The sequence below is a fragment of the Bacillus tianshenii genome (assembly GCA_020524525.2).
In the GTDB taxonomy this organism is placed as follows: domain Bacteria; phylum Bacillota; class Bacilli; order Bacillales; family Bacillaceae_N; genus Bacillus_AV.
Genome location: CP129018.1, coordinates 1,210,689 through 1,268,359 on the forward strand (window position 1 = coordinate 1,210,689; position 57,671 = coordinate 1,268,359).

Annotated in this window: 65 protein-coding genes and 5 pseudogenes (2 of these 70 cut by a window edge); 65 read left to right on the plus strand and 5 right to left on the minus strand. The window is 36.6% G+C overall.

Annotation, left to right across the window (positions count from 1 at the left end):
• From LC040_06030 to LC040_06170, 29 genes are all read left to right on the plus strand, one after another.
• Positions 1-404 carry the final stretch of a phage major capsid protein gene (locus tag LC040_06030; GenBank protein ID WLR52458.1) on the plus strand. 745 nt of this gene lie to the left of the window's left edge, so only the last 404 of its 1,149 coding nucleotides appear in the window; the start codon falls outside the window, past its left edge; its stop codon occupies positions 402-404.
• A gap of 22 nt (positions 405-426) precedes the next feature.
• Positions 427-744, plus strand: a complete 318-nt coding sequence (locus LC040_06035; GenBank protein ID WLR52459.1) for a hypothetical protein — start codon at positions 427-429, stop codon at positions 742-744.
• Positions 745-771: 27 nt separating this feature from the next.
• Positions 772-1,074, plus strand: a complete 303-nt coding sequence (locus LC040_06040) for a hypothetical protein (GenBank protein WLR52460.1) — start codon at positions 772-774, stop codon at positions 1,072-1,074.
• On the plus strand, positions 1,061-1,417 hold the full coding sequence (locus LC040_06045; GenBank protein ID WLR52461.1) for a phage head closure protein: 357 nt from the start codon (positions 1,061-1,063) through the stop codon (positions 1,415-1,417). The genes LC040_06040 and LC040_06045 overlap by 14 nt, the downstream gene beginning before the upstream one ends.
• Positions 1,417-1,833 (plus strand): HK97 gp10 family phage protein, encoded by a 417-nt coding sequence (locus tag LC040_06050; GenBank protein WLR52462.1) that lies wholly within the window; start codon positions 1,417-1,419, stop codon positions 1,831-1,833. Before LC040_06045 ends, LC040_06050 begins: the two co-directional genes overlap by 1 nt.
• Entirely contained in the window at positions 1,830-2,258 is a 429-nt protein-coding gene (locus tag LC040_06055; protein WLR52463.1) for a hypothetical protein, read from the plus strand. The genes LC040_06050 and LC040_06055 overlap by 4 nt, the downstream gene beginning before the upstream one ends.
• Before the next feature lie 2 nt (positions 2,259-2,260).
• A complete protein-coding gene (locus tag LC040_06060; protein WLR52464.1) occupies positions 2,261-3,322 on the plus strand; it encodes a phage tail sheath C-terminal domain-containing protein in 1,062 nt (353 codons plus the stop codon).
• Between the two features lie 13 nt (positions 3,323-3,335).
• On the plus strand, positions 3,336-3,770 hold the full coding sequence (locus LC040_06065; GenBank protein ID WLR52465.1) for a phage tail tube protein: 435 nt from the start codon (positions 3,336-3,338) through the stop codon (positions 3,768-3,770).
• A gap of 13 nt (positions 3,771-3,783) precedes the next feature.
• A complete protein-coding gene (locus LC040_06070) occupies positions 3,784-4,176 on the plus strand; it encodes a hypothetical protein (GenBank protein ID WLR52466.1) in 393 nt (130 codons plus the stop codon).
• 186 nt (positions 4,177-4,362) lie between these two features.
• On the plus strand, positions 4,363-6,393 hold the full coding sequence (locus tag LC040_06075; GenBank protein WLR52467.1) for a hypothetical protein: 2,031 nt from the start codon (positions 4,363-4,365) through the stop codon (positions 6,391-6,393).
• Between the two features lie 19 nt (positions 6,394-6,412).
• Positions 6,413-6,832, plus strand: a complete 420-nt coding sequence (locus tag LC040_06080) for a hypothetical protein (protein WLR52468.1) — start codon at positions 6,413-6,415, stop codon at positions 6,830-6,832.
• A gap of 2 nt (positions 6,833-6,834) precedes the next feature.
• Positions 6,835-7,809, plus strand: coding sequence for a hypothetical protein (locus LC040_06085; protein WLR52469.1), 975 nt, complete (start codon positions 6,835-6,837; stop codon positions 7,807-7,809).
• Entirely contained in the window at positions 7,806-8,240 is a 435-nt protein-coding gene (locus tag LC040_06090) for a DUF2577 domain-containing protein (protein ID WLR52470.1), read from the plus strand. The genes LC040_06085 and LC040_06090 overlap by 4 nt, the downstream gene beginning before the upstream one ends.
• The gene (locus LC040_06095; GenBank protein WLR52471.1) at positions 8,240-8,671 is read left to right on the plus strand and encodes a DUF2634 domain-containing protein; all 432 of its coding nucleotides are present in this window, start codon (positions 8,240-8,242) and stop codon (positions 8,669-8,671) included. The genes LC040_06090 and LC040_06095 overlap by 1 nt, the downstream gene beginning before the upstream one ends.
• Positions 8,664-9,704: a baseplate J/gp47 family protein gene (locus tag LC040_06100; GenBank protein ID WLR52472.1), complete on the plus strand. Its 1,041-nt coding sequence runs from the start codon at positions 8,664-8,666 to the stop codon at positions 9,702-9,704. The genes LC040_06095 and LC040_06100 overlap by 8 nt, the downstream gene beginning before the upstream one ends.
• Before the next feature lie 11 nt (positions 9,705-9,715).
• On the plus strand, positions 9,716-10,102 hold the full coding sequence (locus LC040_06105; protein ID WLR52473.1) for a hypothetical protein: 387 nt from the start codon (positions 9,716-9,718) through the stop codon (positions 10,100-10,102).
• Positions 10,103-10,112: 10 nt separating this feature from the next.
• Entirely contained in the window at positions 10,113-10,940 is an 828-nt protein-coding gene (locus LC040_06110) for a DUF2313 domain-containing protein (GenBank protein WLR52474.1), read from the plus strand.
• Positions 10,937-12,847 carry a phage tail protein gene (locus tag LC040_06115; GenBank protein WLR52475.1) on the plus strand — a complete coding sequence of 637 codons (1,911 nt, stop codon included), beginning with the start codon at positions 10,937-10,939 and terminating at the stop codon, positions 12,845-12,847. The genes LC040_06110 and LC040_06115 overlap by 4 nt, the downstream gene beginning before the upstream one ends.
• Complete coding sequence (locus LC040_06120; GenBank protein WLR52476.1) at positions 12,847-13,419, plus strand: hypothetical protein; 573 nt, start codon at positions 12,847-12,849, stop codon at positions 13,417-13,419. Before LC040_06115 ends, LC040_06120 begins: the two co-directional genes overlap by 1 nt.
• A gap of 321 nt (positions 13,420-13,740) precedes the next feature.
• The gene (locus tag LC040_06125; GenBank protein WLR52477.1) at positions 13,741-14,067 is read left to right on the plus strand and encodes a winged helix-turn-helix domain-containing protein; all 327 of its coding nucleotides are present in this window, start codon (positions 13,741-13,743) and stop codon (positions 14,065-14,067) included.
• Between the two features lie 106 nt (positions 14,068-14,173).
• Positions 14,174-14,509: a hypothetical protein gene (locus LC040_06130; GenBank protein ID WLR52478.1), complete on the plus strand. Its 336-nt coding sequence runs from the start codon at positions 14,174-14,176 to the stop codon at positions 14,507-14,509.
• A 1-nt stretch (position 14,510) separates the two neighbouring features.
• Entirely contained in the window at positions 14,511-14,780 is a 270-nt protein-coding gene (locus tag LC040_06135; protein WLR52479.1) for a holin, read from the plus strand.
• The gene (locus tag LC040_06140) at positions 14,777-15,442 is read left to right on the plus strand and encodes a M15 family metallopeptidase (protein ID WLR52480.1); all 666 of its coding nucleotides are present in this window, start codon (positions 14,777-14,779) and stop codon (positions 15,440-15,442) included. Before LC040_06135 ends, LC040_06140 begins: the two co-directional genes overlap by 4 nt.
• Before the next feature lie 546 nt (positions 15,443-15,988).
• Positions 15,989-17,148, plus strand: a protein-coding gene (locus tag LC040_06145) for an IS3 family transposase (GenBank protein ID WLR52481.1) whose coding sequence is annotated in 2 segments (ribosomal slippage) — positions 15,989-16,247 and positions 16,247-17,148 — 1,161 coding nt in all. Because the reading frame shifts where the segments join, the coding sequence is not laid out codon by codon here.
• Between the two features lie 277 nt (positions 17,149-17,425).
• On the plus strand, positions 17,426-18,367 hold the full coding sequence (locus LC040_06150) for an Abi family protein (GenBank protein WLR52482.1): 942 nt from the start codon (positions 17,426-17,428) through the stop codon (positions 18,365-18,367).
• 632 nt (positions 18,368-18,999) lie between these two features.
• Positions 19,000-19,146, plus strand: coding sequence for a hypothetical protein (locus LC040_06155; protein ID WLR52483.1), 147 nt, complete (start codon positions 19,000-19,002; stop codon positions 19,144-19,146).
• A 198-nt stretch (positions 19,147-19,344) separates the two neighbouring features.
• The gene (locus LC040_06160; protein WLR52484.1) at positions 19,345-19,902 is read left to right on the plus strand and encodes a metal-dependent hydrolase; all 558 of its coding nucleotides are present in this window, start codon (positions 19,345-19,347) and stop codon (positions 19,900-19,902) included.
• 12 nt (positions 19,903-19,914) lie between these two features.
• Entirely contained in the window at positions 19,915-21,555 is a 1,641-nt protein-coding gene (locus LC040_06165) for a helicase-associated domain-containing protein (GenBank protein ID WLR52485.1), read from the plus strand.
• The gene (locus tag LC040_06170) at positions 21,545-22,657 is read left to right on the plus strand and encodes a hypothetical protein (GenBank protein ID WLR52486.1); all 1,113 of its coding nucleotides are present in this window, start codon (positions 21,545-21,547) and stop codon (positions 22,655-22,657) included. The genes LC040_06165 and LC040_06170 overlap by 11 nt, the downstream gene beginning before the upstream one ends.
• Here LC040_06170 and LC040_06175 read toward each other — a convergent pair.
• On the minus strand, positions 22,579-22,941 hold the full coding sequence (locus LC040_06175) for a DUF2188 domain-containing protein (protein WLR52487.1): 363 nt from the start codon (positions 22,939-22,941) through the stop codon (positions 22,579-22,581). The genes LC040_06170 and LC040_06175 overlap by 79 nt on opposite strands.
• 140 nt (positions 22,942-23,081) lie before the next feature.
• Here LC040_06175 and LC040_06180 point away from each other — a divergent pair, with 140 nt between their 5' ends.
• The 15 genes and pseudogenes from LC040_06180 to LC040_06250 all read left to right on the plus strand — a co-directional run bounded on the left by LC040_06180 (position 23,082) and on the right by LC040_06250 (position 34,032).
• Positions 23,082-23,951 (plus strand): hypothetical protein, encoded by an 870-nt coding sequence (locus LC040_06180; GenBank protein WLR52488.1) that lies wholly within the window; start codon positions 23,082-23,084, stop codon positions 23,949-23,951.
• Positions 23,952-24,675: 724 nt separating this feature from the next.
• Positions 24,676-24,975 (plus strand): DUF3997 domain-containing protein, encoded by a 300-nt coding sequence (locus LC040_06185; GenBank protein ID WLR52489.1) that lies wholly within the window; start codon positions 24,676-24,678, stop codon positions 24,973-24,975.
• Positions 24,976-25,068: 93 nt separating this feature from the next.
• Positions 25,069-25,258: pseudogene (locus tag LC040_06190) on the plus strand (DUF6366 family protein).
• Positions 25,259-25,345: 87 nt separating this feature from the next.
• On the plus strand, positions 25,346-25,543 hold the full coding sequence (locus LC040_06195) for a DUF2281 domain-containing protein (GenBank protein ID WLR52490.1): 198 nt from the start codon (positions 25,346-25,348) through the stop codon (positions 25,541-25,543).
• Positions 25,533-25,871 (plus strand): type II toxin-antitoxin system PemK/MazF family toxin, encoded by a 339-nt coding sequence (locus tag LC040_06200; GenBank protein ID WLR52491.1) that lies wholly within the window; start codon positions 25,533-25,535, stop codon positions 25,869-25,871. Before LC040_06195 ends, LC040_06200 begins: the two co-directional genes overlap by 11 nt.
• A 126-nt stretch (positions 25,872-25,997) precedes the next feature.
• A pseudogene (locus LC040_06205) lies at positions 25,998-26,417 on the plus strand (DUF3888 domain-containing protein).
• A 133-nt stretch (positions 26,418-26,550) separates the two neighbouring features.
• Positions 26,551-27,804 carry an aminopeptidase gene (locus tag LC040_06210; protein ID WLR52492.1) on the plus strand — a complete coding sequence of 418 codons (1,254 nt, stop codon included), beginning with the start codon at positions 26,551-26,553 and terminating at the stop codon, positions 27,802-27,804.
• A 315-nt stretch (positions 27,805-28,119) separates the two neighbouring features.
• Positions 28,120-28,779, plus strand: a complete 660-nt coding sequence (locus LC040_06215; GenBank protein WLR52493.1) for a DUF4085 family protein — start codon at positions 28,120-28,122, stop codon at positions 28,777-28,779.
• Between the two features lie 259 nt (positions 28,780-29,038).
• Positions 29,039-29,476, plus strand: coding sequence for a MarR family transcriptional regulator (locus LC040_06220; GenBank protein WLR52494.1), 438 nt, complete (start codon positions 29,039-29,041; stop codon positions 29,474-29,476).
• A 1-nt stretch (position 29,477) separates the two neighbouring features.
• On the plus strand, positions 29,478-29,852 hold the full coding sequence (locus LC040_06225; GenBank protein ID WLR53210.1) for a rhodanese-like domain-containing protein: 375 nt from the start codon (positions 29,478-29,480) through the stop codon (positions 29,850-29,852).
• Between the two features lie 130 nt (positions 29,853-29,982).
• Positions 29,983-31,345 (plus strand): IS1182 family transposase gene (locus LC040_06230; protein ID WLR53211.1). Its coding sequence is split into 2 segments (ribosomal slippage): positions 29,983-31,305 and positions 31,307-31,345, totalling 1,362 coding nucleotides; the frame shifts between segments, so codons are not numbered across the junction.
• Between the two features lie 248 nt (positions 31,346-31,593).
• Positions 31,594-32,181, plus strand: coding sequence for a TetR/AcrR family transcriptional regulator (locus LC040_06235; protein ID WLR52495.1), 588 nt, complete (start codon positions 31,594-31,596; stop codon positions 32,179-32,181).
• Positions 32,181-32,588, plus strand: a complete 408-nt coding sequence (locus LC040_06240; GenBank protein WLR52496.1) for a DUF5367 family protein — start codon at positions 32,181-32,183, stop codon at positions 32,586-32,588. The genes LC040_06235 and LC040_06240 overlap by 1 nt, the downstream gene beginning before the upstream one ends.
• Positions 32,589-32,760: 172 nt before the next feature.
• Positions 32,761-32,922, plus strand: a complete 162-nt coding sequence (locus LC040_06245; GenBank protein WLR52497.1) for a hypothetical protein — start codon at positions 32,761-32,763, stop codon at positions 32,920-32,922.
• Between the two features lie 264 nt (positions 32,923-33,186).
• Positions 33,187-34,032 (plus strand): pentapeptide repeat-containing protein, encoded by an 846-nt coding sequence (locus LC040_06250; protein ID WLR52498.1) that lies wholly within the window; start codon positions 33,187-33,189, stop codon positions 34,030-34,032.
• Between the two features lie 144 nt (positions 34,033-34,176).
• Here the strand turns inward: LC040_06250 and LC040_06255 are convergent, their stop codons facing one another.
• Positions 34,177-34,344 (minus strand): DUF1697 domain-containing protein, encoded by a 168-nt coding sequence (locus LC040_06255; GenBank protein ID WLR52499.1) that lies wholly within the window; start codon positions 34,342-34,344, stop codon positions 34,177-34,179.
• A gap of 404 nt (positions 34,345-34,748) precedes the next feature.
• Between LC040_06255 and LC040_06260 the strand changes: the two genes are divergently transcribed.
• The 3 genes from LC040_06260 (at position 34,749) to LC040_06270 (ending at position 35,832) form a co-directional block, all read left to right on the plus strand.
• Positions 34,749-35,144 carry a hypothetical protein gene (locus LC040_06260; protein ID WLR52500.1) on the plus strand — a complete coding sequence of 132 codons (396 nt, stop codon included), beginning with the start codon at positions 34,749-34,751 and terminating at the stop codon, positions 35,142-35,144.
• Complete coding sequence (locus tag LC040_06265) at positions 35,145-35,351, plus strand: helix-turn-helix transcriptional regulator (GenBank protein WLR52501.1); 207 nt, start codon at positions 35,145-35,147, stop codon at positions 35,349-35,351.
• 277 nt (positions 35,352-35,628) lie between these two features.
• Positions 35,629-35,832, plus strand: coding sequence for a hypothetical protein (locus LC040_06270; protein ID WLR52502.1), 204 nt, complete (start codon positions 35,629-35,631; stop codon positions 35,830-35,832).
• Between the two features lie 561 nt (positions 35,833-36,393).
• On the opposite strand, the gene LC040_06275 is transcribed toward LC040_06270, so the two are convergent.
• Positions 36,394-37,653: an SLC13 family permease gene (locus LC040_06275; GenBank protein WLR52503.1), complete on the minus strand. Its 1,260-nt coding sequence runs from the start codon at positions 37,651-37,653 to the stop codon at positions 36,394-36,396.
• A gap of 313 nt (positions 37,654-37,966) precedes the next feature.
• Here LC040_06275 and LC040_06280 point away from each other — a divergent pair, with 313 nt between their 5' ends.
• The 3 genes and pseudogenes from LC040_06280 (at position 37,967) to LC040_06290 (ending at position 39,836) form a co-directional block, all read left to right on the plus strand.
• A complete protein-coding gene (locus tag LC040_06280) occupies positions 37,967-38,185 on the plus strand; it encodes a LysR family transcriptional regulator (protein ID WLR52504.1) in 219 nt (72 codons plus the stop codon).
• A gap of 226 nt (positions 38,186-38,411) precedes the next feature.
• A pseudogene (locus LC040_06285) lies at positions 38,412-39,469 on the plus strand (transposase).
• A 109-nt stretch (positions 39,470-39,578) separates the two neighbouring features.
• Positions 39,579-39,836 (plus strand): annotated as a pseudogene (locus tag LC040_06290) (aspartate/glutamate racemase family protein).
• A gap of 59 nt (positions 39,837-39,895) precedes the next feature.
• Here LC040_06290 and LC040_06295 read toward each other — a convergent pair.
• Positions 39,896-40,666 (minus strand): methyltransferase domain-containing protein, encoded by a 771-nt coding sequence (locus LC040_06295; GenBank protein ID WLR52505.1) that lies wholly within the window; start codon positions 40,664-40,666, stop codon positions 39,896-39,898.
• A 143-nt stretch (positions 40,667-40,809) separates the two neighbouring features.
• On the opposite strand from LC040_06295, the gene LC040_06300 reads away from it, so the two are divergent.
• Both LC040_06300 and LC040_06305 read left to right on the plus strand, forming a co-directional pair.
• Positions 40,810-41,676, plus strand: coding sequence for a LysR family transcriptional regulator (locus LC040_06300; GenBank protein ID WLR52506.1), 867 nt, complete (start codon positions 40,810-40,812; stop codon positions 41,674-41,676).
• Positions 41,677-41,870: 194 nt separating this feature from the next.
• Positions 41,871-42,437, plus strand: coding sequence for a DUF4256 domain-containing protein (locus LC040_06305; protein ID WLR52507.1), 567 nt, complete (start codon positions 41,871-41,873; stop codon positions 42,435-42,437).
• Positions 42,438-42,693: 256 nt separating this feature from the next.
• Here LC040_06305 and LC040_06310 read toward each other — a convergent pair whose 3' ends face one another.
• Positions 42,694-43,077 (minus strand): VOC family protein, encoded by a 384-nt coding sequence (locus LC040_06310; protein ID WLR52508.1) that lies wholly within the window; start codon positions 43,075-43,077, stop codon positions 42,694-42,696.
• A 396-nt stretch (positions 43,078-43,473) separates the two neighbouring features.
• On the opposite strand from LC040_06310, the gene LC040_06315 reads away from it, so the two are divergent.
• The 13 genes and pseudogenes from LC040_06315 to LC040_06375 all read left to right on the plus strand — a co-directional run.
• On the plus strand, positions 43,474-44,301 hold the full coding sequence (locus tag LC040_06315) for a carbonic anhydrase family protein (protein ID WLR52509.1): 828 nt from the start codon (positions 43,474-43,476) through the stop codon (positions 44,299-44,301).
• 139 nt (positions 44,302-44,440) lie between these two features.
• On the plus strand, positions 44,441-44,629 hold the full coding sequence (locus tag LC040_06320; protein WLR52510.1) for a hypothetical protein: 189 nt from the start codon (positions 44,441-44,443) through the stop codon (positions 44,627-44,629).
• Positions 44,630-44,842: 213 nt separating this feature from the next.
• A complete protein-coding gene (locus LC040_06325) occupies positions 44,843-44,998 on the plus strand; it encodes a hypothetical protein (protein WLR52511.1) in 156 nt (51 codons plus the stop codon).
• 508 nt (positions 44,999-45,506) lie between these two features.
• Complete coding sequence (locus tag LC040_06330) at positions 45,507-47,633, plus strand: BglG family transcription antiterminator (GenBank protein ID WLR52512.1); 2,127 nt, start codon at positions 45,507-45,509, stop codon at positions 47,631-47,633.
• On the plus strand, positions 47,630-47,908 hold the full coding sequence (locus tag LC040_06335; protein ID WLR52513.1) for a PTS sugar transporter subunit IIB: 279 nt from the start codon (positions 47,630-47,632) through the stop codon (positions 47,906-47,908). The genes LC040_06330 and LC040_06335 overlap by 4 nt, the downstream gene beginning before the upstream one ends.
• A gap of 7 nt (positions 47,909-47,915) precedes the next feature.
• Positions 47,916-49,289: a PTS ascorbate transporter subunit IIC gene (locus LC040_06340; protein ID WLR52514.1), complete on the plus strand. Its 1,374-nt coding sequence runs from the start codon at positions 47,916-47,918 to the stop codon at positions 49,287-49,289.
• Positions 49,290-49,559: 270 nt separating this feature from the next.
• Positions 49,560-49,715, plus strand: coding sequence for a hypothetical protein (locus LC040_06345; GenBank protein ID WLR52515.1), 156 nt, complete (start codon positions 49,560-49,562; stop codon positions 49,713-49,715).
• 249 nt (positions 49,716-49,964) lie between these two features.
• Positions 49,965-51,449, plus strand: coding sequence for a TIGR02677 family protein (locus LC040_06350; GenBank protein ID WLR52516.1), 1,485 nt, complete (start codon positions 49,965-49,967; stop codon positions 51,447-51,449).
• A gap of 21 nt (positions 51,450-51,470) precedes the next feature.
• A pseudogene (locus LC040_06355) lies at positions 51,471-52,630 on the plus strand (TIGR02678 family protein).
• The gene (locus LC040_06360) at positions 52,623-56,762 is read left to right on the plus strand and encodes a TIGR02680 family protein (protein ID WLR52517.1); all 4,140 of its coding nucleotides are present in this window, start codon (positions 52,623-52,625) and stop codon (positions 56,760-56,762) included. The pseudogene LC040_06355 and the gene LC040_06360 overlap by 8 nt, the downstream one beginning before the upstream one ends.
• A 74-nt stretch (positions 56,763-56,836) precedes the next feature.
• A complete protein-coding gene (locus LC040_06365) occupies positions 56,837-57,220 on the plus strand; it encodes a TIGR02679 domain-containing protein (GenBank protein ID WLR52518.1) in 384 nt (127 codons plus the stop codon).
• Positions 57,132-57,479 carry a TIGR02679 domain-containing protein gene (locus LC040_06370; GenBank protein WLR53212.1) on the plus strand — a complete coding sequence of 116 codons (348 nt, stop codon included), beginning with the start codon at positions 57,132-57,134 and terminating at the stop codon, positions 57,477-57,479. Before LC040_06365 ends, LC040_06370 begins: the two co-directional genes overlap by 89 nt.
• A 64-nt stretch (positions 57,480-57,543) precedes the next feature.
• Positions 57,544-57,671: the 5' portion of a DUF2399 domain-containing protein gene (locus tag LC040_06375; GenBank protein WLR52519.1), read on the plus strand. 454 nt of this gene lie beyond the right edge of the window; only the first 128 of its 582 coding nucleotides appear in the window; its start codon is at positions 57,544-57,546; the stop codon falls past the right edge of the window.

Consider the following 57,671-nt stretch of genomic DNA (forward strand, 5'->3'; position numbering starts at 1 on the left):
CAGGGGAACTTTATGAAGTCGTAAAGGCTCTCTCTACTGATGCTTCCGGTAAAAACCGTAAAGTCTTAAACAAGGTTGTAATGGTTGTAAATCCAGTTGATGCGATCGGTGTCCAGGCCCGTAATACAATTCAGACTCCTAGCGGTCAATGGGTGATGGCCTTGCCGTATAACATTCAAGTTGTGGAGTCAGAAGAAGTGCCTGTCGGTAAAGCAATTTTCTTTGTTAAAGGCCAGTATCTTGCAGCTATTGCTGGTGGCTACAAGCTGAAGAAGTTCGACCAAACACTTGCTATTGAGGATGCCACACTGTACACAATTAAGCAGTTTGCTAACGGCAAGCCAAAAGATAATAAGGCAGCACTTGTGTATGACTTAGATATTGACTTTACCCCAGCAGTTTAAAATGAAAGGAGTATAGTCTCACATGCCTTACAAAGTGATTAATAGGTTTTTAGACAAAGAGAATGGCACTCTTTATGAGGTTGGTGACGAGTTTCCTAAAGGAAATACTGAACCTACTAAAGAAAGAATTGTCGAGCTGTCAAAGAAGCATCCGAAGTATCAGAAAGCATTCATAGAGGAATTAAAAGATGATGGGGCAGCTCTTACGAAAACTGAATTGAAAAAGTTGAACAAAAGTGAACAAGAGCAGTTAATTAAAGACTTGAATGGCGACCCAAGCAATGCTAAAAATGAAGAAGACCGTGTTACTTTGATTTTGAAGCTGCAAAAAGGTGACTGAACTCCTGGCTGATAGGAGGCATAAAAAATGACCATTAGTGATGAAGTTTTGAACCAATTTAAAGAGAGGATGCACTTGGGGGACGATGAAGATGAAAACCTAAGACGCATCCTTTCTTCATCTGTTACAGCATTAAAAAGAGCTTGTGGAAGTTATGACATAAATACAGATGAAACGTTCAAAGAGCTAGTTTTTGAGCGCTCTAGGTATGTTTATAACGATGCTTTAGAGTTTTTTAACCGAAACTTTTTAAGTGAAATCAATAGTTTAGGTATTGATAAAGCCCTTGCAGAAATTGTTTTAGAGGATGATACAGATGCAGCCATTTAGATACAAGCCTAAGGTAAATTCCGGTGAATTAAGAAATCGAATTGACGTATACGGAAAAACGAAAACAACTAATGAATTAGGTGAAATAACACAGTCATTCAGCAAGGTTAAATCTATTTGGGCTGCTGTTGTCCCTCAAACTGGTAAGATGCAAAAACAACAAGTTGAAACCATTTTAACGAATGTCACTCATAAAGTTATTGTCAGGCACAACGCAGGTAAGGAAATTACACCTGACATGTATATCATGTTCAGGGAGAAACGCTTTGATATTGAATATATTCTCAATCCTTACTTTAAAAATGAGACGCTTGAAATCTTCTGCAGGGAAGTGATCGAGTAATGGAAATTGAAGGTTTGACTGAATTTCAACGGGATTTGTTAGAAGTAGCTCAACGGAAATTGCCAAAAGAAAGTAAAAAGGCTATGCGAAAGGTTGGCAGCAAAGCAAGAACCCAGGTCGCAAGAAGAGCAAGGAAGGAAGTCAACAAAGTAACAGGCACCTACCAGAAGAGATGGAAGCGGGGAAAAGTCTTCATTGGTGAAAACAAAGAAATCGTTGTACGTGTATATAATTCAGCACCTCATGCTCACTTAATTGAGGATGGCCATAGACAGGTAACAAAAGATGGCCGAGAAGTCGGGTTTGTAAGAGGAAAGCATGTGCTGGAGAAATCAATGAAGGAGTTTGAGGACAGGGAGATAGAAAAAATGCTGGGTGATTGGCTAGATGGTTTGTTAGAGGAAGGTTCTCTATGATTACGTTAAAAGATATTAAGAAATCCATAAATTCTAAAATTAGTGCTGCATTTGCTGGGATTGATATTCAATCGACAGACGTATCAGAAGGCTTTCATAGACCTTCTATTTTTGTGGAGTTTGACAATATGAAAAAAGAATCTTTTCCAGAACAAATTCGTCGAAGCTTAACTGTGCGAATTTATTATTTTCCTTCAGATAGAAGTCAGCATTCCATTGAATTGTTAGAGGTTCAGGAACGTTTAGAAGCGCTGTTTGATTTAAAACTGGACGTTCTTAATCGAAAATTTAACATTCAAGACGTGTCAACCAATATTGTTGATGGCGTACTTAATTTTTATTTTGATATTGCCTATGAAGAAGGAAAAGAAATTGATGAAAGTAACATTGAAAAGATGTTAACTCTTGAACTAACGAAAGGGTGAATATGGTGGGGCTGCCAGAAATCAATATTGAGTTTAAAGGGAAAGCAGTAAGTGCAGTGAAGCGGAGTGCAAGAGGTATTGTTGCACTTATTTTGCATGATGATACCGGAAGCTTTGAGACGAAAGTGTATACAGAGAGTACTCAAGTTGAAGGCACTGATTGGACCGAAGAAAACATTGATCTCATTAAAGTTGCCTTCAAAGCCAATCCTGCCAAAGTCATATGTGAGCGATTAGATACGACCGCAACCGATTTAGCTGCAGGGCTAACAAGATTAGGGAGCAAAAGGTTTAATTACTTAGCCATTCCTTCAATCACAACAGAGCAAGTACCTGATGTAGAAACATGGATTAAAAGTAAGCGTGAAAGTGATAAGCGCTCGTATAAAGCCGTTTTACCGCATGCCGACTCCGATCATGAAGGGATTATTAACTTCGCGACAAGCGACATTGTTGTGGGAGAAAAAACATACACAACCGAAGCTTATTGTGTTCGGATTGCCGGTATTTTAGCTGCATTGCCATTTACGCGTTCTGCAACCTATTATGAGCTTTCAGAAGTGGATTCAATTATTGAAAGTACCGATCCAAACGGAGACATTGATGCTGGAAAGCTGATTCTCATTAATGACGGTGAAAAAATCAAGATTGGGCGAGGCGTGAACAGTTTAACCACCACAACATTGAATAAAACAGAGGACTTCAAAAAGATTCGGGTTGTGGAAGTGATGGACCTCATGTCAGACGATATTCGTTCTACTTATGACAATTATTATGTAGGGAAAGTAAACAATATCTATGACAATCAAGTATTATTTTTCACTTCCATTAACGCCTATTTTGAAGGACTAGAAGCTGATGAAATTCTTGACCCGAACTTTGATAACAGGTCTGGCGTAAATATAGAAGCTCAACGCTTAGCATGGGAAAGTATTGGCATTGACACAAGCGAATGGTCTGAGCAACAAGTGAAAGAAAACACATTTAAGAGTAAAGTTTTTGCAAAAGCAAACGTGAAAATTGTTGATGCAATGGAAGACTTAGACTTCCAAATTGCAATGTAAGGAGGCGAGAAATTTGTCCAAAGTAAAAAGTAATAAGCAAATCAACGGCACGTTCGGGACTGTGTGGGTGAACGGTGACAAGTGGTTGGATATTGACTCCTTTGAAGCAAAAATCACGATTGACTTTGAAGATGTAAACATGGCTGGTGACTTAGCTACTCACAAGAAAATGACAGGCTGGACAGGCGAAGGCTCCATGACTGTAAAGAAAGTATACAGTCGCGGGGCTTCTTTAATGGCGAATGCTGTTAAAAAAGGTGTTCTTCCTGACATTTCAATTGTGGGGAAATTAGACGACCCTGATGCTTTCGGTGCAGAGCGTATAGCCATTAAAGAAGTGACGTTTAATGAATTTATGCTGATGAAGTTTGAACAAAAGACATTAAGTACAGAAGAGCTGCCGTTTAACTTTGCTGACTATGACCCAATTGATTTAATCAGTGCATAAGGAGAGATGAAAGATGAGTGTAAACAAGCTAACACTAACTGAATTAATTAAGAATAAGGAGAAGTATCAAGTTAAGGCTGATACAAAGGAAGAGTTATTTATTGAACGCTTAGGTGCAAGTATTACGATCAACAAGCCTGAGCGTTCTTTATGTTTAGAAGCTTTTCAAATGGCAAATGACGATGTGCAAGCGGAACAAGCAGATGCCTATGTTGTCTATAACATTGTTTCGGAACCCAATTTGAAAGACTCTGAGTTGCATAAAACATTTGGTTGTGCAGAACCGATTGATATTGTTGAGAAGTTATTTGAGGCTGGTGAAATTGCAAGAATTGCTCAAACAGGATTAGAGTTAGCAGGGTATAACAAAACCATTAAAAAGGTTAAAGATTTAAAAAACTCATAGAAAGTGATGGCGATTTCCATTTTATCCATCACTACTTACAAAAAGGGTTTTCAATGGATTATTTGCTTAATTTGAGAGCGGATGAAAAGCTTTTCATGCTGGCTAGCATGGAGCAATACAACGATGAAGAAAGAGCTAAATACTCATTGAAATAGTTCTTTCTTCAATGAATTTGGTGGTGAAGAGATGTCTAGCAGAGTCATATCCGCCGTTTTAACGTTAAGAGACCAGAACTTTACCACGAATGCAAGGCGAGCATCTAACCAAGTGTCAGATTTAGAACGTGGTGTCAGGAGTGCTGGAAACCGTATAAATCAATTTGGGAGCACGGCTGTAAGCAGCTTTGCAAATATGGCGAGGGAAGCTGCTACAACAGTTGGAGTGTTGGCCGGATTTGCAGGGCTTACGACAATTGCTCAATCGATTCATGAAGTGGACCAGGCATTCGACAATTTGGCTGCCAAAACGGGAGCAACTGGCACTCAGCTAGAAAAGTTAAATGGTGTGACCACTGAAGTGTTTAATAAAGGTTTTGGTGAGAGTATCGCAGACGTTTCAAATGGAGTTGCCACATTAGAATCAATGTTTAGTGATCTAAATGACGGTGCTTTGAGTAATGTTGCTGAGGGAGCCTACACAATAAGCAGCCTATGGGATGCAGAAGTGAAAGAGGTTGGAAAGACCGTTAAAACCATGACGAAAACATTTAAAGGCTTATCGGAAACTGATGCCATGGATTTAATGACAACTGCATTCCAGAAAACAGGTGACTACTCTGACGATTTACTTGATACGTTTAACGAATATTCCCTGTACTTTGAGAAGTTGGGCTTTGATGCTAAAGGCTTCACAAATGTTCTCGTAAAAGGTGCAGAAGCAGGAGCCTACACAATGGATAAGGCTGGGGATGCCATCAAAGAATTTGGCATCAGGTCCATTGATGCCAGTGATGCTACTGCAGAAGGTTTTAAAGCAATTGGGTTAGATGCTGAATTAATGACCAATAACTTTGCTGCTGGTGGAGAGACAGCTCAAAATGCATTTGCTGCTACGGTTGCAGGGTTAGCAGCAATGAAGGACCCAGTTGAACAGAATGCTGCAGGTGTGGCTCTCTTCGGAACGCAATGGGAAGATTTGCGAGAAACCGTTATTTTGTCTATGAGTGATGGGCAAGATGCAATCGGAGAGTTCGAAGGGGCAACAAAAAAAGCTGCTGAAACGATGCAGGACAATTTCGGTGCAAGGATGAAAAAGGTTTGGCGAGAATTGCAGACAGGCATCGTTGAAGTTTTTAACGAAAATGGAGGGCAAGAATTTCTTGGTGCTGTTGCTACAAAAGCAGAGGAAATTATCCCTAAGGTTATAGAAGGTCTGCAGAGTACGAAAGGTACAGCTGCTGAAGTGTTTGGGTTCTTTAAGGATAATTGGGGAACGCTTGAGCCGATTATCTTTGGAGTTGTAGGAGGGATTACAGCTTATAAGCTTGCTGTAACAGGCGCAGCTGCAGCAACAAATGTCTGGAAAGGTGTCACCACGACCATGACTATTGCACAGGCGTTATTTAACGGCACTTTAGCGATTTCACCATTAGGGTGGGTTGCTATTGCAATTGGAGCAGTTATAGCTGTAGGTATACTGTTATGGAGAAACTGGGATACCGTTAAAGCAAAAGGATTAGAGCTTTGGGAAAGCTTAAAAGGTGTTTGGAGCGGTATTACCACAGGCTTTTCTAATATGTGGTCCGGTGTGAAAAGTGCTACAGGGAGTGCAATAAACTATGTTATTAGTGGTTTGAATCGTATGATTACTGGCTTGAATAACTTTGCTAGCTTTAAAGTTCCAGATTGGGTGCCAGGTATCGGGGGGGAAGGCTGGGAGATGAGCATCCCGACTATCCCTCAATTTGCTTTAGGTACGAGTTACTTTAAAGGTGGACTAGCTCAAATCAATGAGCGTGGTGGCGAGATTGTTGACTTGCCGAATGGTTCAAGGGTTTATCCGCATGATAAGTCAGTACAAATGGCAAGAAATGAAGGACCAGGCAATACAAATGGTTCAATAGAAGTTGTGAATTTATTACGTACCATTATTAGTTTGCTGAAAGAATCACAAAAGCCAAGTGTTGTTATTGAAAATATTGACGCGGTGGATAAATCAATGAATGAGATTTTGAATGAATTAATTCCTTTATTAAAGAAAAGGATAGCCAATATGTAACGAGGAGGGATAGGTGTAAATGGATTTTTTTCTAAGCATTAATAACAGAGAACAAGTTATTAAGCTGCCGGTTATCCCTTCGAGTTTCAAAATTCCAAGCCCAGTAAATAACGAAACCTATTCAACGATTAACCAAGGTGAAATTAAATTAATCGGTTTAAGAGGCTTGAAATCTATCACGATTGATTCCTTTTTTCCTGTAAAAGACTATCCCTTTTTAAGAGACCGGACGTATAAGGGCTGGGAGTATGTAGAGATCATTGAATCATGGATTGACCGGCGTATTCCGGTTCGCTTAGTGATTACGGATACGCCGATAAACTTAGCAATGAGCATAGATAACTTTGAATCAGGTATACAGGATGGTTCTGGTGATGTGTATTATTCATTGGTCCTATCAGAATTCAAGTTCATTAAACTTGAGAGCAGGCAGGTGTGAGAATGGCTCATGAATTATGGATAGTAAAAGATTCAACAATGACGAATATCACGCCCCTCATTGGAACGATTCAGTGGAGAAGCAACAAAGATGAGCTAGGAGACGAAATTACCTTTGATATAGCTTTTAATGATGACCGTTATTTTCCTGTTAATCCTTGTGATATAGGCGACTTGGTGATTTTGAAAAATGGAGAAGAGATTACGAGGGGCATTATTGTAGAAGAAGACAAAAAAGGGAGAAAGTCAATTCCTTATACTGTCTTTGATTATGCCTTTTACTTGAATAAATCGAATGCTATCTATCAATTTAATGGTGTGGCTGCAGACCAGGCAATTCATAAAATATTAAAAGACTTTGGGGTTCCAGTTGGCACGATTGTAGCAATGCCAACAAAAATCAAGAAAATCTTTAATAATAAAAAGGTCAGCGACATTATAAAAGAGATTGTGAAACAAGTAGAGCAGGAGCAAGGAAAAAAGTATTTGATGGAAATGAGAGAAGGGAAATTCTATCTTGAAAAGCAAGAAGAGCGCATTATTAAAGGTAAATTTCGATTGGCTGCCAACTTAGCTGAACATGACATTACACAAGCAATTTCCAATCCAAGCAGAAAGAGAAGCATTATAGACATGAAGAACGCCGTGCAAATTGTTTCAGAAGAAAAAGTCATTGCTGAAACAAAAAACGATTCGTTAATAAGTAAATACGGAAAGCTGCAAGAAGTCGTGACAATCGACAAAGAAGAGCTTCCAAAAGCTAATACAATTGCTCTGAATACATTAAAAGATTTAGGAAAGGTATCTGAAGAAAGTGGACTAGAATTTATAGGTGATGACCGCTTTCGAGCAGGCCGGCTATGTGAAATAAATGAACCAATAACCGGGCTTCAAGGAACATATTTAATTACAGATGTAAATCATACTATCTCAAATGGAATTCATACAATGGTTCCCGGATTGGAGGCGGTTGAGTGAATGATTCAATTACTGAATTTGCAAAGATGTTTAAGGAAAGAGATAATCCGGTCCCAAGTGGTATACAAATAGGCGAAGTCCTTGCACCTTTTCCGGAAATAAAAATCAAGTTGAATGAGAAAGTAGTGTTAGGAAAAGAAGAACTAGTTTTCTCTGAAAGCCTGCTCAATACCTACAAAAGAGAAGTTGATATAAAAGGTCAAATCCAGCTCTCTGATACAGATAGCGGAACGACAGATTCAGTTAATGACGGCGGGCAAGGCGCAAGCTCACATAGTCATACCATTCGTACTTTGGATGTTGATACAGCTTATACGGCAAAGGCAGAGCTATTATTTACAGATACGTTGGTAGCAGGTGATTCTGTTATTATCTTCCCAGCTGCTGATGAACAAACGTATTATGTCATGGATAAAGCGGTGAGGTTATAATGCTGCCAAAAATTACACAGTTAGAAATGCCTGAACAGACTTTACCTCAAGTAAAAATAGGAAAGTCTTTTTTATTTGATTTTCGAAAAGGCGACTTTATATTGAAAAACGGCAAAGTATTAGTGGTCGAGGAAATCGAAGCGCTAAAAATTTGGATTGAAAAGACAATTAGAACGGAAAAATTCAAGTTCAGAATTTATGACAATACTGAATATGGCGTAACTTTAGAGGATTTATTAGGCTCAAATTTTCCACAAGTTTTTATTGAAGCGGAAATTAAAAGAGAGGTCACATCTACGCTTGTCCAACATCCATACATTCAAAATATTTCAAGGTGGAAGTTTACAAGGGACGGCTCTTTAATGACGATTTTCTTTCAAGTCATAACAATCGAAGGAGCTTTCGAGCAGGAGGTGACTTTTAATGGCTGATGATGCTCAAAAACGAATGTTGGCAAACATCAACGACGAATTTGATAAAAGTGTAGGTTCATTTTTTTATGATATTACTGGAGCAGTAGCTGTTCCGTTTAATGATAAATATAAAGCACTGGAACAATCGCTGGATGATTATTTCATTTCTACTTCTTCGAATGAGGACATTATTGAAAAGCGCGTTGCAGAACAGGGGATCACAAGGAAAGCAGCAACATTTGCTACGGGTTATGTAACTATAACCGGCCAGCAAGGTGCAGCCATTAATGAAGGTGATAAAGTTGCCAGTGATTTTACAACATATACGATCCAAGAATCAAAGGTAATAGGTGCATCACGAAAAGCAAGCGTTCTTGTTATGGCTGATGAAGCGGGGATGATTGGAAACTGTCCTGTCGGTTCCATTAAATACTTCCCTGTCACTTTATCCGGATTAACTACTGTAACAAATGATGAAGAGTTTTCAAATGGCTATGACCAAGAGTCCATCGAATCCCTAAAGGAGCGGTATTTTGAGAAAGTAAGAACACCAGCAACTTCAGGGAATAAATATCACTACCGAAATTGGGCCAAAGAGGTCATTGGTGTTGGTGATGCAAAAGTATTTCCGCAATGGAACGGAAGTGGAACTGTAAAGGTAGTCATTATCGATAGTAATGGTCAAGGAGCAAGCCAAAACATTATTGATAGCGTATTTAGTCATATTGAGGAAGAACGGCCAATTTGCGTGGACGTTACCGTTGTAAGTGCAACAGAAAAAGCTATTAATCTTGTTGTTGATTTGATAATTGATACCAATAATTATGCGCTTCAAGAAGTGCAGACAATCATTGAAAACAGCCTTAATAAGTACTTAAAAACTTTGGCTTTTGCTGAGGACTATGTGTCTTATGGCCAAATTGGAAATCTTATTCTTGATAGTGAAGGGGTTATTGATTATTCAAACTTACTAGTCAATGGTGACGTTGGAAATGTACTTATTGGAGAAGAAGAGGTGGCGGTGCTAGGTACAATCACAACAAATGGATAGGCGGTGGTTATGTGGCAGCATTAAGTAATTATTTAGAAAACGCAATGATAAATGCCGTGTTAAGAGGTGTGCAATATACAAGCCCTCAGAAAGTTTATGTTGGCTTGTTTTTATCCGATCCAACCGATAAAAACAACGGTACTGAAGTAAGCGCAGCTAGTTATGAGCGACAGGCAATTACTTTCGAGGAGCCTGTGGATGGAGAAACGTCAAATAATAAAGATGTACTTTTTCCAGTTACCACAGAAGATTGGGGAACAATAACACATATCGGCCTCTATGATGCTCAGACAGCGGGTAACTTGCTATGGCGTGGCCAGCTGGAATTTTCAAAAGAGATTGTGTTATCCAGTCAGTTTAAAATACCAAGAAATTATTTAATCGTTCGATTGAAATAGGTTGATTGCAATGGTAGCTATTAAAGAACAAACCTGGAATGAGTTAAATACTCTTACTTGGGATGAGCTGGGTCAGTATAAGTGGAATGATTTTAGATTTGCGCTTATAACAGTTGATTCTCAACTACAAACCCAAGGTGTGAATGTTGAGTCATCTAATAGTATTATGGTGAGCTATTCTGAGGCCGATGTCCAAGGTGTAAATGTTGAGCATAGCGTTATTGTAATGGCCAATGAAACAGATATGGTGGTCAGTGTATCAATAAGTGAGCATGACTATAAGCAGCTTATGTTAAAATCACTGCCAACATATTATCGTAAAAGCAGGGTCATTCATAACTTGCTAGATACATTTACAACTGAATTTCGAAGATTAGAGTTCAAAGAAAACGAGACATTTGAGAACTTTATAGTTGATACAACATTCAGTGCGATTTCACGCTGGGAACGGGACTTAGGGATTGAACCAAACACTTCAAAGCCTTTAGATTTTCGAAGAGAGCAGGTTAAAGCGAAACTAAGAGCTACCACAGGTACTGTAACAAAGAAAATGATCCAAAACATCGCAAACGCATATGTAAACGGCAAGGTAGAAGTGATTGAAAATCCTTCTGCTTTTTCTTTTGGCATTAAGTTTATTGGCGACAAAGGCATTCCAGACAATGTTAATGACTTAGAGGCCATCATAAACGAAATTAAGCCAGCACATTTGTCTTTTTCCTTTGATTTCTCTTATACAACTTGGGCAGAGCTAGGGAACAAAACATGGGATGATTTAGCAGCTCACACATGGGATGAATTAAAGACAGTAAATTTTGATGAAGGAGGTCAGTCATGAAGTATACACCGAATTACAACTTGAAAAAGCCTGAAGGTGGAGAGTATGTAAACATTGCCGATTTGAATGAAAACGTTGAGACGATTGATCAGAAGTTGAAGGAAAATGCGGATGGGGTTGCTGGGGTTGAGGAAGGTGTTGCTGCGCATTTACTCGAAGATGCTTCACTTACTCAAAAAGGTCATGTGCAGTTATCGAACGTTACTGACAGCGAAGATGAAACGAAAGCGGCTACGCCGAGTGCAGTAAAGCAAGCATACGACAAAGCAACGGAAGCATTGAATAATAAGCCTGTTGATTATGGTCGTTATCAAGCGGAATTTGGTTGGGATGGTGCGATTTACGAAAATACAAAGCTAATAAACAATAAAGCAGAAATTTTTGAACTAATAGACGGTTCCACAGTAACTAGACCACTAGATACCACAAGCGGAACAGCTAGTGATGGCGGTATTATAGTAGCTGTTAAAAATAATTTAAAAGGTATAAAAATAAAGGTTTCTAGTAAAACAAATGGGGCTGATAGTTTTAAAATATGGGATGTCTCGGAATCAAAGTATATTTTAGATACAACAATTAACCCAGTTCAACCTGGAGATGTTTTATCTTTTGAAGTTGATTTAATTGCCGGTAGAAGTTATGGATTAGTTCTTTATGGTTCAAGCTTTTCTAAGGGGTATGCGTCATTTAATGGTATAAAAACAAGTAATGATATTGATATTTTAAGTGGTACGTCTGACGGCACTAACACTAACACCTCTTGGTATTTTAATATCGAGGGAGTTACATCATTACACGTTGGAGGAACATTAGGCACAATAACAAAAACAATCACACCATCCGACCTAAAAAAATGGGGTAACGTAAAGTTTACGAAGCGTGAGCTTACTAATACGAGTGTGGTTTGTGATCTAATCTATAGAAATAGGAATTCTGCAATACCAAAAATGACATCAAAAACAGACAACGTCATTACGGTGACAGGTAGTTACTCAGCTAATCAAAGCATAATTTATCAATTATTCGATGGAAATATAAACAAAGGTGTAAATTTAGGTGACGCTGGCGACTTTGTAACAATAGACCTAGGAAGTCAAAAAAGGTTCTTTAAATGTTCTATTTTTCCAACAAATGAAAATACAATTAGTTACGCGCCTAGAGCATTAAAAATAAGAGGCTCAAATGACGAAGTTAATTGGGATGTATTAGCAACGAAAACAAACATTACGTGGGCGTTTAATTCATCAGTTGATTTTGATTTAATTGTTGGTGAATATAGATACTATCAAATTTATGTACAAACAAATAGCGACTATTCAGGAAATTCTGTTTTGGGGGAGGTTCGCTTTTATGAAGAAACTCCAGTGAAAACGAATATTCAATCTTTAGAAGATTTATCAGGAATTAATGTAGTACAATACGAAAGTTTAGTTTTAAAGTGGACATTAAGTAGAAATTCAATAGATGATGAAAGTCCTAACGTTTCAGAGCCTAGTGTTACGTGGGAAGGTGCGAAAGAAGTCTTGCCTACAGTAGTTACAGGTAGGTGGTCTGATATAGCAACAATTATTAATGCTGCAACAACTTATAAAAAACGAATTCCTTTAGGCATAAAAGCGAAAAAGGGTCGAGGGTTATTGCTGGGAGCTAATGGAGGTAATTGGTTAGTTGGATTTACTACAGATAAAAATGGGGCATATAGTATTTTCGGTAACGATGCTTTTAGAAAGCCACATGACCCTTATTTAACTTCAGGATATTCATTAAGGGCATCAGGTAATGGGGTGGCTGATTTGGCGAACATTTATATAGAGGATAGTGATTTGGTTTTAGAAATTAGTAATAATAATTCGAGTTATAGTGTTACATTGGGTGTTACTGACTTTATATGGGAGGCGGAGGGTTAATGATAATTTGCTATAAAAAAAGCGATTTATCTATTGTTGGTACAGTTTCTAATAATATGTCACCACAAGAAGAAATTACAAAAAACGTTATTCCGAATTTTGGTGGTAAGGTTGAAGATTATAGCTATATCGCAACTAATTTAATTTCATTTCATCTTGAAAGCAAAGATGGTGAAATAATTGTTGTAGATGATTCGCAAAAAAAGCTTTTTGAACAAGCGAAGACAAATAAGCGAAATGAATTACACAACGCTTATCAAACAGAATTACACAGCGAAATTGTTTCTAGTATTCTAGGTGACAACGGCAAGCCAGTTGTATTCGGTTATAGCGCACAAGATCAGATGAACTATAATAAATTTGCTAACCGTTTTGCCTTAGATGAAAATAAAAGCGAGATAATGTTAGGTACACGTTCTCATGGGGTTATCACTCTTTCAAAAGAAGATTTCATTATTTTTACAGATGAAAGTGAACAACAAGAAATGAGACTTTATATGAAGTGGAAAATGTTAGATGAACAAGCGAAAAAGGCAACAACACAAGAAGAATTAGTTGCAATAGAGTGGTGATGAAGTGTGAAAAGATACATCTGGAATCTACTAATATCACTTGACCAACTTTTGAACACAATTTTAGGGGGGGTTCCAGATGAGACAATGAGTAGTCGCATGGGCAAGAAAATTATCAAAAATCCATATAGTTTCCCAAGTTGTTGGATATGTAGATTTCTTGATTTGTTCGAGAAAGACCATTGTAAGAAAAGAATAGAACGTGACGAAGGAGAACAGATGTAGGTTTTTAATTTTCAAAAAAAAGGATTATTGATAATGACCTCTAATATAATTAATAAAGTTAATTAAATGTTGAATTTTAATGGGGGGAATTATTTTATGGAAACAAAAGAAGTTAAACTTCCGGAACAAGGAAGAATTGCGTATCATTTACTAGCGTTAATGTATAGAGAAGGTAGAATTGATTTAAGTGTTGTTTATTCTAAATTAGAAGAGAAAATGGGGATTACCGAAGAACAAAAAAATTTGAAGTATGATAGTGGAGAAAGTATGTGGAAAGCTCGAGTTAGAGCTGCAAAGCATAATACTTTAAAGGAAACCGGTCTCGTTAGAAATGGGAAAAAAGGGGTTTGGGAAATTACTTCTAAAGGTAAAAAGAAATTTGAAGAAATGCAAAAGTTAGGTTTAATCTCATTGAATTATTAAAAATGTAAAAGTAATTATAAAAGGGATTTTTTCATTTGGGGGAATTGTCTAACAAGCACCTGCAACCAGCAGGTGTATTTTTTATGGCTTAGAAGGAGGTGCAAGGTTGGACCATCAAAACGGAGTAACTATTGGCTTCCGTGAGATATACGACGAGATGAGGGGAATGACGCAGACTTTGAATCGTTTGGACCAGCGGATTAGCAAATTAGAGGAAAAAACAAGTATTGCAAAGGAAGCTGATGAACGCAGCCGTGAAGCTCTTGAAATGGCAAATGAGGCATGCGCTAAAGCTGAGGAAGCAGCACAGATTGTTGCAGATACTGAAAAGGAACGAAAGCAAAATCGAAAATGGATTATTGGATTGACAGTCACGGCAGCCTCGCCGTGGCTTTTTCAATTGCTCGCAGCATTAAATAAATTTTTGAGTGGAGGTTATTAATATGGAAGAAACTCTATCTTTTGCATCGATTATGCTGCCAACTGTCATAGCTTTAATGCAGTTAGCTAAAATAACATTTCCTTTGCCGAAGAACTATGTGCCGTTAATAGCAACTATACTAGGTCTTGCCGTGGGAGCTGCAGCTTACCCATATACAGAGCTTGAACTAGTGGTTCGATTATGGGCTGGAGGGTTTGCTGGTTTAGCTTCCACAGGGTTATTTGAAATCTTCAATCCAAGAACAGGTGTTACAAAGGAGATGAAAAAATGACTGTATCAGTAGAAACACTGATCGACCGTAGCGTTCGTAACATGGGGGCGGTGCATCCGGTTGTTAAGCAGAAAGCAATTCAACTTATTAAACAAGCATACTCAGAAGGAATTTTGTTGCAAATTTCATCGGGGTTACGCTCATTTGAAGACCAAGCTCGTATTTACGGCCAGGGGCGCAAGTCGTTCTGGTACAACGGCAAAGATTATGGCAACCCAAGCAAGTCAGTCGTCAGCAATGCGAAGCCAGGACAGTCAGTCCACAATTATGGTCTGGCTATCGATTATTGCCTTGTAAGTAGTGATGGCCAACGAGCATTATGGACCGTAAATGACAAATGGAAACGAGTTGCTGCTATTGGCAAATCACTTGGATTTAGCTGGGGTGGTGATTGGGAGAACTTTAAAGACTATCCTCATTTGCAATTGACAGGAGGTCTAACTTGGCAAGACTTAAAAGCTGGAAAGCGCCCTGAACACTTATTGAAGGAGGTGAAAGGTGTGAGTGAAGTAAAGAATCAAAAGCCGAGTAAATGGGCTGAGGAGTCATGGAAGCAAGCAAAAGAACTTGGCCTGTTTGATGGAACTCGGCCCCAAGAGGCAATTACACGAGAGGAAGCTGCATCTGTAGTGGTGAGACTTTATCAAAAACTTAGCAATTAAAGTTCGGAAGGGCGGGCAGTAGGGTTTTTTCTATAGTAATTGCAGAGTAGATGTTGCCCCCAAATGTGCCCCCATTGTGCCCCCTATGTTTAAAAAGAAATAAAAAAGTTTAATTAGCTATTTTTCAAGAACCTTGATATAGCGGGTTTTGAGAGATTAAATAAATTGTTTTATATAGGACAATCATATTCCGCACACAAGTTCACCCTTGGGAACGCGAGCAATATCTAACTTCATATTAAAATCTCGGATCCCTTGGCGCTGTAGTCGTCGAGGGGTTTTTACATTTATTGGGGAATGGTAAAAATAAGCGATTTTTGGCCCGTACCCACAATCCACCCACAATTTTTTTAAAAATTATTTTTTTGAATAGCCAACAGTAAACAGGTTTTTTACGAAAAAGAAGTGATTTGAGGTGATAGAGGTAGGAGATTTAGAGAATCGATTATATTTCTCGTTATCGGAATGATGCTAGTCTAAATAACGGACACACCGAAATGGGATTTCAGTTATAATGAACCTAATCTAATTACGGGAGTGTCCAGCATGAGAAAACAATATGACAAAGAATTTAAATTGTATGCCGTTCGTATGGTGGAGGAGGATGGTAAAAAAATTGCACATGTGGCAAGAGAACTAGATATCGCCGAACAAACCCTCCACAACTGGGTGAAAAAATACCGGACTGACCAAGAAAAAGGATTCGTTGGCAGTGGAAACCGCAAGCCAGAAGACCAAGCTGTCCATGATTTACAAAAACGCCTGCGTGACCTGGAAGAAGAGAATGCGATCTTAAAAAAGGCTATGGGCATCTTCGCAAAAGACCGGAAGTAATTTATGGCTTCATTGAAGAGCACCGACACGAATTTCGTGTAGCGAAGATGTGCCTTGTTTTAGGTGTATCGAAAAGTGGCTTCTATGCTTGGAGGAATCGTCCAAAAAGTGAACAGAAGATCCGAAAAGAAAAGCTTACAAGTCAAATTAAGCAAGCGCACATTCAATCAGGTTGTGTATATGGCAGTCCAAAGGTTACAAGAGTGCTGCATAACCGTGGGATTTCGGTGTCGCAAAAGACGGTTTCACGCATTATGAGCGAGAATGACTTACGCTCAAAAACGGTGAAGAAATATAAAGCGACAACCAATTCAAAACACTCTTTCCCTGTTTATCCGAACCTTCTTAATCAGCAGTTTCAAGCTGAAATGCCTGGTGAAATTTGGGTAGCTGATATTACTTATATTTGGACAAAAGAAGGCTGGCTGTATTTAGCGACTGTGATGGACTTGTTTTCTAGACGAATTATCGGCTGGCAGATGGATAAACGAATGACGAAGGAGTTAGTGATTACAGCTTTAAGGCGTGCGCTTGGGAAGCAAAAAATCCAAGAAGGACTCATTCATCATTCCGGTCGTGGAAGCCAGTATGCCTCAAATGAATACCAAGCTCTTTTAAGAGGCTTTGGCATCCGTACCAGTATGAGTAGAAAAGGCAACTGTTACGACAATGCGTGCATTGAATCCTTTCACAGCGTTCTCAAAAAAGAACTAATCTTTCATCAGAATTATCGAACACGGGAAGAAGCCAAGAAAAGCATCTTTACTTACATTGAGAGTTTTTATAATTACAAACGGATTCACTCAGCGATCAACTATCAATCTCCCATTGCGTTTGAAAAGCAGTATTATAAGCAGCAGAAAGGTAGCTAAGCTATTTTTCTATGTTTACCGTGTCCGTTTTCTTGACATAGATCCAGATACTAGGAAAACACGTTTCGCAGATTCGTGAGGAGTAGATGGAGAAGGAGCAGGATGAAGGTATATAGAACAATATTTTTTGTTGAACAGTCGTATCAAAGAATAAAAATCTAGATGAATGCATATTCTTTATTATTATAAAGCAAATAATACAAGCCTTCCCAATTCCAACTCCTTAAGATATGATAGTTATGGACTACCTCATATTTAAAGGGGGAGGTGAGCTGGGATGGAACAAAGCACACAGAAAATTTTAAAAAAGAAATTAAGCTTTGATGAGATGATTAAACACCTAGATCAGAAGAATGTGAAATTTGATCTAATTACTAAAGACGAAGCAAAAGACATTCTCCAAACATCAAATTACTTCTACAAAATTACTGCTTATAGAAAGAACTTTGAAAAGAATAAATATGATAAGTATGTCAATTTAGATTTTAAACTATTGCAAGACCTTGCCACTATTGATATGAGGCTTCGTTATTTAGTATTACAAATGTGTCTAGATATAGAGCATGCAGTTAAAACACAAATTCTTACGAATATAACTAATGAATCTTCTGAAGATGGCTATAGTATTGTGACTGATTACTTAGCGCATGACAATAGCTCTATTGATGATTATATGAAAGCTTTAAATAAAGAAAGTCATTATAATTATGGTTTATATGAAAAGCATCATGAAAATCCACCTATTTGGGTATTATTTGAAGTTATGACTTTTGGTGCTTTCGTAAAGTTTGTGGAGTATTATTATCGTCGGAAAAACAAGCCACCTGCATACAAAGAAATACAGCAAGTACTAAGGTATGTAAAAAACATACGTAACACAGCTGCTCACAATAGTCCTATTTTGATGGATATAACTAAAAATGGGCAGATTGATCCTCAAAAGGTTATAAAACCGATTACCATTTTTACAAAAGTGATTCCGGGGTTGTCATCTCAAGCGAGGAAAAAAAGGCTTTCTAATCGGAAGGTACATGACTTGACTGCACTTATTTATGTTCATTATACTTATATTAATAGTGATGGTATAAAAACTGCACGTTATGGAGATTTTAGGAAATTATTGGAACGCACAAAACGGCTTAAAAATGCATATGATAATCAAGATTCCTTAATTTCAGTGTATAAATACTTTAAAAAACTGATTGACTTCGTAAGTTAATTAGTGTAGTATTTTATCTAAGGAAAAAATCGGTTCGCCCGGTTTGCAATAGCGGGGTCATACTTCGCTTAAGTTTATCGTGCTAGCACCTGTCATTTTGGCAGGTGCTTTTATTATGATTTAAAGAGGAACGAAAAATAGCGTTGTCTTATATTATAGAAGAAACTCGTTTTTAGCTCATCACTTAAATAGGTGGTGGGCTTTTTTTATTTGCTCATTACTATCTAAACAGCATAGTATCTATTTTTGCAAAAACATCATTATATAAAGATAAAAAAGATGGTTTAGATACAGTATATAGTGTTTTGATGTTGTTTGTAATTCTATATATAGTTTTTTATCTTTATCGAATCATGGGGTCTACTTCGAAAGGAGAGTTTCCCTGCAGAACTTTACTCGCAGTTTGTAGAGAAAGCTACGGTCTATAAGGACGGAAGGTACTTTACCATTTTTGTATGGGAATAGATTGGTCTACGGCTGAAAGATATGAAAGCTATCGACATCAGCTCTTAGAGGAAAAGAAAGCGAGACGCCGATCTAAACGAAAGGAAAAGCAAGCAGAATTTATGAAAGGGCCAGAGGTAACCGCCTTAATGGAGTATTGTGAAAAACCGCGGCTGTGGGGGGAAATCTTGGAGTTTATGAACACGGTGATGAAAATATCACCTTCCTATTTCCGAAAAAACATTGTACTACCACTAATCGAAGTGGGGAAGCTGCAGAAGAAATTGTTGCCGGAACGTCAAAGAAAGCATAAATATTATATGGTGAAGAAGTAATGAAGGAACCCACTGAGTTGTTCGTATAGTTTACTATACAGCTGCTTGGTGGGATGTTTATTTTTTCATAATAAAACAAGCACTATATCTGAGGGAGGAGAGAAGTGACCTTTCCTTTGAACATATATAGTAAAAAGTTATATCCATAAATAACCAAGCATATCCATAAAATAAAATCATATGGGGAGCTTGGTTATATTGCGTTATAAAACACACATCGTAAGCTCGTTAACAGCAGGTGCTGGTTTGGCAATTATGTTAAATTATCCTTTTCATATTGGATATGTAATTGGGATATGTTTTGGTAGCTTGCTGCCGGATATCGATGAACTGCGATCATTCATCGGTCGTAGATCCTTTGGCCTTTCTAAATATGTTAAACAAAGATATGGACATCGAGGAATGACACATAGTTTATTTGCATGGATGCTTGTATCAGTTGTTTTTTTAATCTACCCATCTTTCTTAACAGTTGGCATTTCCTTAGGATACCTGTTTCACTTAATTGGAGACTTATTTTCAGGACGAAGCATTCCTATTCTAGCCCCATTTAAACCAGTCCGTCCGAATCTCCCCTTTACATACAAAACAGGTAGTTTTTCAGAGGACATATTACTCTACATTTTTACTTTTTTATTATTCTATTTTGTGTTTGCATTCGGAAAGCTCTACCCCTATTTGATTCAATCAACAGTAGAGTTAGTTTCTTCTATTATTTATATATTAATTGATTACCTAAAGACAATATCAAAATGAGGAAGTGGTGAAGTGTATAAAAAACCATTGATCATTCATCCTGACAGCAGGAATATTTATTTGTTGGAAGGTTTAGATGAAAAAGGAGAACTCGGTCAGGAGTTAATTGAATTCGCAGATTTAATTCAAGCACCCGAGCAAGTCCATACCTATGCTTTAACCCCATACGCGTTATGGACTGCAAAAGCAAAAGGAGTAGAAGTAGATTATATTATTCGCTTCTTAGAGCAACAATCTCAAAATGTAGTACCAGATTCGTTAAAAGAGACAATTAAAAAGAATATGAACCATTTTGGAGCATTACAATTTTCCATGGATGATGATCGTTTGCAATTACAGGCAAGAACGGAAGAGTTAATAAGCGAAATTAAAGCCATTGAGGGAATTCAAAGTAAAATCGTATGTCATCCAGATCCGAAGACTTTATTGTTTAAATCTCGGTACAGAAAAGAGATTAAGAAACTACTCTTTGAGCAGGAATTATTTGCAAAAGATATTGTTTATGAAGTTGGAGAGGAATTAGATATTACCAGCATAAACCTTCAACTATTGGATTACCAGCATGCTGCAGTTGAGTCGTATTTAACTTTTAACCATCAAGTTGGTGGTAGTGGAACGATAATTATGCCACCGAACTCAGGAAAAATCCTAGTCGGAATTAAAATCATTGAGGCATTAAAAACATCAACACTAATAATTGTCGAGGATAAACATAGGGCAGAGAAGTGGAAAGGTGAACTCATTGAAAAGACAGACCTGTCTGAGAGCAATATTACATTCTTTAGTAAGGAAGACAAAAGCTTAAAACCAATTACAATTGGAACATATGAAAATCTTGCTGATCACGTAGAGGATTTGGAGGGTTTTGGTTTTGTGATATATGATGATGCTCATAAACTTCCAACGCCAACACATGAAAGAACAGCAGATATTCAAGCAACGAATAAATTAGCTTTAGCATCAACTCTAGCAAGATCTGATGGCAATGGCCATCTTGTTTTTGCATTAATTGGGCCAAGGTGGTATGAAGTACTACACCGATCCCTGGTAAACCGAGGATACCAAGTTCCTGTGAGGTGCGTAGAAGTTAAAATTCCTTTACCACCAGATGAGCGGCGTGATTATATTGCTAGAGATCATAACAAGAAAGTAAATCCAGACACTTTAAATTCTAACAAATATAAGGCGTTATCAATTTTATTAAAAAAAGAGAAAGCAAAAAGATTATTGGTTGTTTCTTATTTCAATGAGGTTACAACAACGTGTAGTGAACTAATTGAAATAGATACATTGATGAATCAGTTAGGTGAAGAAAAGCAACAATACCTTATAGGTTCATTTAACAGTAGAGAGATTGATAAATTAATAACATCCTCAAAACTTATTGAAAATATGACACTTTCCATGGTTGAAGTGATGATTGCCTTATCCCATCAACAAGGGTCTGTAAGGGAAGAATATCTCCGGATCGGGAAATTACTGCCTGCAGAAGAATGGAAAGAAGATGCTGTATTGTATTCACTCGTTTCATTAAATACGGATGAGGAAAGACATTATTCCAAAAGAAGACGAAAACTTATCAATTATGGATTTCATTATCGAATTCTTACATTTGAGGAGTTAGTGGATAGGGGTGAGTTTTTTGAATCATAAAGAAGCCCTTTCGCAATTAAGCCGAGAACAGGTAAATGAAATATTGGATAAGCTAAGAATCGAACCATTTAAGGGTGCCACGAAGGCATGGATTGCTAAGGATATCGCAGCATTTTATCAAGATTCAAAAAAGTTTCATCGTGTGATACAAAGCTTTGGTGAAAAGACTATAAATGACTTACTTCTTTTTGCACATATTCAAAAGCCAATTAATAATGAACAAGCACAGTTATTTAATGATTACGGAATACTTGTTGAGGGAGAGCTTCCAGTTGATTTGAAAGATTGTTTAATTCAGTGGTCAAGATCGATGTTTGTTAAAACTTTTTCATCAATAAGTGAAGGTACTAACCATAGCTTTTTCTTAAAATGTGTTTTATTACTTAATTACTTTGAAAGAGAGCAGAATGTAAAATTAACTCAGAGAAAAAATGATCGTAATGTTCGGCTTTTGACAGAAGAGTTAATCATGGACAAGGAAACAGTTTGGAAAGTAATTAATATTTTAGTTAATTATGGATTTCTCAAGAGAACTAAACATCTTTATGAACTTAATGTACCTGCTTATAGTAAATGGAAAAAGCAAACAATAGACAAGGTTTTAGAAAGCTTTTATGAGAAGCAAGTTGGAAGTAGAGGTATTTTGTTTTTACAAAAAATCTCCAAATACCAACAGAAACCTGATGAATGGGTTGATATGACTGTTATTTCAGACACTGCTATAGAATTTGACCAATCCAGGCAATTAGGCTTAATACATGTTCATAAGGAGTCAGGAAACACATATGTTCAATTGATGCCGGAGGGCTGGTATCTTACTAAAAAGCTAGTTCATCCGTTATGGACTCAAGAAGCATTGTTAGTATCAGCTTCATTTGAAATTTTTGTACCTTATCATTACGATCCATTTATACTATTTGAACTTCTGCCAGTATGTAGAATGAAAGATTCACATTACTTTTTAGTATTTGATATTGAACTGGATCAGGTGAAGAAAAATAAAAAGGTTTTACAAGAGTTTTATTACACTTTAACTGGATGTGCTTCAGTCATTCCGGATGTAGTTGAATATGAACTTAAAACTACAATGGTTAAATTATGAGAAGATGTATAAAGAGTTAACATAGTAACCCACCGAGTTGACGTATAGGATTCTATACAGATACTTGGTGGGTTTGGGTCATTCCCATAGCTGTCTGAATCACGAAACTTACCATTTTTTCCTTGAATCCTTAATTCTGAACTGTTGCTTTTGGCCCGTTCTCTTCCATAACTTATAGCATCCCTTTGAGTATCGAATGTTTTTGCTACCCTTGATTTGTTTTTACCACGAACTGCCCATTTATCTCCGTGTCTTACAACGTATTGATTATCTTTGTTTGCCATTATTACACCTCCCTCCTTTTTTTACAAAATTCAACAAATTTATAAGAAACACCTTCTATTTACTGGGAATTTTGTTAAACTAAATTTAATAGATGTCGACAGTTTACATTGCTATAGAGTGAAGATTAGGGGTGTTTAGTATGGAATGTGCTTTGTGTAATAAAGATACCACTTTAGAATTAAGTCATATAATTCCGAAATTCGTTTATCGTAGCATGAAAAAGAATTCTCCTACTGGTAATATGCGATTAATGAGTGAGCCAAATAGAAAAATACAAGATGGTGACAAGCAACAAATGCTATGTGGGGAATGTGAGGATTTGTTTAATCAAGATGAAACAACTTTTGCAAACACAATTTATCATAAATATCAGTCAGGGACGTTACAAGAATTCGAGTACGGTCCTTGGTTTAACCGATTTATAACCTCTGTGAACTGGCGAAATTTGTATTTGGACATTATCGGATTTGTGTCAGAACAGAATATTGATCCCTTCAGATTAGATGTGTTAATTCATGCTGAAAAAGTTATGCGGGGCTATTTATTAGGAGAAAGTCAAGATTTAAGGGATATAGAAAATCATGTATTCTTTTTCAATCCTATAGAAACAGCTTCAGAAGATATGGCTGATTTAAACTTACATACTGTTTTTGGAGGTAGTGTTTTTGGTTATACATTTATCAGCCATGATCATGATTCATACTACGTTTTTTTGAATCTTCAAGGATTAGTCTTAGTTACTATTATTAAATCGGCTAGACAAGAATCATGGAATAACACCTTAGTGCATAAAGAGGGTAGATTTGACCCTAATAAACCTCAGCATATTACTTCACCATTATTTTCAGAATTTGAATATCTTGCTCAAGAACGTAAAAAATCAATGGAGCAAATGTCTAATAAGCAGCGAGAAAAAATTATTGAAGGCATAAAAAAAGACCCAGAAAGATTTAAAAACAGTAAAGCTTATGAACGTATGTTGAATGATCAACGACTTAGAAATAAGTAATATAACCTTCAAATAATAAAAAACATCTGAGTCTGCTTAATGCCTTAAAAGGTGATGGGCTTATTTTCTGTACATTCTTAAATACATCTACACTGCATAGTAATCAAAACTACATTTTGATGATGACGAAAAGATACCGGATAGTAAAAGTAAAAGAAAATATTATACGGTGATGAAGCAATGTAGGGACCCACTGATTTGGTTGATGAAACCGCTTGGTGGGCCTGTTCTTGTTGTTACGAAATGTTTATCCCTATTGTATTAACGGGGGCGAATGCTTAACAAGAGTATTTGCTTCTTTCGTTATATGCTTCTTTAGTTTAATAATATTTTGGGTTTTTATGGTGAATTAGTATCAAGGAGGGGAACTTAATTTTTCTACAACTTCTATTGGTGATTTATATTTTCATTTTTACTGTTTTTAGTTGGTTTGATTACAGAAGAGATATGAAGAAAGCAAAGGGAGAGCAAGAAATAAGAAATGTATTTGTTCGGTTTCTTTTTGCAATTATTGCATTGGTTTTATCCATTTTAGTATTTATTTTTTAACGGTGAGCGTATCTAGAAGTACGAAAGTAGAGGGTTAATGCCTAAAATAAAAATATTTCATTATTTATTATTATTTTTACTGTATTTACTAATATTAACATAGTGTCCAGGAACGGCAGATTATAGTGTTGACCTACCAGGAGATTACTCAGTTATAAGAACATCAGCACATGAAATGAAAATTGCTCTTAAAAAGAATGAAGATATTTGGGGAAGCGAAGTTATCCCGACTAAAGTTACAGAGGTTGCTTGGAACGATAATTATATCCTTGCAAAACAGGTCGGTTTGAAAGAAGACCCTGATAGTAGTAATGGTTATAAAATTCCTAATAAAGATGACGTGAATTTTTGGATATTAAATTATAAGTCGGTAGAAGTATTTGGTCCTTTGGGTAGCAATGATTTTATTAAAAAGAAGAATAAGTTGGAAATATCACAAGATGTGGAATTGAAGAAGATTCAGGATATAAAATAGCTTACTATTTGCACTAGCGGGGGCAAATATGTTTAACAAGGGTATTCGCTTATTTCGTTATAGAGCAGGTTAATGCAAAAAGGGGAGATGAGGATGAGTAAAGATAAAGAAACTCCTAAAGAAAGAAGAGAGACTAAGACAAAGTGAGTTAAACAATCCTTCTAGTAGCGTGCATGGGAGTAATCTCTTTGATTTAGTGGGTGGGTTAGGCTGGAAGGGTGCTGGAATACTTATTCTGGTATTGGTATTAGGGTTTATAATTTATGCTGCCTTCTTTCGTTAACGGAGGCATTAATTAAACACCAATGGTTTGAAATAATCCAAAATGATATAATTAGATAAAATATTCATGGAAGAGGTGATTAACAACATGAATACTGCAAGGGAACGATTACTTAAAATTATTAATGAAATTCCAGAGCAAGAAGTCGATAAAATTTTAGACTTTGCTGAATATTTAAAGGCAAAAGCAGAAACAAATCTATCAGAAGATTTAACAAAAGCGAGTGAAAGTAGCATTGATTTTTGGGATAATGATATAGATGATGAGGTTTGGAATGATGTATAAACAAGGTGATATTGTTTTAATTCCAGTGCCATTCAGTGACTTATCCAATAGAAAACAACGTCCTGTTCTTGTTATTTCAAACGATGATTATAATTATGCGACTGATGATATTCTTGTTGTTGCTATTACATCACAATTAAAAGATCTTGATTATTCAGTGGTAATTGAACAAAAAAACTTAGACGAAGGTACTCTTAAAGTTACATCAGCAGTGAGAGCTGACAAAGTATATACACTTTCAAAAGGAATTATCAGAAAAAGGTTTGGCAAAGTGAACACAGATGTATTAAATAGTGTACGAACTAAAATAGAACACTTAATAAAATAGTAATTTATACTTGTATTAAGGGGCTGCGATAAGCAGTCCTTTTTGGTATCAAATGAAATCTTGTTATGTGAATGTTTTCACTTCAATTAACAGGTGCTTTATTTACACAATGGGATCGTCAATGGCGTTCTTTTTTCAATTGAAAAGCAAACAAGTGGGGATTTAAAAGGAACTTGGAAGATTGTGGATGTTAAAAGAAAGAAAATCAACAGGATTCCAGTCCCTAAGAAATTTATTAAAGAAGCGTTAATAGAACGATTAGTTAACCCAATATTTAAGGCGGTTGAAAGTTATTATGGGGAGTCTAAACTTTGGTTTAGAGGCGATGAAAAGGTCCTTAAAATTATAAATGATGAAGGTGATATTAAGGTGATAGTTCAAGTGATGACATTTGAAGGAGCTCATAATTCTCCTTATGGTGAAGAAACAATAACCTTCCAAATTTCGAGTGGTGGTAATGTGAAGGTTGTCAATTATAAACATAGAGACATCCCAGAAAAAGAATGGACTAAGTTGAAATTGCGATTAAAGAGCAGGGTATTGTGAAAAATTATACTTAAATAAACGGAAGCGAATGCTTAACTAGAGTATTCGCTTCTTTCGTTATAAAGCAGGTTAGTTTAAGTAGGTCAGGGTTCTGTTGTAAAATTATACAAGAACATCACAGGGGAGATATTAAATGATTAAAGGGATATATGAATTTATAAGTGAAGCACAGTTAAAGAAGTATGCAGAACTTGCTGTACGAGCTGGTGTAAATCTGCAAAAAAATCAATTATTGATTATTCATAGTGATATACAAAATGCTACGTTTGCACGTCTAATCCAAACGGCAGCCTACGAGGCAGGAGCTTCAAATGTATTTATAGATTGGACAGACGAACAGTCTACCAAAGAATTTTACTTAAATGCAGCAGATAGTGTAATCGATCACTTTCCTGATTGGCAGGCTGCCCGTTTTAAGGAGTGGGACGATGCAGGTGCTGCGTACATCCATATTATTTCTGAAAACTTAGATGTCTTTAAAGAGGTTTCTACAGAAAGGATAAGTCGTTTCCAAAAAGCTTCTCGTACCAAATTGAGGGATTATTATGCGAAAATTAGATCCCACGAGGTACGCTGGTGTCTTCTAGCTGTTCCATACGTTGGATGGGCAACTAAAGTATTTCCCAACCTAAGTAAAGAAGAAGCTTTACAATCATTATGGGAATTAATTTTAAAAGGATCTCGGGCAGCTGGAAAAAATCCTATAAAAGATTGGGAGAGTCACAATAGAGCCTTCGAGTCCCGAAAAAAAATCCTAAACGAGAGCCAATTTGAAGCCTTGCATTTTACAAATAGCCGTGGAACTGATTTATTAGTTGGTCTACCTAAAAATCATCTCTATATCGGTGGGGGTGTCATAGATAAAAATGGAATACCTTTCTTTCCGAACATTCCTACGGAAGAAATATTTACTGCTCCCCATAAAAATAAGGTGAATGGCAAATTGGTAGGTACTAAACCTCTTATCTATGGTGGGAGTGTCATCGATGAATTTCATCTGATTTTTAAAGAAGGACGGATTACCGACTATTATGCCGCAAAGGGACAAAAAGTGTTACAAAATCTCATCGAAACAGACGAAGGTTCACATTATCTAGGGGAAATTGCCTTAGTCTCTAATAAATCTCCTCTTGCTCAGACAGATACTCTTTTTTACAATACCTTGTTTGATGAAAATACAGCCTGTCATATTGGAATCGGAAATGCATCTCCCTCCAATATCCAAAATGGCATTGACCAATCTGAGGAAGAGTTGAAGGAAGCTGGTCTGAATACTTCACTTTTGTTAGCCAATGTGACCTTTGGTACCGAAGATATGAAAGTAGTGGGCATTAAAGAAGGTGGAACTGAAGTCCTGCTAATGAAGAATGGGGATTTCCAATTCTAAATCGTCTACAACAAAATAGAGGAACCTAATTTCTGGTGGATTATAATTAGTGCTAGCCATAGTGAAAACAAACTGGGTAGCATTTCTGTAACAAATGAAGATTATGGGTTAGGTTTGTGAAAGAATGTAATTAAACAAGCGGGTTCTTATCGACAATAAGAAAGAGGTAAATAGTATGGATTACAGCGATTTAATGGATTTAAAGGTTATATCCTTCTTCACAGCTTCTTGGAACAGGAAACTAATTCATTAAGAGTTTTTATTGAAAGGTGTGGGGTATTAGTCAAAAACTTTCGTAATTAACGAGGAGAAAAAATGAAATATAGAACTAAAGAACTTGAAGAACAAAATGAGGTTTATAGCTATTTAACGTATTTTACATTATTAGAACAAGTAAAAGAGAGCAACTCTATCTCAAATGAGACCATGCGAGAGGCGTTTGAGAACATAAAACCTTGGTTAATGAAATGGCTTCCGGGTGATTTGTTAGTTCATGTTGAAGATGGAACTTTAATGCAATCTAATTCATATGAACCGTCAATTGAGCTGGTAAGAAGGATAAATGAATGGATAAATAAGTTTGAAGAAAAAACAAGGGAAATAAGTAAGAATTATGCTGAGTACAGCAGCTCTATAAACCACTTACTACCTAAAAACTTATTGGACTTACTTGAAAATACACCTTACGATGCAAGAATTGTGTCGTATAATCAGCCCGATAAAAGCAATTTAATTATACATTTTAATGAAACTGCAATATGTTATAAAAATGAATTTTCACTTTCGTTTAAAGGTGTGAAAGTTTTTGAGTTTGATGAAGAGGTTACTAATTTTAATTGGAATGTAACTGAAGCATATTTAACCGAGGAAGCAAATTTTGAACTAAGGGCACTCCTTTGGAAGTCAGGTAGAAGAACAACTCAAAACGAAATCTGTATTATTGCTGAAGATGTTCTGATTGAGACTGAAAAATAGGCTAATATTTCAATAAAATCAACTAATAGAAGATAACTCTTATTTAACATAACTTCTCTTCGTTAGTTTAATAAGACAATAATCTAGTATAGGACTTCCATATAATTGGAAGTCCTGTTGTTTGTACAAATATAAACACCAAACTTTAACAGAGACTATTAAAAAAGATAATGTGGATATTTTTTCTTTACATTTTAATATTAATCAGTTAAACTGATAATCAGTTAAGGTGATTAATTTTATTTGAGGAGGTGACCTATTGAGTAAACTTATTAATTCATTTGGATTTCTTACAGGAAAAGTTGTTCAGTTATTAGAGGAAGATTTTGTCGATAAGTTAAAGTTGTTTGAAATTGATGCAAGACAATATGGAATGTTAGTTAAAGTGTATGAAAATCCAGGTATGTCCCAAAAAAAAATTGCAGAAGAGCTAAAAATAGACCGTACAACAATGGCAGAGCGTGCCGAAAAGTTAGAGTTATTAAATTACATTACAAGAGTTAAGAATCCTGAAGATAAAAGAACTTATTGTCTTAATATTACAGACAAAGGTATAGAAATATTAGAAAAATGTTGGGAATTGTTAAGGCAGTCTGAAGAAGGTGTTTTATTTCCATTAAATGATAAAGAAAAAGAAAGTTTTAAAAGTTATTTATTAAAGATTTATAATACATGGGAGGGTGATAAAAGTGAATAGAATGGAATATTTTGAAAGTCGAATTGAATCAACATTTAGTCCTATGGATTACTTGCAGGCCAAAAAAGCGAACCCTGATAATTATTTTCTTATTGATGTTAGAAATGGTACACCAGATTTAAAGAAGGAAAAAATTGAAGGTGCAATAGAAATACCCCAAGCAGAATTATTAAATCATTTATCAGATTTACCTAAAGATAAGGAGATAATCGTTTACTGTTGGGATGTTTGGTGTAACACTGCATCCAAGTCTGCCGTTGTTCTTTTAGAAAATGGTTTGTCGGTAAAGGAATTAAGTGGTGGGATTGCATCTTGGAAGACAATGAATTTACCAACAACTCCATTATCTGATTTTAATAAAGAATGTGGATGTTAAGGTTAACACCTATATTTAAAAGGTCGTCTTTGACGACCTCAGGCTGTCGAGAAAGTCTCGACAGCCTGTTTTTTTACCTTATTACCGCGTTAATTTGTTATAATAGATGTAAATGAAGATACAGGCGGTGATAAGGTTGTTTCATACAAATAAAGACCGACAATACGAAATGGAGTTTGTACATATTGAAGAGCTAGTCCCAGAAGACCATCTCTTACGAAAAATTGATAAATATATTGATTTCTCCTTTATCCTTGAAAAAGTTCGTCCTTATTATTGCGAAGATAATGGGCGTCCCTCTCTCGATCCTCTCGTTCTTTTCAAAATGATGTTTATCGGCTATTTTTATGGTATTCGTTCCGAACGTCAGCTTGAACGTGAAATTCAGACAAATGTCGCTTACCGATGGTTTTTAGGGCTTCATCTAAATGATAAGGTTCCTCACCATTCAACGATTAGTTGGAATCGGCGTACACGATTCAAAGGCACAACGGTTTTTCAAGACATTTTTGATGAAATCGTTCATCAAGCGATGAGTCATCGTATGGTCGGTGGTCGAGTGCTGTTTACGGATTCGACTCATTTGAAGGCAAATGCCAACCGACACCAATTTACACGGGAAGAAGTAGAAGAAGAAACACGGGATTATATTGATGAACTTAACAAAGCTGTGGAAGAGGATCGGATCCAGAATGGAAAAAAGCCCCTTAAACCGAAAGAGGAGGTGAAAGAAACAAAAACGATCCGCGTTAGTAAGACGGATCCTGAGAGTGGTTACCTATACCGTGAGAATAAGCCAGAAGGGTTCTTTTATTTAGATCATAGAACGACTGACCTGAAATATAATGTGATTACCGATGTTCATGTCACTCCAGGCAACCTTCACGATTCTGTTCCTTATTTGAATCGGTTAGACCTACAGGTTGAAAAGTTTGGCTTTGATTTAGAAGGTGTGGGACTGGACGCTGGTTACTTAACAATGCCGATTTGTAAGGGGTTAACTGACCGTAACATTTTTGGAGTCATTGCTCATCGTCGGTACAGTTCGACGAAAGGACTTATGCCAAAGTGGAAATTTAAATTTGATGAAGAACGAAATGTTTATGTATGTCCACAGGGAGAAACGTTAACCTATCGCACCACTACAAGAGAAGGGTACCGCGAATACAAATCCGATCCAAAAAAGTGTGAAGAGTGTTCATTACTTGAAAGCTGTACACGGTCTAAAAATCATCAAAAGGTTCTCACCCGACACATGTGGGAGGACCGAAAAGAACAAATCCGACGAAATCGCTTATCCAAAGAAGGAAAAGTGATTACACAAAAAAGAAGAGAAACCGTTGAGCGAAGCTTCGCAGATTCAAAAGAACTGCATGGGCTTCGCTATTGCAGGTTGAGGGGATTGGAAAATGTAAAAGAGCAGGCATTACTTACAGCTGCCTGCCAGAACATGAAAAAAGATTGCCCTTCACCTATCCAGACAGAATGGATAGGTGAAGGGGAGTATTTTTCTTTCAAATCCTCACTTCTATAGAGTAAAAATCATCCTATTTTAAAAAGTCATGAAAAAAGCTTGTAGAAAAACACAGGGTTTCTCTACAAGCTGAGGTCGTCTTTGACGACCTTTTTTTTGACATTATGCTAATAAAACAGGAGTCAAATAATTGTAATTATAAAAATAATATGGTAAATTTTATGTAATTAAGTTAGTTAGTTGAATAACTAATAAGGGGGTGACGAATTGGCAAAACCCAATGTTATTAGTAAAGGAGACTTAATTAAAAGTGCAAAAGAGTGTTTAGTTAATAATGGGATAGACAAATTCACCTTACGATCAGTTGCAGAGCTGGCAGGAGTAACACAGGGAACAATCTATTATCATTTTAAAACGAAGGAGCAGTTGTTATTAGATATTGTTCAAGATATTTGTGAAAGTTCGTGGTCAGAGATTTCACAACGAAGTAATCAATATATTATTAGTCAAGCAATTGAATCAGCTAAAAGTCGATGTTCTTATGATTCCTTTTATCATAAACTATTTTTTACTTTAGTTGTATCGAGTTTTAACAATATAAAAATAAGAAGTCAATTAGGAGAGCTAACGCAATTTGAAAACGATGAATTAGCTAAAAATTTATTAAATTTATGGTCAAAATCTCCGCTTGATGGTGTTTCTGTGGAAACGTGGGGAATTCTCATAAATGCAATTGTTGATGGGATAGCCTTACAAGCAATGGTACAAAAAGATTTTCCAGTAGAAAAAACATATGAAGAGCTTGAACGACTATTTATAGTTTTTACTCAATTACTTAACGAGGGGGATAAGTAATGAAAGGGTATTTAATGACTCTCTTATGGGGTGTCTTAGTTTGGATCTTTGCTACAATGTTTTTTGTGTTTTTTGGAGAGCATGTACTCTTTAGTCCCGGTACAGAACCTTTTACAACAAGCTTATTATTATTAGTGATGGGAACAGGGCTTGTATTGTGGGGTGTTACTTATCTTTATCTCTTATTTGATAAATCAAAGAATGCACCAATAAAGTTTGGAATAGTTGGAACGATTATTGGTTTATCATTAGACACATTTTCTTTATCAAATCACAATTTGATTTTCACTAAATTAGATAATACGCAGGTTATTGCGTTTACTGCATGGATGTCTTTTGCTTATGCTTTATATTTATTTATACCGGCAATGATAAACCAACAAAGAATGAAGCATCATAAGACATAAATTAAAAACATTGAAGAGACAGGAGCGTATCTAAACTAAAGCGGGTACGCTTTTTTGATGTTTTGGGAAAAGTTTAAGAAGTTTATAAATAAAAACCAAGTGGAATATGTTAAATTTTAGTAAAGTATCAATTGGGGAGATTACTTATAAATCATGAAAAAAATTATGGTTGTTGGGGCTTCTTCAAATCTTAAAAGACGATCCAGAAGCAATCATAGAAGAGGTCTATAACTGGAGTGAACGAAAAAGACAAACATTTAAAGCACAGCATATTCACATGGCTTGGGTTCATTTAAATGATTTAGGACTGTTTGAAGAAAAAGTGAGTGTGTAGCTTTGATTTTTAAAAAAGCCTTTCAGAGTAAAAACTGAAAGGCTTTTCCGTATACTTAGTAGATGAAACGATGAAAGGAATTGTTTTTAATAACATTGTTAAAAAACAATAAACTCGACTAACAAACAAAAATATTGTTTATAATTCTGATTTGAAAATAAAATACATGTTATTTCAAATAACGGCCAAGTTGTGAAACTATGGTGTACAATAGAATCAAAAAGCCTTATCTTTAATGATTGGGTAACTTAAAGAGGTTATAAAATGTATAATGAAACAGCCAAAAATATTAGAGAAAATCTAAAAGCTGATTGCTCGAAATGCTTTGGACTCTGCTGTACAGCCCTAAATATTGCAGCATCAAGTGATTTTGCAATTAATAAGCCTGCTGGCACACCTTGTCCTAACTTACAAAAAGATTTTCGATGTGGAATTCATAAGAATTTAAGAGATAAAGGATTTAAAGGATGTACAGTGTTTGATTGTCTAGGAGCCGGTCAAAAAGTTTCTCAAGACACTTTTGGTGGTCAAAGTTGGCAAGAGCATCCTGAAATATCCGAAAAAATGTTCAGTGTATCTCCTGTCATGGAACAGCTATATGAGATGATTGCGTTTATCGCTGAAGCACTAACTTATAACATCTCACCTTCATTGCAAAAGCAGTTAAATAAACAATTAGAAAATTTACAGAGCTTGACGGATATGGATGCCGAACGCTTATTGTCATTAGATGTGGTAAGCTGTCGGCAACCAGTAAACGAGTTACTTATAGAAACAAGTGAATACATTCGAAGTGAGATGAGTTCAAAGGTTTTTATGATTAAGAAAGGCAAGCAATGTAGGGGTGTTGATTTGATTGGAAAGAACTTAAAAGGTAAAGATTTAAGAACGACTGATTTTAGAGGAGCTTATTTGATTGCTGCCGATTTGCAAAACTCGGATCTAAGAGGTGTTGATTTTATTGGAGCAGATTTGCGTGATGCAAATATAAGTGGGGCGAATCTTTCTACAAGTATGTTTTTAACTCAAATGCAAATAAATTCAGCTAAAGGCAACGATAAAACGATATTACCTAAACACATTCAAGCCCCATCACATTGGTTTAACTAATCTTATTCAATTAGCACCGTTCAAACCGAGCGGTGCTGTTTTAATTCCTTGTTGTTGGACCGGCTCGCTCAGGGAAAACAGCAACTGTGTTAAAGCCAATGGTTTCGGTCAATTTCTTATACTTCTCCAATTCCGCTGTTGTTCTTAAAATAGCTTTGATCGAAAACCGAATTCTTCCTCAATTAACTCCTCGATTTGTTTCTGCAATGATTCTTCCTTTTCATTTGGTTCAAACAGAATATTGCCGCTTTGAATATAAGATTGCACCCGATTAAGATCCATCTTTCCAAGAACATTCCTCAATTCAACCATCTTGATTTAATTCTTTCCACTACGTTAATACCATGCAATAGTGCGATATAACTAATTATCGACCTCCTATCTTCCAGCTTTTAAGTAATTACGATTCGAATTAAAGCACGCCCATTTTAAAGCAACCGCGTCCACAGTCCATTACTTTATGTATATTCTTTCACTCACAGAGATCTAATGAAAAAATTGTGCCTTTATAAAGTAATCAGAGTCTGAATTCTCGATCAATACCGAGGGTTTAGGTTTTTTTATTTTTGACTAAGTGTTGTAAACCTGCGTTCAACGGCTTCTCTCTTCTTATAAGAATGTCGAATAAACGTTCGGGAATCCCTTTGACTAAACAAAATTAATGTTGTATATTTATAACATAAAGTTATATATTTCTAACATAAGGAGGGGTTGCCTTGAAAATTAAATATATCGTATTAGGGGTAATTTCATTAGGTATTGTAATAGGTATGCTTCTACAAATTTTTAATTTACTGGAGGATAGGGAGTATTTTTCATCAGCTTTATTGTTGATTGGTTTATTTGGCTTTGTTGGCTATATCTTATTATTGATGAAAAAGTTGTACCCTGAATTTAAACATGGATTACCCTCTGATGATGAACGGTCCAAAAAGGTGAAATACTATTCGGCAGGTAGAGCATACTTCTTCTCCTTATATATCTGGATTGCTTTACTTGCTTTCCAAAAGCACTTGGATAGTGAGGACACCTTGATGCTAGGGATATTAGGGATGGTGGTGTCATTTTTCGTCTCTTGGCTTATTACGAAGAATAGGAAAGGCATCGAATAAATGAAAACGAAAATAAAGGAATACAGAGCCAAACACAACTTAACTCAATTAGAACTTGCAAAAGCGGTCGGGGTAAGGAGAGAAACGATCAGCTTTTTGGAAAAAGGAGAGTATAATCCTTCTCTAAAACTCGCCATTAAAATTGCGCGTAATTTTCATGTAAGTATAGAAGAAATATTCATTTTTGAAGAGAGTGATTTTGACTAAGGAAAAGAGGTGAAGATGTGTTTGCTTATTTCTTTCATAAATTGAATAAAACTCAACAAAAAGCACTGATGAAGCACCTTTTTGCTGTGAAATCTCTGGCAGACAATGGGACGCCCTTATTAAACCAGAAAATGTTCCTTCATTACTTTACATCCAAACGCCTTCATGAGCATATTGAAAAGCTGAGAATAGCCCTCGATGTTCGAAAAGGTGTCAAGGAGAAAGAGCTCTACATGACCGATTGGGAGTGGAACAGTCCTAATGGGGGGCTTAATCTGTGGTTAAATTTCCTGAATCGATTCCGATGGAAATGCTGCTGGCCAAAAGTCTGGAGCAATCCATTTCATTTGTCCCAGGCTCCATTTGTAATCCGGGAAAAGGATCAAACGAGTGGATTCGGCTAAGCTACTCTTTTTTGAATGAACAAAAGTTAAGTGAGGGAATGAAAAAACTCATCAGCATCGCTGAAGAGCTTTGTTGATGAAGTGATTTGAAAGATGTGGAAAGAATATTTAGTAATGGGAAGCGAAGCGAATATACAAAGATTTACGATCAGTGAAGGAGCAAGTGAAAAATAGTTATTAAACGTGTGCATATCTAAAAGAAGCAGAGACGAGAGAGTTTGCTATTCAGCATTTTAATATTAAGAAGTAAATGAATAATATAAAAAATTATGAAGCGGGTCAAAAATATTGATGAACAGGATAGTTTGAAAGAAAAGAACGTAGACTCCAAAACTCCTCAAGAAAAAACTGTTTTTAACTCAAATGCAAATAATTTCAACTAAAGGCAATGATAAAACGATATTACCTAAACACATTCAACCACCCTCAAATTGGATTACTAATCTTATTCAATTAGCACCGCTCCAACCGAGCGGTGCTGGTTTAATTCCATGAAAAAGTTTGAGGGAAAGGAGTTGATTTCGCTTTTTTCAACGATTACAGACCTTTGAGCGAGAAAGCCCGTTGCTTACGCTGCGGGATGTATGAAATGGCAAAATGATTTTTTATATGAAAAATCCTTCAGAGGCATCCCCGTGCTATAGTAGTCCGCCATAAATAATTGTAGAAACAATTACGACTATAATCCCAATTAAAGTCTCGTAAGGTAGAGCTTTAAGTCGTTCTTTCATATCCATGAAGAAACTATCTCTTGAAATATGGAAGAGAGGACCATGGGGCAAATAATCAAATGCAACTGCTCCTGCGTTTATCATCGTTGCACTTGCTAAAGCACTAACTCCATTCTCTAGTAACAATTCTCCAAACACATTACTAGAAATTGCAACAGAAGATGTGGCTGAAGCTGTGGCTAACGACATAAATGAACCTGATAGAGGTGCGATGAAAGAGATGGGTAAATGAAATGCATTTAATCCACTCATAATCATATTATTGAGTGAAGAATTAACGATAATACCGGCTAACGTACCTGTCCCAAGTATTAAAATGGATATACCAGACATTTTTTGAAGTCCACTCGACATATAAGACTTTACCTCTTTTGTTTTTCTCATCACAATCACCCCAAAAAAACCTCCAGCTGGCAATGCAAGTAATGAATCAACTTTAATATCCAATAAAGGTTGTAATGAGAGTATGAAAATGGCGAATAATGGACCTGAAATGGCTGCCAAAAAGGAAGGCTGACCCATCTCATCTGTCTTTTCTTCCCTAATTTCTTTGACTTTTGACCCTTTATTATTTATTTTTTTGGCTATTAAATAAGTAACAACTGCTCCGACTACAGCAGGTCCAAGTCCAGCAAACATAACTTTGGTTAGTGGTAGGGAAAAGCTTTCAGCAGCTGCTATCGTATTTGGGTTAGGAGACATCACATTCCCAGCTCTCGCCCCACATACAACAGCAATTAAAATACTTAACCGAGAAACTTTAGTTCGTTTGGCTATCATTAAAGCAATCGGGGCAACCGTAATAACAGCAGCTGCGATAAACACTCCTACTGCCGTTAAGACTAATGTAGACAACGTAATTGCTAATAAAGCTCTTGTTTCTCCCATTTTTGTAACAATAGTATTCGCAATGACATTTGCTGCCCCTGATTCTATTAATACGCCGACTAACACTCCAGCTGCTAGTATTCGTAACACTGCAGGGGTCAATAATTGAGCCCCCTCCATCATGAAGTCTAGGGTTGTTGCTAACTCAACTCCTCCAACTATTCCGCCAGCAAGCGCACCTGCAATCATTGCATATGTAGGGTTAATTCTTCTAAAGATTAAGATAATGGTTAACACCATTGCCACTAACACACCTAAAATACTAACCTCTGAATCCATAAACCTTATCACCTTCCCTTTATAAGATGTCCTCAATTATGCTCATGCACCTAATAATGGCTGAACTGCCATTATTACAGCTGCAATGACCGTGCCTAATTGTCCAGCGAGTTGCTACCCTAAAAATACCAAAAAACTAAAACCCAGCAAACCCCATTGTTCCCAAGAATAAGACTTTGCGAACTGCACCTTTTGAAGATACTTTCTCTTTCCCTTCCAACTTTGTTAGTAAAAGCACAAATATCATTGAAGCAATCCCATATCTGAATATATGGATTCAATTTTATTTAACTAACTAGAAGGAGTTTTTAAAATGGACTTAAAATCCTTAAAGACCTTTAAGCTAATTGCTTCGACTGGAAGCTTTCAGAGAGCAGCAGAGGAGCTGAATTATGATCAATCTACTGTAACCATGCAAATCAAAAAACTTGAAGATGATTTAGGAATGAAACTTTTCGAAAGAGGCAAAAGAATAGTTTTGACAGACGCAGGGGAGAGTACTCCTCGAAGAAGCAACCCCTTTATTATTTAGTGCTGACGCCCTTCGGGAAAAGGTAATTTCGTATGAAAAAGGGGAAGCTGGAACAATTAGAATGGGGTCAATTGAACCTACTGCAAGTTAACAGACCTTTGAGCGAGAAAGCCCGTTGCTTGAGCTGCGGGATGAATCGCTCAATTTTTTTAACAAAAAGGGATAAATCGATGCAAACATGTGTTCTTTTTGGTAAAATAAAGATAGACAGGGAGGTGAGAAGAAAATGGAAACCATTTCACTCAGGTTAGAATTGATGATACCAACTGAAAAGAAGAAAACCATGTATAAAAAGATGACCGAGATCAATACGTTTTTTGCGAACTGGCTGTTGGATTATGAAGCCTTAAAAACAGCTACGTCAAAGCATTTCAAGTTGTTTTCCCAACATTCCCTGCTGCAATTGTGAACCAAACCATCCGGGAGGTAAAGTCCAAGAAAAAGAAGCAACATGCAAAGCTGTTTCGGTCTTTTTGGTGTGGGTTTAATAATCAAAACTGCAGGATTGAAAAGGAAAAAGGGTTATATAAAGTCTCGTTCCCAACGCTTGAAAAACGTGTAGGCGTTCCTGTTATTGTGCAAACGTACCAGAAGCATTGGCTTGACCGGTTGTTAAGCGGCGAAGTGAAACAAGGGGCTGCGGAATTGTATGAGAAAAAAGGACGCTGGTTTCTTTCGGTTTCCATTTCCTTCGAACCTCAAAAACCCCAAGTAGAACCCCTTCAAGCTGGCACAATGGGAGTGGATGCCGGGTTGAACTATCTTGCCTTGGCTTCTGTTGGCACAAAGTCGATGTTCTTCAAAGGAAAGCAAATGGCTTTTATGCGCAGGCGATTTTCATCCAACGCGATTAAAAAGTCAAAAGGTAAAGAATCGCGCTGTATGAAAGATGTGAACCACAAACTGAGCCGTCAGGTCGTGAATTTTGCATTAGAGAACGGTGTTCATCTGATTCGAATGGAAGATTTGACAGGCATTCGGCATCGAGCAAAATCAAAGAAAGAAGCAGGAAAAAACCTGCATTCTTGGACCCATTATCAACTTCAGCAGTTTATCGAATACAAAGCGAAAATGGCCGGGATTGACGTTCAATACGTGAACCCTAAAGACACATCGAAAAGGTGTAAATGTGGATATATCCATAAAAATAACCGTCATGGTCGTATCTTCAAGTGCAAAAAATGCGGCTATGAAAGGCATGCGGATGTTAATGCGAGTATAAATATATCGAAAGCAATTAGCGGCTTATCGAAGAAAAAGAAGAAAAAAACATCTGAAACCTAGTGTTGTGGTCACAGCAGCACCGCCTGTTAGGTACATATATCCAAAAGGGATATAGAACGAAGCAGGACGGGGTGATGACACACCCCCTAATGGCGTAAGGAGGGAAGCTTTGAAAACTATTTGGCTTATTGGTGGAATGAGTTGGGAATCTTCTGTAGAGTATTACCGAATTATTAACGAAGAGGTAAAAGGGAAATTAGGAGGTTTACATTCAGCCAAGTGTCTGTTGTATAGTGTTGACTTTGACGAGATTGAACGCTATCAAGCTGAAGGCAATTGGGAAAGTGCAGGTAAAACATTAGGAAAAGTTGCATCATCTTTAGAAAAGGCAGGTGCAGATTTTATAGTAATCTGTATTCATGCAATTGAAGCAGTAAATACTGCGCTAAAAAACTAGAGAAGGGACTATTCAATCCCTTCTTTCAATTATTCTTTCATTCCAACTACTCGAATTCTTTTGTAGTCGGCAATCCAACGACCATCTATAAATAGAATGTCTCGTAAGTTATTTTCTACATTTTTAATAACTTGCTCTTTTGTTGCTTCTGATTTATCTTCAAACATGTTTCCAGCGAACATTTCAATCCAATTTTTTAAACCATTATTCCCCTCTAAAGGTGTTGGTCTGTCAAAATGTTGAGCAAACGTCACTCGAAATCCGGTCTCTTCCATCAAGGAAGAGTATTCACCTATACTTGGAAAATACCAAGGAAATTGTTCAGAAGTATATTCGATTCCTGCTAATTTTAATTGATTTACAATTTCATTGGTAATAATCTGAACGTTTCCTTTACCACCAAACTCTGCGACGAATCGTCCACCAGATTTTAAGCTGCTATATATACATCGGAGAGCTTGTTTCGCTTCCTTTACCCAGTGAAGAGTAGCGTTTGAGAAAACAGCATCGAATTCCTTTTTGTATTCTAATTCTAAAACATCTTCAACCTCAAATTTAATATGTGGAAATTTCTTCGATGCTTCCTTTACCATATTTGCTGATTTATCGACACCTTTCACGTCCGCCTCGTAATCATAGATGGTATTTGCTAAATCCCCAGTGCCGCAACCAAGATCAAGAATTTGTTCGCCCGTCGTAGGTGCTAAAAGCTCAACTAAATCATTTCCAAACTTCGAGACAAATGAATGGCTCTCATCATATAATCCGGCATCCCAAATATCTTTTACGTTCTGTTTCATTTTCCCACTCCTTTTTCATGAAAATAATCCTTGAATAAATCTGAAGGTGTTAATTGAATTATATTGGATAAGATATATAATTAAAATTAACAAAAATGGTAAATTATAATAACTAAGTGTTATAAGAGATAAGGGTGGCTTTAATGGATATTAGATGGTTAAAAACATTTATTATAGCAGCAAAATATGAGAATTTTAGAAAGGCTTCAGAAGAACTATTCTTAACTCAACCTGCCATTACAAAACATATAAAACGGCTTGAAGACCATCTAAGTATTCAGCTATTTGAAAGGAATGGAAAAACAGTTACTCTTGCTCCTGCGGGGCTTAAGTTTCTCCCATACGCGAAAGAGCTTATTTCGAAGTATGAACAAGGGATAAACAGCTTTGAAGCTTGGAAACAAGGTTATGATCGTAAATTAACAATTGCCGCAGCTCCTCAAATTGCATCATCTTTTTTGCCTTCATTGTTACGAACATTTATTGATAAAAATCCTGATATAGAAGTGTTTATAAATGTTGTTAAATCTTTTGAAATAGGTGATGAAATAAGTGCTGGAAAGGCTGATATAGGTTTATCAAGACTACACCCATTGCAAACTAATCTAAAGGTTGAAGCTATACATGAAGAACCAGTTATTTTAGTAGGGGTTCATTTGGGCGAAGATAAAAGTAATGCTGTTGAAAGTAAAGTGTTAGCTCAGTACAGACTAATAACTCATAATCATCCAGACTATTGGGATTTATTATTAAATGACGTTAAGAGCCACTACCCAATGGTTCGAACTATGGTGGTGAATCAAGTAGAAGTGACCAAAAGGTTTATAGAAAATGGTCTTGGTGTATCCTATTTACCTTTTTCAATGGTTAAAGAGGAAATAACCAAGAACAACTTGTTAGAAATAAAATCAGAAAAAGTTCAGACACCTACTTCTGCCACCTATGTCATAACAAGAGTAGAAACAAATGAAGCAACGAGCTTTATCAAATTTTTAAGAGCAGCCTTGTAAAGGTTCATGCTTAATTTTTGGCTTATTGAAGGAAGGGAGCAAAAGAAGGCAAACGTTATTTGCCTTAAAGATGTTGTTCTTTCTCGTGAGTCTTATCAAAAAAGGATAACGCATCTTTGTGTTGAAGTTATTGTACTAACAGAGCAATTTGGCCTTCTGAAATTTTGTTGAATAAAAACAAAGGAGAAGCTATTATGACAAAGACAAATAAAGAGTTATCATTAGAACAACGTGAAGAACTGCTTAGAACTTTGAAAGCCCGTTTTGAGAAAAACATGAATCGACACCAAGGTCTTGAATGGGCGAAAGTGCAAGCTAAGCTCGAAGATAATATTGAAAAGCTGTGGTCGCTTAATGAAATGGAAGCAACTGGCGGGGAACCGGATGTTGTTGGCTTTGATAAAAAGATGGGTGAATACGTTTTCTATGATTGTTCAGCTGAAAGTCCTAAAGGTCGTAGACGTGTTTGTTACGATCGTGAAGCACTGGAGTCTAGGAAAAAACACAAACCAGAAAATAACGCGATTGATATGGCAACTGACATGGGCATTGAACTGTTAACAGAAGCTCAATATCGGGAGCTGCAGAAGCTTGAAAATGTTGATATGAAAACATCAAGCTGGGTCCAAACACCTGATCATATTCGAAAGCTTGGGGGAGCCCTCTTTTGTGATCGTCGCTACGACACTGTCTTTGTCTATCATAATGGTGCAGAATCCTACTATGCTGCAAGGGGCTTCCGTGGCTCGATAAGGGTCTGAGTTTTGCATAGACAGCTAAATTTGAATGTTAGAATGGGTAAAAACCTTTTGATGTTTGCTTCTGTTATTAATTCCAGGTAACGATGCTTAAAAGAATGGGAAAAGAATTTCAAAAGTAAGAGAAATAGAATGGCGAGAACTTGAGATGTGTTATTTATAGGTTACTTGTTTTTTTCAATTTCTCGCCAAATGAACGTTTTTTTGAATTTCAGCCCATTTTGTAATTGAGTAAATTCCGCACCTTACTTCGCTAAACCTATTGCTCCTTTTCCATGACAGCAAAATAATTATCTTCGTTATCTGCAAAATTAAATACCCGACCAGAAGGCATATTGACAATCTCTCCAACCTTGATATTTTTATTTGATAATTCACTATGCAAATGATCAAGATTTTTTGTAAAAAACATTAAAGAAGGTGTTCCAAGGTTTAATCCAGGTGACATCTTCGCAACAAATTCTTTATTATGCAGAATGATGCTCGTCTCTGCATCTTCACTTGGAGCAATTTCGACCCACCTCATGCCTTGTTCGTTATTTTCCTCAGATATGACAAGAAACCCTAATTGATCTGTCCAAAACTTCACGGCATCATCTTGATCATGAACATACAACATAACTTGTCCGAGTTTTTTAATCATTTTCGTATTCACTCCTTATAATTTAAAGATTTATAGTGTTATTATTACGCTATTTGAAACGAAAGACCTTCTTCTTTGCTCATTAAAAATTTCATGATAGGGCAGGGGATATTTTGAAGATGCTATGCTTTTCATAGGTGCTAAGATATCCATGTTAATAGGGAAAATGGCATATTGTTTATGTGTTAGGGAAGAAACTTTTTTGGTAGGGGAATAAAATAACAAGCAGTAATAAAGTACGGTATTCACCTCTCAACAGTTCTATAGGTATCCACCTAGTATATATTAGCTAATTTTGGAATAAAGCGATTTTTAGTAAAAAATGATTGTGTAATAGTTGAATATTTCTAGTAATGTGTCTTGTAAGAAAAAATAGAAAGGAGTAACGATTACATAATGAAAAAAATGTTACTTTATCCATTTTTAGCTGTTTTTGTTAGCTTTTCGCTGGGAGCTTGTTCAGAACAAACCGTGGAAACGGCAATACCAGAAGAGGAACGCGATGTGAAGAAGAAAGAGAAACAAGCAAATGATGCTTCAAAAGTGCATTGGTCCTATAAAGGAGAGACAGGTCCAAAACAATGGGGAACACTGGATGCTGCATATTCTACCTGTACGGATGGAAGTGAACAATCACCAATTAATATTGATTTTTCTCAAGTTACTACGAGCGAAAAAGCTAATCAGTTTGAAATTCAATATGAACCATCAGCGTATTCAATTATTAACAACGGTCATACAATTAAGGCTGATATTCAAAACAAACATAGCCTTGTGATTGACAACAAGGAATACATCCTTTCTCAATTTCACTTTCATGCGCCAAGTGAGCACAAATTTAATGGCCAATACCATGCTATGGAGTTACATCTTGTTCATCAAGCTGAAAATGGGGAGCTTGCCGTGTTAGGAGTTATGATTCAAGAAGGAGCGGAAAATGAAAGCCTCCGTTCAGTATGGGATATGCTGCCTAAGGAAGAAATGGACGAAAGTAGAACAGGAGAAAAGCCAATCGAATTATCCAAGCTTGTGCCTAAGGACCAAACAACAATTCATTACAAAGGGTCATTAACAACACCTCCTTGCACCGAAAATGTGCAATGGTACATGATGAAGCAGCCAATTGAAATGTCAAAAGAGCAAATTCAATCATTTAAACAGATTTTTCCTGAAAACCACAGACCTGTTCAGCCTTTAAATGAAAGGGAAGTTACTGTAAATTAAAAGAAATGAACCCCCTCAATCGAACTTATACATGCTTTGCATCATTATTTTGAACGAGCGAGGGGGTTATTTTTATAATATTAATCAACCTGCTACATTCACTCAAAAAAAGGAAAAAGATTAAGTTAGGGTGAGAAACATGAAAACATTACCGTTAAGGCTAGGAATCATTCTCTTAAGTATCTTTCAACTCTATACAATTTTCCATAGCTGGGGCCAAGATATGAAAGGAACAATTATTGCTATCGTTATATTAGTAGGGTGTGTACTATTGCTAATGGCAGACGTATTCTTTAGTAATGATAATCACAATAACAGTTCAAAATAAACAAGACGATTGCCTACTAAGCAGTCGTCTTTCTTTTGAATTTTTAGATGAATAACCTGTCATCAATTTTGGAGTAATTCACACAATTATAAAGGAAGAAAAAGAATTTAAAAGAATGCAAAAACCTATTTCTTTTTATGCGTTTATTTGGTAGTATATAGCTGGATTTAATGATTAATCATTAAATTTGACGTAAAGAAGGAGGTTTTTTAAATGGTAACATCTTTATATCTTGTGTCTTTAACTATTCTTGGTGTGTTTCTGTTATTAACGTTAGTGGATAAAGTGAGCAGAGCGTTTAACAAGAGAAAGAAGAAGCATTCTTATCTGCCGCCAACACCTACTGCAACAGCATTAGGTAGAAAATAAATCATAATCTTGGAAGAGGTGAACCGCCGTTAGTGATTCTCAGTTAGTCCAAGAAAGTAAACCATAAAGCCCGTTTCCACTCGAAAAAGAGAGGAAACGGGCTTTTTAATGAAGGCAATCGTTTATGTGCATTCATTGCATTTGCTACAGCTTCATACTACTTTGGCGCGATGATGAAATTAGAAGCTGTTTAACGACTACGAATAGGAGTGGAAAGCTACATCAACTTCTCCTGAAGTCTAAAGTGAAGGACGATAGGTCTTGGTATATCCCTTGGCGCTGAACGCGTTGAGGGATTATTTCTTTTATGATAATTTTAGCGATTTTGCTTATGATAGCAAAAAATAAGAACAAATGGTAGTATTCAATTTTGCACAAAACATCATAACAATATTCGAACAGTGAAAACCCTTACATTTTGATGATAACGGATATATAATAAAAGACAACAGGTTGATCAACTGTTGATAAATCAAAAATTGCACACCTTCGAAGGTAGTTGATGAAAATGATTGATGAACGATGTACTGTAATTTTGTCAAAGCTAATCCAGGCTGAAGAAGAGTATGTATCAATAAAGCAATTGACAGAAACATTGGGAGTATCAAGACGCACGCTGTACTATGATTTTGAAAAAATTAATAGCTGGCTGTCAGACCATCAATTGAAACCAATTTCCCGAGTGGCTCGAAAAGGTCTTTATTTAGAAAAAGAAACGAAACAACGAGTTTCTCAACTAATTAACCACGTTGATGATTGGCAGTACAATTACACAAAAAACGAACGTCAATTGTTAATGATTATTGAAATTTTAACAAGTAAAACAGAAGTGTTTACTACCAATTTAACAGATTTAACGAAAGTAAGCCGAGGTACAATTGCAAGTGATTTAAAAGAGTTGAAAGAAATGTTAAGTGAAATGTTTAACCTGACACTAGCATTTCATCGTTTTAAAGGATATAAAGTTTCTGGAAGAGAGTTCGACCAACGAAAAGCGTTTACTCACAGTTTAGATCAACTGTTGGTGCAATGGGAATGGAAGGAAATCTTAGAGAAGTTTCCAACTCTTTTTCACCCTCAAGATGATAAGGAGCTAATAAAAGAGCGCCAACAAATCCTTTCTATGATTTCAGCTAGTGAACAATCACTTGGCATTGAGCTAACGAGTGAAATGTTATCTTGGTTAGCGCTGCAGCTTCTTATTTTAAAGCAGCGAGTTCAAGCAGGGCATCCAATTGTTATTGATGATGATGAAAAGGAAGCTTTAAAAGATACACAAGAATATCAAGCAGCTGAGGAACTTTTAACCCAATTTAAAGAACGAGCAAAAATAACAATTCCAGCTGACGAGGTTTATTTCATCACCATCCATTTATTAGGGGCCAAAGTAAATTATTCTAATTTTGATATGGACAAAAATCGAGAAATGAAGCGGTTGAAACAAGTCGTTTTACTGATGGTGAATGACTTTGAAAATTATGCGTGTATCATGTTTAAAGAGAAAAAGGAACTTGTGAGAACATTATTTATGCATGTAAAACCTGCTTATTATCGAATTAAATACGGCGTGACTAAATCAAACAATGTAGCTGATTCCGTATCAATGAAATATCCAGAAATTTTTAAGCTAACGGAAAAGGTAGTCGAACATTTAGAGAAGCTTCTCCATCAACGAGTGAGTAAATCAGAAATCGCCTATATTGCTATGCACTTCGGCGGTTGGATGAAGCGTGAAGGGAAAACGCCATTGCCTCGAACACGAGCGATTATTGTTTGTGAGAACGGCATCGGTACATCAGCAATCCTCCGCGGACAATTAGAACATTTATTGTCAACAGTTGATATTGTCGATAATATTTCCCTTCGACAATATCAACAAAAGAATTATGATGTGGATGTGATTTTTTCAACATCACCAATTAAAGAAAACCATGTTCCAGTCATTATGGTAAATCCAATTTTAACGGATGCTGAGAAAGAATCATTATTAATGCGCTTTAATGCATTTAAACCAAGACGTAATCCGACAAAAACAAGCATTTCAACCATGCTTGATGTAATTCGTCGATATGCTGATATTAAAGACGACAAACAATTAAGGATAGAGCTTGAACGATTGCTTCGAGAATCTCCCACTATGTTTCCAAAGGAGTATGAGAAACCAATGCTTAATGAATTACTAACAGATGAAATGATACAAGTTATCCCGCGGGTTAAAAATTGGGAAGATGCGATACAAGAAGCCTCAAAACCATTAATTGAGAAAAATTACATCACTGAAAAGTATGTAAGAGCTATGATTGACAATATTAATAATCTGGGTCCGTATATTGTCATTGCACCTAAAATCGCCATTCCTCATGCAAGACCTGAAGAAGGAGTCAACCGCTTAGGGATGAGCTTATTACTGGTAGAAGAGAGTGTGAAATTTTCAGAAGATGCAAAACATGATGCAAACCTTATTATTGTACTAGCAGCTATTGATAATGAAACACATTTAAAGGCGTTATCGCAGTTAACTGATTTACTTTCGGATGAAAAAAGTCTCAATCAACTGCTGAAAATCAAATCTTCAGAAGAAGGCGTCGAGCTAATTAATAATCATTTATATTCACACGAGGAGGAATTGTCATGAAAAAAATATTAGTTGTTTGTGGTAATGGTCTAGGAAGTAGTTTCATCGTAGAAATGAATGTGAAGAAAGCGTTGGATGAAATGGGAATTGAAGCTGAAGTTTCCCATACCGATTTAACGACTGCCAAAAGTGAACCAGCTGATTATTATATCGGTTCTAATGAAATCGTGGAAAATTTAGAAGACGGCCAACGTCATGTCATTAAGCTTACAAACATTATGGATAAAAACGAATTAAAGGACGCACTTGAAACAAATATGGTAAAGGAGGGGTAGTTTATTCATGATTGATTTGATTATGAAAGATATCCTCGGGACTCCTGCTATTCTTGTTGGATTGTTTGCCTTAATAGGATTATTGCTTCAGCGGAAAGCGTTTGCAGATATTGTTTCCGGTTCTTTAAAAACTGTGATGGGATTTGTAATCCTTGGAGCAGGTGCAGGTGTATTGATTGGATCATTAGATCAGTTTAGTCAAATGTTTGATCATGCATTTAAGCTCCAAGGTGTTATTCCAAATAATGAAGCAATTGTAGCGCTGGCTCAAGAAGGGTTTGGAACAGAGACCGCCATGATTATGCTCTTTGGTATGGTTGTTAACATCGGACTAGCTCGATTAACCCCATTTAAATACATTTTCTTAACAGGGCACCATACGATGTTTATGGCATGTATGATTGCAGTTATTTTAACAACAGCTGAATTCAGTGGTGTATTAATGGTCATAACTGGTTCAATCATTCTTGGTTCCCTTATGGTATTAATGCCGGCTTTACTTCAGCCGTATACGAAAGAAATTACAGGTTCTGATGATTTTGCGATTGGTCACTTTGGTTCGTTCGGTTATTTTGTTTCAGGTTCCATTGGTAAGTTAGTAGGGAAAGGCTCTAAATCAACTGAAGAAATTAAAGTTCCAAAATCACTAGGCTTTTTACGCGATACATCCGTATCTGTATCATTAACAATGATCTTATTATTCTTGGTCGTCGCCGCATTTGCCGGCCCAGGGTTTGTTGAGAGTGAATTAAGTGGTGGAACAAACTTTCTAGTATTTGCCTTTATACAAGGATTAACCTTTGCTGCTGGTGTTTACATTATTTTAGCTGGTGTACGTATGTTGCTTGCTGAAATTGTACCTGCTTTCAAAGGGATTGCTGAAAAAGTTGTACCGAACTCAATTCCAGCTCTTGATTGTCCAGCCATCTTCCCATTTGCAAGTAATGCCGTTATTATTGGTTTTATGCTTAGCTTTGTTGCAGGTTTAGTGAGTATGTTTATTCTCCCACTTGTTGGATTAAAGGTTATTGTACCTGGACTTGTGCCTCACTTTTTCACTGGGGCAGCTGCTGGAGTGTTCGGAAATGCAACAGGCGGACGAAAAGGTGCCGTATATGGCTCACTTGCCAATGGCTTTCTAATTAGCTTCCTTCCAGCTTTACTTCTTCCAGTTCTCGGTTCCATTGGATTTGAAGGCACAACATTTGGTGATGCTGACTTTGGTGTAATTGGTATTGCACTAGGTAATTTAGCAAAAATATTTGCCACTCCTGGTCTCTTCTTTGCAGCAATTCTAGTCATCTTTGGAGTAATCTTTGGGGTTAGTTATTCGATTCGAAAGAAGAAAGACTTTAAAGAACCTCCAAAACAAAGTGCTTAATCTTGAAGTGTAAGAAAAAGAGAGAAGCTAGAACCACTTCCGTTTTATAGAAATTCTAGGCGATTGCGTTATAAGCAATCGTCTTTTTTTTGATTTATTAAAGACTGAAAAATGAGACATTAAACTTAAAGTAATTCACACAATTATAAAGGAAAGGAAAGAATTTAAAAGAATGCAAAAACCTATTTCTTTTTATGCGTTTATTTGGTAATATATAGCTGGATTTAATGATTAATCATTAAATTTGACGTAAAGAAGGAGGTTTTTTAAATGGTAACATCTTTATATCTTGTGTCCTTAACTATTCTTGGTGTGTTTCTGTTATTAACGTTAGTGGATAAAGTGAGCAGAGCGTTTAACAAGAGAAAGAAGAAGCATTCTTATCTGCCGCCAACACCAACTGCAACAGCAATCGGTAGAAAATAAATCATAATTTTGGAAGAGGTGAACCGCTTTTAGTGATACAAAAGTAAAAAACGAAAATAAACCATAAAAGCCCATTTCCACTCACAGAAGAGAAGGAAGCGGGTTTTTTAATGGAAAGAAGTCCAATAATCCGTGTGTGGGAGCCCCATTAAAGCCCCTGCAGTTAAACGACATACATATTACACCATTCGACAATTTGTATATATAACAGTAAAATAAAGGTATTCTTAGAGATTGGATGTGTATGGCGTGGATGTGTCATTGTTGAAGCCTATATATGAAACAAAATATTTAGCGGTTGAGAATGCTTTTAGGTATCGAGCAATCTTACGCTATTTTTTTATGCAACATGAGCGGATGAGACATTATTTATTTGCTGAAGAAATCTATACGTATTTGAAAAGTTTTGATATGTTCCGTTCTTATACAGAAGAAGAATTGCAACAGGATTTAGAGCAGCTTGTGAAGTGGAAGAATTTAATTGCACGACAAGAAATGGGTAAGGTGCGCACGATTGAAGAATTTAAGAAAAAGAAGTTTCGCTACCAATGCAGTCCGTACACTGTGGAAATTGAACGAATGGTCATGAAGTTAGAGCAGTTAGGCGATTCATTTGGCGGTTCTCTAGAAAAAACATTATTTGATCGCTTACATGCGTCTCTGCAGAAGGTTAAAGAAGTTTTGGGAGATTCAGCAGAACAGGCACAGGATGAAATTTACCGTGTCTGGGAAGATACATTTGATTATTTCAAGAAAATTATTCAAAACTCCTCAGATTATATTGCTTATTTACAAAGTGAAAATATTGAAGAAAAAATGATGACTGAAGCATTTTTAGCTTATAAAGAGCAATTTACAGTCTATTTGCGGGATTTTATCGTTTCGCTTCAACAAACTTCATTTAAAATCGAAACCATATTAACAGAAATATCAGAAGAGGATATGAAACAGCTTGCGATTACCCTCGCAGATTATCAATTAAAAGTGCCGCGCTTTGAAGATATTGGGCTGTCTAGAGAGGAACTTGAATTAGAGTATGTTGAAAAATGGAATAGCTTAAAAGTGTGGTTTGTTGGCACTGAAACGAGTGAAAGTGAATTGCTTTCATTACAATATAAGACAAATGATATGATTCGAAAGATTACGAGGGTTGTACAAAGACTAGGGGAACGGCATCAAAATTTTCGCAGTCGTAAGCAAGATTATTTACATTTAGCAAAATGGTTTTCATCGTTAGAAAACATTGAAGAAGCCCATAAGTTATCATCTGTTGTGTTTGGCTGCTTTCATACACGCCATTTTGTCGCTGATAATGACCCGACAGAAGATATTTATAGTGATGTATGGGATGAAAAGCCTGCACAAGTTATCACAAAGCCTATTGTGAAATATTATCGTGAAAAAACAAAACCAACTGCAATTATTGATAACCAAGAGGAAAAGGAAGAAGTGATGAAGCAGCATTTAAGAGAACGAGAGAATGAACAAGCTCAAATAGCGCAATTGATTCACAACAAGAGAATTAAAATGAGTGATTTGCCTGTGATTGAGCCATTTATTCGTAAAACGCTGTTAAGCTGGATTGGGAAATCAATGGCCAAAGAAGATAAAGTTGTGAAGACGGAAACAGGGCAACGCATTCAAGTAAATCAGCTGGATGATGAGGCGATTATCATTGAAGCGACGGATGGAAAGCTTTCCATGCCAAACTTTGAAATACAATTTTTAGATTAGAGGTGTCGCTGGGTGGAGGTAATTGAAAGAGCGTTTGATGAGAAAGCACAAGAGGTATTAACGGCGTTATTGGAAAATTTCTGGATTATCCGAGCGGAACAACCAGAGTTGTATCAAAAGGTTAGGGAAAGGGAGAAGGTTGTAAAGCGATATGTAGAGGAAAAACTTAGATACCGGTTAATTGTACATCGTTATTTCGCCAAGCTTGAAAAAATCCCCGCAGAACCAGAAGCTTGGATGGGTATTCAAGCGTTCAAACATCCGTTAGATTATGCCTTGTTTAACTGTTTACTTGCATTTCTTGAAAGCAAAACAGCGGATGAACAATTTCTCCTTTCTGATATGTGTGAGGATCTAGAAGGAATGTACACAGGAGAAATTCCGATTGATTGGACAAACTACGAGCAACGCAAGTCGTTAATTCGAGTATTACAGACTGCGAAGGAAATTGGTCTACTTACAACGATTGATGGAGATATAAATGATTTCTCAGCCAATGTCGATCATGAAGTGTTATATGAAGTGCCGGTTATCTCCCGATATTTTATGCGTTCCTATCCGAAAGACTTATTCAAATATCAGAATATAGAAGATATTTTAAATGAAGAATGGAGTGGTAAACAAAGTGAGTACCGGAGACATCAAGTGTACCGGAAGCTGTACCTGTCGCCAGTAATGTATCGGGAAGATAAGGATGACCCAGACTTTGCCTATTTACGAAATTTTCGTAATCGCCTGCGTGACGATATTGAAGCACATACTGAATTTCGCTTTGAAATTTTTAAGAATGCGGCATTTTTAACATTGCCAGAACGCAAAGTACGTTATAGCTTATTTCCAAAAGGCAATTTCAAATATTGTCTTGCATTTTGCGAAGGTGATGCATGAAAAGACCGGACAATATGAGCCGAATGAGTTTGGGGTTATCCGTCTATCAGAAGTTGATTATCAAAATGTTGTACGTGATTGCCAAGCGCAGTTTCGGGAGGGGGTGGAGTAAATCGTATAGAGAAGCGACACTTTCACAGCTTTCTGCGAATTTGCTGGATGCATTACTTGAATGGAAATTTGCTAAACTGGACACAGAAACTGGAATGATGTTTATTTATCCAGCGTTAGGGCGAATCGTTGGCGTGTATCCGAAAGACTTCATACAAAAGGGAGAGACGAGCAATGAATGAGAGCAATCAATGGATGCTGCATCGAGCAGGTGTGTTGAATTTTTGGTATTACGATGAAGAATATTTTGATTTTGCAGATGGAAAGCTGTTGTTGCGAGGTTCTAACGGATCAGGAAAATCAGTAACAATGCAAAGCTTATTGCCTGTATTATTAGATGGGAAAACGAGCCCGGACAGACTTGATCCGTTCGGTTCAAAAGCGAGAAAAATGGAAGATTACTTGCTTGGTGAAAAGGATATTGTCGACCGCGATGAACGTACAGGCTATTTATTTTTAGAGTATAAAAGACAAAATACAAATCAGTATATGACAACAGGAATTGGGTTGCGAGCGAAACGAAATAAAACGATGAGCTTTTGGGGGTTTGTTCTTACAGACGGAAGGCGAGTTGGAGCTGATTTCAAATTATATAAGGAAGAAAAAGAAGGAAATGGAAAAGTGCAAAAGATTCCCTTCTCGAAAAAAGAGTTAGAAAAAAGAGTTGCTGACGGCGGTGAAGTTGTGCAAACGAAAAAGGAATATATGGGGCTTGTAAATAAGTATATTTTTCGTTTCGACTCTACTGATGCATACGAAGAACTAATTAAACTGCTTATTCAATTACGTAGCCCGAAACTTTCAAAGGATTTTAAGCCGACAGTCATATACGAAATCTTAGAAGGCTCGTTACCAGCAATAGCGGATGAAGATTTGCGTCATATTTCTGAAACGATTGAAAATATGGATCAACAGAAGCAACAGCTAGAACAGATGGAACGAGATAAACGTGCTTTAGAAAAGTTAAGCAATACGTACACGACATATAATGAATGGTTGCTTGCAGAGAAGGCTTCGCATTTTGTGAAGGAATATGAACAGACGAAGAAAATCGAGACAGCCATTAGCGAACTAGCTGAGTGTAAAAAACAGTTAGAAGATAAGCTTGCTCACTTAGAAGCGCACCAAGAGCGGTTAGAGCGTGAACAATCTGTATTAACGGATGAGAAAGAAAAGCTCTACAAGCATGATGTATGGGATAAGGAAACTGAAAAGAAAGAAGTAATGCAACAACTAGATGATATATTGAAAGCATTCCACTCTTACGAAGAGAAGCTTGAGAAGAAATCGAAGAAAGAACGAATATTGATTGAACAATTGCGGACAGGTGAAGATAGTCTTGACCAAGAAGAGAATAATCTGGAAGAACAAATAGAAAGATTAGAAGAAGATGCGGCTGATGTATCTTTTCAGAATCATACGATAAATAGCGAAGACTTTCATAGACATCGTGAAGAAGATTTTGATTTTACCGTGTGGAAACGAGAGGCAAAGGCACACGAAGACAACTTACATCATATCATGCAAGATTGGCACAATCATGAAAAATATAAAACCCAATACCTTGAGTTGTATAAAGAAATTGGTGATCTCAACCAAGAACTTGATGAACTGCGTTACGAAGAACAAAAATGGCAGCAAACTTTTGAAGAAGAAAAGGCAACGATTCAAGAACGTGTATATGCATGGAACGAAGCGAACGACCTTATTAAAATGGAAGAAACAGGATTGCGCCAACTATCACAGCGATTGAATGAGTTATACGAACCGTTTACATATGAAGACGTGAAGGCTCCAGCAGTAGAAATTTTTCAAAATAAGATACGAACATTAGAAAAGGAAAAAATTGAAAATTCTCATGCTCAAAAATTAAAGCGCGAAAAAATAGACGAAACCGAGAAACAGGTAAACGTATGGAAAGAAAAGCGTGACCCTGAGCCAGACCGTCACGAGGAAACGACAAGGGTAAGGAAATGGCTAACTGAAAAAGGGATTCTACATGTACCTTTTTACGCTGCGGTTGAATTTCTGGATGACGTGTCAGAAACTGTGCGTGAACGAATTGAAGCTGCATTAGAGCAAAGTGGGTTATTGGATGCTTTGATTACAGAAGAAGACGTTGATGTAGATAATGACCGTATTTTTGTACCTAAGCCTGTAATGATGGCTCATACGCTTGCTAATTATGTGAAGCCGGACCTTGATGAATCAGTCTCTATTTCAACTGAACGAATTGATGAAGTGCTCCGCAGTATTATTGTCTCTGAAGATTCTGCTGAGGAACATGGGACAATCGTTTCAGAGCATGGTCAGTTTCAAATTGGAATTGTAAAAGGTCATGCACCGAAGAAAGAGCGTGCTGATTTCATCGGACGCACTGCTCGAAAAAGGTTGCGTTTTGAAATGATTGCTTCACTTACAGAGGAGCTTTATCAGTTAGAGAATGAGCTTCAAGCATTACTTGAAATAGAGGAGACGATTGAAAGTCAAATCGAACAAGCACAGAATGCTTATGCTATGTTTCCGCGAGACCGAGATGCACAGGAAGCATACAAAGAAAGAAACAATTCAACAACCAAAAAAGAAAACAAAGAAAAAGAAGTTCAGCGTAAAAATGAAAAGCTAGCAGAAATTTATCGCACATGGCAAGGAGTAAAACGTGAACTTCAGCAAAAGACTGCAACGTTTGATTTGGAATTTTCACCAATTGCTTATCAAAATGCTTTAACATATATGAGAACTTATAGCGATGGACTAAATGAACTGCAATTAATCTTCACCCGTTATAAAAGTAAGAAACACTCGATAATGAGTTATCGTGAGCAACTAGAAGAAGTAAAGGAAGAGGTCGATAGGCTTAAAGGAGAGCTGGCTGTTCAAAATAGTAAGAAGCAGGAAAAAGAACTAAAGTTAGAAAAGCTTGAAGAACGATTAAAAGAAATGGGTGCTGAAGAAATTCGCCAAGAAATCAATAATGTTTGCGACAGGTTAAATGAAATTGAAAAGGAATATCCTAGGACAATTAAAGGCGTTACAACTACGAAGCATCTTATTGAGAAGCAACTGGAAGATGAAAAACGAGAAAAGCAACGCTTAGCTTTTTCAACAGCTTTATCACATGCTTGGCAAGTGAGCTTTATTGATGAAGAACAATTACATTTGGTTATACATAAAGGAGAAGATGGAAGTGCTTCCCCGTACGAACGAGCAAAGAGGGTGCTGAAGCAATATGGGCACGTTATTCAGGAAAGTGATCGGACAAAACAATTCGAGCGTTTAAATAAAGTGTTTTTTCAGGAGCAGCCTAACTTAGTAGAATATCGTATGACACAAGAGAAACATGCCAATGAAGCAGCTGAAATTGCGGTTGATTTTGAACTGACGGAAGAAATGATGTTAAAAGCAGCCGATTGGAAGCAAAAAAATAGCCGCACGAAAATCATTTTAGAGTATAAAGGTCAGAGAGTAAGCCCGTATTTTGTTTTACATGAAATTGAATCCGATTACAGCCTTCAGAAGGAATACTTAAATGAAAAAGATCGTGAATTGTATGAAGAAATTATTTTAAAGTCGGTAGGGCGGATTTTAAGAAGCAAAATTCAACGAGCAGAGCAATGGGTGAAAGCAATGGACAAGCTTATGGAAAAGCGTGATACATCATCTGGTTTGAATTTTTCAATCAAATGGAAGCCGCGAACGGCAGAAACAGAAGACGAGATGGATACAAAGGAGCTTGTGAACTTATTAAGAATGAATGCAAATCTTTTGAAACATGAAGATTTACAACGGGTGACGAATCACTTCCGAGCTAAGATCGCACGTGCACGTGAGCTTGTAGAGGAGAGGGGACAAGGAGATACCCTCCATCAAGTGATGAAGGAAGTGCTTGATTACCGTAAATGGTTTTCGTTTGTTTTATCTTATCAGCGGACAAACGAACCAAAACGTGAGCTTACAAACCAAGTGTTCTTTAAGTTCAGTGGAGGAGAAAAGGCAATGGCAATGTATATCCCATTGTTCACAGCAGCGTATTCTCGTTATCAAGAAGCAGACAATCATGCGCCTTATGTCATATCGTTAGACGAAGCATTCGCAGGAGTTGATGAAAATAATATTCGTGATATGTTTGAATTAGTTGAAGAGCTCGGATTTAACTATATTATTAATTCCCAAGCCTTATGGGGGGATTACGATACGGTTTCATCATTATCGATTTGCGAGCTTGTCCGCCCGAAAAATGCCCCGTTTGTAACCGTTCTTCGCTATCATTGGGATGGGAAAACAAGACACGCACAGTTTCATTCAAAGAGCTAGATAAGAGTTTTGATGAATAATAATGAAGGTGTTCAGCTGAGCTTGTTGGCACCTTCCTTTTTGGAGTGAATGAAATGGAAAAGATTAGACAAGAGGCGATTTTGTTTTTTCGAAGTGAACCCGGCTTTGAAAAGCTGTTTATTCATATGCGTAAACGGTATCAATCGTTAGGAAGAATTGGGGGAACAGTTTCATTAACACAATATACTGATGAGGAAAAACAAGCGTTAGGCGCTTTTTTTGGAAAAGATTTTACATACGCAACTAAACCTTCAATCTCTTTAAAAGGGTTTGCAACTGCACTAGAAAATACACGATTTTCCTCAATTCCGTTCGAAGAACTGTTATCACTTTTTTTTCGGGGAAGAAATAAAGACGAACCGAGAAGTAGAAGAGGAAGCGGCGAGAACAAAGCAGGCTTTCTTTCACTCACTTATCGAAAAGTTTCCAACACATAGGGAATGGCTAGAAGAAATTGGATTGAATAAAAGCTTTGCACGCTTTATTCATCTGCAATATGAGCAAGATGCACAACATCTGAAAACGGAACTAACGAAAGTGTGTGAAGCATTAAAGCAGCTGCCACCTGCAGGGAAATTTGAGCGATTGCCTCTGTTTGCACAACGCACGGTGAAAGACCCCCCATGGATTAGATTTGCACGAGCTTGGTGGAAAGTTATTTCTCCACGCACTGCAATTTCAAAAAGGCATGACTGATGTCCCATCAACTGAAGCAAAAAATGATTTACTTTATTCGGTAGGCATTTTACGGGATGATATATTGAATTTTGTTACGTGTACAGGGCTAATAGCAGAAGAAGCGGGAGAGAGACATAAAGTGTGGGAGCACGCGTTGCAAACGAATACTGTTTTAAACGTACCATTGCGAGAATTAATTAAGTACGATGC

Excerpts from the sequence above, each read along its gene's own strand:
- LC040_06035 (WLR52459.1), top strand. The coding sequence starts at position 427 with ATGCCTTACAAAGTGATTAATAGGTTTTTAGACAAAGAGAATGGCACT.
- LC040_06040 (WLR52460.1), top strand. The coding sequence starts at position 772 with ATGACCATTAGTGATGAAGTTTTGAACCAATTTAAAGAGAGGATGCAC.
- LC040_06045 (WLR52461.1), top strand. The coding sequence starts at position 1,061 with ATGCAGCCATTTAGATACAAGCCTAAGGTAAATTCCGGTGAATTAAGA.
- LC040_06050 (WLR52462.1), top strand. The coding sequence starts at position 1,417 with ATGGAAATTGAAGGTTTGACTGAATTTCAACGGGATTTGTTAGAAGTA.
- LC040_06055 (WLR52463.1), top strand. The coding sequence starts at position 1,830 with ATGATTACGTTAAAAGATATTAAGAAATCCATAAATTCTAAAATTAGT.
- LC040_06060 (WLR52464.1), top strand. The coding sequence starts at position 2,261 with ATGGTGGGGCTGCCAGAAATCAATATTGAGTTTAAAGGGAAAGCAGTA.
- LC040_06070 (WLR52466.1), top strand. The coding sequence starts at position 3,784 with ATGAGTGTAAACAAGCTAACACTAACTGAATTAATTAAGAATAAGGAG.
- LC040_06075 (WLR52467.1), top strand. The coding sequence starts at position 4,363 with ATGTCTAGCAGAGTCATATCCGCCGTTTTAACGTTAAGAGACCAGAAC.
- LC040_06080 (WLR52468.1), top strand. The coding sequence starts at position 6,413 with ATGGATTTTTTTCTAAGCATTAATAACAGAGAACAAGTTATTAAGCTG.
- LC040_06085 (WLR52469.1), top strand. The coding sequence starts at position 6,835 with ATGGCTCATGAATTATGGATAGTAAAAGATTCAACAATGACGAATATC.
- LC040_06095 (WLR52471.1), top strand. The coding sequence starts at position 8,240 with ATGCTGCCAAAAATTACACAGTTAGAAATGCCTGAACAGACTTTACCT.
- LC040_06100 (WLR52472.1), top strand. The coding sequence starts at position 8,664 with ATGGCTGATGATGCTCAAAAACGAATGTTGGCAAACATCAACGACGAA.
- LC040_06110 (WLR52474.1), top strand. The coding sequence starts at position 10,113 with ATGGTAGCTATTAAAGAACAAACCTGGAATGAGTTAAATACTCTTACT.
- LC040_06115 (WLR52475.1), top strand. The coding sequence starts at position 10,937 with ATGAAGTATACACCGAATTACAACTTGAAAAAGCCTGAAGGTGGAGAG.
- LC040_06120 (WLR52476.1), top strand. The coding sequence starts at position 12,847 with ATGATAATTTGCTATAAAAAAAGCGATTTATCTATTGTTGGTACAGTT.
- LC040_06125 (WLR52477.1), top strand. The coding sequence starts at position 13,741 with ATGGAAACAAAAGAAGTTAAACTTCCGGAACAAGGAAGAATTGCGTAT.
- LC040_06135 (WLR52479.1), top strand. The coding sequence starts at position 14,511 with ATGGAAGAAACTCTATCTTTTGCATCGATTATGCTGCCAACTGTCATA.
- LC040_06140 (WLR52480.1), top strand. The coding sequence starts at position 14,777 with ATGACTGTATCAGTAGAAACACTGATCGACCGTAGCGTTCGTAACATG.
- LC040_06150 (WLR52482.1), top strand. The coding sequence starts at position 17,426 with ATGGAACAAAGCACACAGAAAATTTTAAAAAAGAAATTAAGCTTTGAT.
- LC040_06175 (WLR52487.1), bottom strand. The coding sequence starts at position 22,941 with ATGGCAAACAAAGATAATCAATACGTTGTAAGACACGGAGATAAATGG.
- LC040_06180 (WLR52488.1), top strand. The coding sequence starts at position 23,082 with ATGGAATGTGCTTTGTGTAATAAAGATACCACTTTAGAATTAAGTCAT.
- LC040_06185 (WLR52489.1), top strand. The coding sequence starts at position 24,676 with ATGAAAATTGCTCTTAAAAAGAATGAAGATATTTGGGGAAGCGAAGTT.
- LC040_06195 (WLR52490.1), top strand. The coding sequence starts at position 25,346 with ATGAATACTGCAAGGGAACGATTACTTAAAATTATTAATGAAATTCCA.
- LC040_06200 (WLR52491.1), top strand. The coding sequence starts at position 25,533 with ATGATGTATAAACAAGGTGATATTGTTTTAATTCCAGTGCCATTCAGT.
- LC040_06210 (WLR52492.1), top strand. The coding sequence starts at position 26,551 with ATGATTAAAGGGATATATGAATTTATAAGTGAAGCACAGTTAAAGAAG.
- LC040_06215 (WLR52493.1), top strand. The coding sequence starts at position 28,120 with ATGAAATATAGAACTAAAGAACTTGAAGAACAAAATGAGGTTTATAGC.
- LC040_06225 (WLR53210.1), top strand. The coding sequence starts at position 29,478 with ATGGAATATTTTGAAAGTCGAATTGAATCAACATTTAGTCCTATGGAT.
- LC040_06240 (WLR52496.1), top strand. The coding sequence starts at position 32,181 with ATGAAAGGGTATTTAATGACTCTCTTATGGGGTGTCTTAGTTTGGATC.
- LC040_06250 (WLR52498.1), top strand. The coding sequence starts at position 33,187 with ATGTATAATGAAACAGCCAAAAATATTAGAGAAAATCTAAAAGCTGAT.
- LC040_06255 (WLR52499.1), bottom strand. The coding sequence starts at position 34,344 with ATGGTTGAATTGAGGAATGTTCTTGGAAAGATGGATCTTAATCGGGTG.
- LC040_06265 (WLR52501.1), top strand. The coding sequence starts at position 35,145 with ATGAAAACGAAAATAAAGGAATACAGAGCCAAACACAACTTAACTCAA.
- LC040_06275 (WLR52503.1), bottom strand. The coding sequence starts at position 37,653 with ATGGATTCAGAGGTTAGTATTTTAGGTGTGTTAGTGGCAATGGTGTTA.
- LC040_06280 (WLR52504.1), top strand. The coding sequence starts at position 37,967 with ATGGACTTAAAATCCTTAAAGACCTTTAAGCTAATTGCTTCGACTGGA.
- LC040_06295 (WLR52505.1), bottom strand. The coding sequence starts at position 40,666 with ATGAAACAGAACGTAAAAGATATTTGGGATGCCGGATTATATGATGAG.
- LC040_06300 (WLR52506.1), top strand. The coding sequence starts at position 40,810 with ATGGATATTAGATGGTTAAAAACATTTATTATAGCAGCAAAATATGAG.
- LC040_06305 (WLR52507.1), top strand. The coding sequence starts at position 41,871 with ATGACAAAGACAAATAAAGAGTTATCATTAGAACAACGTGAAGAACTG.
- LC040_06310 (WLR52508.1), bottom strand. The coding sequence starts at position 43,077 with ATGATTAAAAAACTCGGACAAGTTATGTTGTATGTTCATGATCAAGAT.
- LC040_06315 (WLR52509.1), top strand. The coding sequence starts at position 43,474 with ATGAAAAAAATGTTACTTTATCCATTTTTAGCTGTTTTTGTTAGCTTT.
- LC040_06320 (WLR52510.1), top strand. The coding sequence starts at position 44,441 with ATGAAAACATTACCGTTAAGGCTAGGAATCATTCTCTTAAGTATCTTT.
- LC040_06325 (WLR52511.1), top strand. The coding sequence starts at position 44,843 with ATGGTAACATCTTTATATCTTGTGTCTTTAACTATTCTTGGTGTGTTT.
- LC040_06330 (WLR52512.1), top strand. The coding sequence starts at position 45,507 with ATGATTGATGAACGATGTACTGTAATTTTGTCAAAGCTAATCCAGGCT.
- LC040_06335 (WLR52513.1), top strand. The coding sequence starts at position 47,630 with ATGAAAAAAATATTAGTTGTTTGTGGTAATGGTCTAGGAAGTAGTTTC.
- LC040_06340 (WLR52514.1), top strand. The coding sequence starts at position 47,916 with ATGATTGATTTGATTATGAAAGATATCCTCGGGACTCCTGCTATTCTT.
- LC040_06345 (WLR52515.1), top strand. The coding sequence starts at position 49,560 with ATGGTAACATCTTTATATCTTGTGTCCTTAACTATTCTTGGTGTGTTT.
- LC040_06360 (WLR52517.1), top strand. The coding sequence starts at position 52,623 with ATGAATGAGAGCAATCAATGGATGCTGCATCGAGCAGGTGTGTTGAAT.
- LC040_06365 (WLR52518.1), top strand. The coding sequence starts at position 56,837 with ATGGAAAAGATTAGACAAGAGGCGATTTTGTTTTTTCGAAGTGAACCC.